The 57,504-nt window shown below is 65.7% G+C and carries 53 protein-coding genes and 1 pseudogene; 25 read left to right on the top strand and 29 right to left on the bottom strand.

Annotated elements, in window-relative coordinates:
• The first annotated feature begins 93 nt into the window (after positions 1 to 93).
• Complete coding sequence (locus SK803_RS42665; RefSeq protein WP_319971938.1) at positions 94 to 828, top strand: hypothetical protein; 735 nt, start codon at positions 94 to 96, stop codon at positions 826 to 828.
• 160 nt (positions 829 to 988) lie between these two features.
• On the opposite strand, the gene SK803_RS42660 is transcribed toward SK803_RS42665, so the two are convergent.
• The 17 genes from SK803_RS42660 to SK803_RS42580 form a co-directional block, all read right to left on the bottom strand.
• Positions 989 to 1,588 (bottom strand): AbiV family abortive infection protein, encoded by a 600-nt coding sequence (locus SK803_RS42660; RefSeq protein WP_319971934.1) that lies wholly within the window; start codon positions 1,586 to 1,588, stop codon positions 989 to 991.
• A gap of 124 nt (positions 1,589 to 1,712) precedes the next feature.
• Complete coding sequence (locus SK803_RS42655; RefSeq protein WP_319971933.1) at positions 1,713 to 2,423, bottom strand: hypothetical protein; 711 nt, start codon at positions 2,421 to 2,423, stop codon at positions 1,713 to 1,715.
• Between the two features lie 137 nt (positions 2,424 to 2,560).
• Positions 2,561 to 3,649 carry a hypothetical protein gene (locus SK803_RS42650; RefSeq protein ID WP_319971932.1) on the bottom strand — a complete coding sequence of 363 codons (1,089 nt, stop codon included), beginning with the start codon at positions 3,647 to 3,649 and terminating at the stop codon, positions 2,561 to 2,563.
• 547 nt (positions 3,650 to 4,196) lie between these two features.
• Positions 4,197 to 9,404: an NACHT domain-containing protein gene (locus tag SK803_RS42645; RefSeq protein WP_319971931.1), complete on the bottom strand. Its 5,208-nt coding sequence runs from the start codon at positions 9,402 to 9,404 to the stop codon at positions 4,197 to 4,199.
• Between the two features lie 230 nt (positions 9,405 to 9,634).
• Positions 9,635 to 11,020 carry a hypothetical protein gene (locus SK803_RS42640; RefSeq protein ID WP_319971930.1) on the bottom strand — a complete coding sequence of 462 codons (1,386 nt, stop codon included), beginning with the start codon at positions 11,018 to 11,020 and terminating at the stop codon, positions 9,635 to 9,637.
• 661 nt (positions 11,021 to 11,681) lie between these two features.
• Positions 11,682 to 13,424, bottom strand: a complete 1,743-nt coding sequence (locus SK803_RS42635) for a ThiF family adenylyltransferase (RefSeq protein ID WP_319971929.1) — start codon at positions 13,422 to 13,424, stop codon at positions 11,682 to 11,684.
• Positions 13,425 to 13,434: 10 nt separating this feature from the next.
• Complete coding sequence (locus SK803_RS42630; RefSeq protein ID WP_319971928.1) at positions 13,435 to 14,610, bottom strand: nucleotidyltransferase domain-containing protein; 1,176 nt, start codon at positions 14,608 to 14,610, stop codon at positions 13,435 to 13,437.
• A gap of 57 nt (positions 14,611 to 14,667) precedes the next feature.
• Entirely contained in the window at positions 14,668 to 15,831 is a 1,164-nt protein-coding gene (locus SK803_RS42625) for an SAVED domain-containing protein (RefSeq protein ID WP_319971927.1), read from the bottom strand.
• A gap of 302 nt (positions 15,832 to 16,133) precedes the next feature.
• Positions 16,134 to 16,433 carry a hypothetical protein gene (locus tag SK803_RS42620; protein WP_319971926.1) on the bottom strand — a complete coding sequence of 100 codons (300 nt, stop codon included), beginning with the start codon at positions 16,431 to 16,433 and terminating at the stop codon, positions 16,134 to 16,136.
• Positions 16,434 to 16,626: 193 nt separating this feature from the next.
• Complete coding sequence (locus tag SK803_RS42615; protein ID WP_319971925.1) at positions 16,627 to 18,864, bottom strand: thiopeptide-type bacteriocin biosynthesis protein; 2,238 nt, start codon at positions 18,862 to 18,864, stop codon at positions 16,627 to 16,629.
• Positions 18,846 to 20,087, bottom strand: coding sequence for a lanthionine synthetase C family protein (locus SK803_RS42610; RefSeq protein WP_319971924.1), 1,242 nt, complete (start codon positions 20,085 to 20,087; stop codon positions 18,846 to 18,848). The genes SK803_RS42615 and SK803_RS42610 overlap by 19 nt, the downstream gene beginning before the upstream one ends.
• The gene (locus tag SK803_RS42605) at positions 20,084 to 23,122 is read right to left on the bottom strand and encodes a lantibiotic dehydratase (protein WP_319971923.1); all 3,039 of its coding nucleotides are present in this window, start codon (positions 23,120 to 23,122) and stop codon (positions 20,084 to 20,086) included. The genes SK803_RS42610 and SK803_RS42605 overlap by 4 nt, the downstream gene beginning before the upstream one ends.
• A gap of 124 nt (positions 23,123 to 23,246) precedes the next feature.
• Positions 23,247 to 23,450 (bottom strand): FxLD family lanthipeptide, encoded by a 204-nt coding sequence (locus SK803_RS42600; protein ID WP_319971922.1) that lies wholly within the window; start codon positions 23,448 to 23,450, stop codon positions 23,247 to 23,249.
• Positions 23,451 to 23,465: 15 nt separating this feature from the next.
• Entirely contained in the window at positions 23,466 to 24,752 is a 1,287-nt protein-coding gene (gene fxlM, locus SK803_RS42595) for a methyltransferase, FxLD system (protein ID WP_319971937.1), read from the bottom strand.
• A gap of 505 nt (positions 24,753 to 25,257) precedes the next feature.
• A complete protein-coding gene (locus SK803_RS42590) occupies positions 25,258 to 26,457 on the bottom strand; it encodes an inositol monophosphatase family protein (RefSeq protein WP_319971921.1) in 1,200 nt (399 codons plus the stop codon).
• Positions 26,458 to 26,530: 73 nt separating this feature from the next.
• A complete protein-coding gene (locus SK803_RS42585) occupies positions 26,531 to 27,601 on the bottom strand; it encodes a DegT/DnrJ/EryC1/StrS family aminotransferase (protein ID WP_319971920.1) in 1,071 nt (356 codons plus the stop codon).
• A 17-nt stretch (positions 27,602 to 27,618) separates the two neighbouring features.
• On the bottom strand, positions 27,619 to 27,810 hold the full coding sequence (locus tag SK803_RS42580) for a hypothetical protein (protein WP_319971919.1): 192 nt from the start codon (positions 27,808 to 27,810) through the stop codon (positions 27,619 to 27,621).
• 121 nt (positions 27,811 to 27,931) lie between these two features.
• Between SK803_RS42580 and SK803_RS42575 the strand changes: the two genes are divergently transcribed.
• Entirely contained in the window at positions 27,932 to 28,420 is a 489-nt protein-coding gene (locus SK803_RS42575) for a hypothetical protein (protein ID WP_319971918.1), read from the top strand.
• A 27-nt stretch (positions 28,421 to 28,447) separates the two neighbouring features.
• Entirely contained in the window at positions 28,448 to 29,794 is a 1,347-nt protein-coding gene (locus tag SK803_RS42570; RefSeq protein WP_319971917.1) for a hypothetical protein, read from the top strand.
• A 334-nt stretch (positions 29,795 to 30,128) separates the two neighbouring features.
• On the opposite strand, the gene SK803_RS42565 is transcribed toward SK803_RS42570, so the two are convergent.
• From SK803_RS42565 to SK803_RS42550, 4 genes and pseudogenes are all read right to left on the bottom strand, one after another.
• Positions 30,129 to 30,734, bottom strand: coding sequence for a response regulator transcription factor (locus tag SK803_RS42565; RefSeq protein WP_319971936.1), 606 nt, complete (start codon positions 30,732 to 30,734; stop codon positions 30,129 to 30,131).
• Between the two features lie 120 nt (positions 30,735 to 30,854).
• Positions 30,855 to 31,727, bottom strand: a pseudogene (locus SK803_RS42560) (sigma-70 family RNA polymerase sigma factor); the annotation flags it as partial.
• A gap of 83 nt (positions 31,728 to 31,810) precedes the next feature.
• A complete protein-coding gene (locus SK803_RS42555) occupies positions 31,811 to 32,398 on the bottom strand; it encodes an RNA polymerase sigma factor (RefSeq protein WP_319971916.1) in 588 nt (195 codons plus the stop codon).
• Entirely contained in the window at positions 32,395 to 32,643 is a 249-nt protein-coding gene (locus tag SK803_RS42550; RefSeq protein ID WP_319971915.1) for a hypothetical protein, read from the bottom strand. The genes SK803_RS42555 and SK803_RS42550 overlap by 4 nt, the downstream gene beginning before the upstream one ends.
• 726 nt (positions 32,644 to 33,369) lie before the next feature.
• On the opposite strand from SK803_RS42550, the gene SK803_RS42545 reads away from it, so the two are divergent.
• Positions 33,370 to 33,747, top strand: coding sequence for a hypothetical protein (locus SK803_RS42545; RefSeq protein ID WP_319971914.1), 378 nt, complete (start codon positions 33,370 to 33,372; stop codon positions 33,745 to 33,747).
• A 158-nt stretch (positions 33,748 to 33,905) separates the two neighbouring features.
• Here the strand turns inward: SK803_RS42545 and SK803_RS42540 are convergent, their stop codons facing one another.
• The 3 genes from SK803_RS42540 to SK803_RS42530 all read right to left on the bottom strand — a co-directional run bounded on the left by SK803_RS42540 (position 33,906) and on the right by SK803_RS42530 (position 35,466).
• On the bottom strand, positions 33,906 to 34,202 hold the full coding sequence (locus SK803_RS42540; protein ID WP_319971913.1) for a hypothetical protein: 297 nt from the start codon (positions 34,200 to 34,202) through the stop codon (positions 33,906 to 33,908).
• A gap of 151 nt (positions 34,203 to 34,353) precedes the next feature.
• Positions 34,354 to 34,575, bottom strand: coding sequence for a DUF397 domain-containing protein (locus tag SK803_RS42535; protein ID WP_319971912.1), 222 nt, complete (start codon positions 34,573 to 34,575; stop codon positions 34,354 to 34,356).
• Between the two features lie 27 nt (positions 34,576 to 34,602).
• Positions 34,603 to 35,466: a helix-turn-helix domain-containing protein gene (locus SK803_RS42530; protein ID WP_319971911.1), complete on the bottom strand. Its 864-nt coding sequence runs from the start codon at positions 35,464 to 35,466 to the stop codon at positions 34,603 to 34,605.
• A gap of 453 nt (positions 35,467 to 35,919) precedes the next feature.
• Here SK803_RS42530 and SK803_RS42525 point away from each other — a divergent pair, with 453 nt between their 5' ends.
• From SK803_RS42525 to SK803_RS42490, 8 genes are all read left to right on the top strand, one after another.
• Positions 35,920 to 36,231 (top strand): zinc finger protein, encoded by a 312-nt coding sequence (locus SK803_RS42525; RefSeq protein ID WP_319971910.1) that lies wholly within the window; start codon positions 35,920 to 35,922, stop codon positions 36,229 to 36,231.
• Complete coding sequence (locus SK803_RS42520; protein ID WP_319971909.1) at positions 36,228 to 36,569, top strand: hypothetical protein; 342 nt, start codon at positions 36,228 to 36,230, stop codon at positions 36,567 to 36,569. Before SK803_RS42525 ends, SK803_RS42520 begins: the two co-directional genes overlap by 4 nt.
• A 14-nt stretch (positions 36,570 to 36,583) precedes the next feature.
• Positions 36,584 to 36,847: a hypothetical protein gene (locus tag SK803_RS42515; protein WP_319971908.1), complete on the top strand. Its 264-nt coding sequence runs from the start codon at positions 36,584 to 36,586 to the stop codon at positions 36,845 to 36,847.
• Positions 36,844 to 37,248: a hypothetical protein gene (locus tag SK803_RS42510; RefSeq protein WP_319971907.1), complete on the top strand. Its 405-nt coding sequence runs from the start codon at positions 36,844 to 36,846 to the stop codon at positions 37,246 to 37,248. Before SK803_RS42515 ends, SK803_RS42510 begins: the two co-directional genes overlap by 4 nt.
• A 131-nt stretch (positions 37,249 to 37,379) precedes the next feature.
• Entirely contained in the window at positions 37,380 to 37,859 is a 480-nt protein-coding gene (locus SK803_RS42505; RefSeq protein WP_319971906.1) for a hypothetical protein, read from the top strand.
• A gap of 12 nt (positions 37,860 to 37,871) precedes the next feature.
• Positions 37,872 to 38,363: a helix-turn-helix domain-containing protein gene (locus SK803_RS42500; RefSeq protein ID WP_319971905.1), complete on the top strand. Its 492-nt coding sequence runs from the start codon at positions 37,872 to 37,874 to the stop codon at positions 38,361 to 38,363.
• A 77-nt stretch (positions 38,364 to 38,440) separates the two neighbouring features.
• Complete coding sequence (locus SK803_RS42495) at positions 38,441 to 38,725, top strand: helix-turn-helix domain-containing protein (protein WP_319971904.1); 285 nt, start codon at positions 38,441 to 38,443, stop codon at positions 38,723 to 38,725.
• Positions 38,726 to 38,932: 207 nt separating this feature from the next.
• Entirely contained in the window at positions 38,933 to 39,721 is a 789-nt protein-coding gene (locus SK803_RS42490; protein WP_319971903.1) for a sigma-70 family RNA polymerase sigma factor, read from the top strand.
• A 353-nt stretch (positions 39,722 to 40,074) separates the two neighbouring features.
• Here the strand turns inward: SK803_RS42490 and SK803_RS42485 are convergent, their stop codons facing one another.
• Positions 40,075 to 40,587 carry a prepilin peptidase gene (locus SK803_RS42485; RefSeq protein WP_319971902.1) on the bottom strand — a complete coding sequence of 171 codons (513 nt, stop codon included), beginning with the start codon at positions 40,585 to 40,587 and terminating at the stop codon, positions 40,075 to 40,077.
• Positions 40,588 to 41,236: 649 nt separating this feature from the next.
• Between SK803_RS42485 and SK803_RS42480 the strand changes: the two genes are divergently transcribed.
• From SK803_RS42480 to SK803_RS42435, 10 genes are all read left to right on the top strand, one after another.
• Positions 41,237 to 41,593, top strand: coding sequence for a hypothetical protein (locus SK803_RS42480; RefSeq protein ID WP_319971901.1), 357 nt, complete (start codon positions 41,237 to 41,239; stop codon positions 41,591 to 41,593).
• Positions 41,587 to 42,627 (top strand): hypothetical protein, encoded by a 1,041-nt coding sequence (locus SK803_RS42475; protein WP_319971900.1) that lies wholly within the window; start codon positions 41,587 to 41,589, stop codon positions 42,625 to 42,627. The genes SK803_RS42480 and SK803_RS42475 overlap by 7 nt, the downstream gene beginning before the upstream one ends.
• Before the next feature lie 119 nt (positions 42,628 to 42,746).
• Positions 42,747 to 43,484: an SAF domain-containing protein gene (locus SK803_RS42470; protein WP_319971899.1), complete on the top strand. Its 738-nt coding sequence runs from the start codon at positions 42,747 to 42,749 to the stop codon at positions 43,482 to 43,484.
• 14 nt (positions 43,485 to 43,498) lie between these two features.
• Entirely contained in the window at positions 43,499 to 44,299 is an 801-nt protein-coding gene (locus SK803_RS42465; protein ID WP_319971898.1) for a chromosome partitioning protein, read from the top strand.
• Positions 44,296 to 45,744: a CpaF family protein gene (locus SK803_RS42460; RefSeq protein WP_319971896.1), complete on the top strand. Its 1,449-nt coding sequence runs from the start codon at positions 44,296 to 44,298 to the stop codon at positions 45,742 to 45,744. Before SK803_RS42465 ends, SK803_RS42460 begins: the two co-directional genes overlap by 4 nt.
• Complete coding sequence (locus SK803_RS42455; RefSeq protein ID WP_319971895.1) at positions 45,741 to 46,664, top strand: type II secretion system F family protein; 924 nt, start codon at positions 45,741 to 45,743, stop codon at positions 46,662 to 46,664. The genes SK803_RS42460 and SK803_RS42455 overlap by 4 nt, the downstream gene beginning before the upstream one ends.
• Positions 46,661 to 47,554 carry a type II secretion system F family protein gene (locus tag SK803_RS42450; RefSeq protein ID WP_319971894.1) on the top strand — a complete coding sequence of 298 codons (894 nt, stop codon included), beginning with the start codon at positions 46,661 to 46,663 and terminating at the stop codon, positions 47,552 to 47,554. Before SK803_RS42455 ends, SK803_RS42450 begins: the two co-directional genes overlap by 4 nt.
• A 50-nt stretch (positions 47,555 to 47,604) precedes the next feature.
• Positions 47,605 to 47,790, top strand: coding sequence for a hypothetical protein (locus tag SK803_RS42445; protein WP_319971893.1), 186 nt, complete (start codon positions 47,605 to 47,607; stop codon positions 47,788 to 47,790).
• 70 nt (positions 47,791 to 47,860) lie between these two features.
• Entirely contained in the window at positions 47,861 to 48,286 is a 426-nt protein-coding gene (locus SK803_RS42440; protein WP_319971892.1) for a TadE/TadG family type IV pilus assembly protein, read from the top strand.
• A complete protein-coding gene (locus SK803_RS42435; protein ID WP_319971891.1) occupies positions 48,283 to 48,792 on the top strand; it encodes a TadE/TadG family type IV pilus assembly protein in 510 nt (169 codons plus the stop codon). Before SK803_RS42440 ends, SK803_RS42435 begins: the two co-directional genes overlap by 4 nt.
• 58 nt (positions 48,793 to 48,850) lie before the next feature.
• On the opposite strand, the gene SK803_RS42430 is transcribed toward SK803_RS42435, so the two are convergent.
• From SK803_RS42430 to SK803_RS42420, 3 genes are all read right to left on the bottom strand, one after another.
• The gene (locus SK803_RS42430) at positions 48,851 to 50,197 is read right to left on the bottom strand and encodes a hypothetical protein (protein ID WP_319971890.1); all 1,347 of its coding nucleotides are present in this window, start codon (positions 50,195 to 50,197) and stop codon (positions 48,851 to 48,853) included.
• A 365-nt stretch (positions 50,198 to 50,562) separates the two neighbouring features.
• On the bottom strand, positions 50,563 to 50,880 hold the full coding sequence (locus SK803_RS42425) for a helix-turn-helix domain-containing protein (protein WP_319971889.1): 318 nt from the start codon (positions 50,878 to 50,880) through the stop codon (positions 50,563 to 50,565).
• Complete coding sequence (locus SK803_RS42420) at positions 50,849 to 51,889, bottom strand: tyrosine-type recombinase/integrase (RefSeq protein ID WP_319971935.1); 1,041 nt, start codon at positions 51,887 to 51,889, stop codon at positions 50,849 to 50,851. The genes SK803_RS42425 and SK803_RS42420 overlap by 32 nt, the downstream gene beginning before the upstream one ends.
• 284 nt (positions 51,890 to 52,173) lie before the next feature.
• Here SK803_RS42420 and SK803_RS42415 point away from each other — a divergent pair, with 284 nt between their 5' ends.
• The 3 genes from SK803_RS42415 to SK803_RS42405 all read left to right on the top strand — a co-directional run bounded on the left by SK803_RS42415 (position 52,174) and on the right by SK803_RS42405 (position 56,212).
• Complete coding sequence (locus SK803_RS42415) at positions 52,174 to 52,626, top strand: pilus assembly protein TadG-related protein (RefSeq protein ID WP_319971888.1); 453 nt, start codon at positions 52,174 to 52,176, stop codon at positions 52,624 to 52,626.
• A gap of 54 nt (positions 52,627 to 52,680) precedes the next feature.
• Positions 52,681 to 53,118, top strand: coding sequence for an SPX domain-containing protein (locus tag SK803_RS42410; RefSeq protein WP_319971887.1), 438 nt, complete (start codon positions 52,681 to 52,683; stop codon positions 53,116 to 53,118).
• 253 nt (positions 53,119 to 53,371) lie between these two features.
• Positions 53,372 to 56,212: a BTAD domain-containing putative transcriptional regulator gene (locus tag SK803_RS42405; protein ID WP_319971886.1), complete on the top strand. Its 2,841-nt coding sequence runs from the start codon at positions 53,372 to 53,374 to the stop codon at positions 56,210 to 56,212.
• Positions 56,213 to 56,238: 26 nt separating this feature from the next.
• On the opposite strand, the gene SK803_RS42400 is transcribed toward SK803_RS42405, so the two are convergent.
• Positions 56,239 to 56,610, bottom strand: coding sequence for a winged helix-turn-helix transcriptional regulator (locus tag SK803_RS42400; RefSeq protein WP_319971885.1), 372 nt, complete (start codon positions 56,608 to 56,610; stop codon positions 56,239 to 56,241).
• Between the last annotated feature and the right edge of the window lie 894 nt (positions 56,611 to 57,504).

Below are 57,504 nucleotides of genomic sequence, written 5' to 3'. Positions count from 1 at the left end.
GCACGTTCAGTCGAGGCTGAGCGTCTACCAGACGGTGGACTGGCGAAGCACGAGGCCGAGGCGACAACGATCATCCGAGCCGTGACCGTGATCATGGCGACCGTAGTCGGCTTGACCTTCATGTTCGGCTTCGGCAATGTCCTCAATCTCGCGCTCCGGCTTGGCGTGCCCGTCTGGGTCGCGCCGCTCGTTGCTCCCGCAGTTGATCTCTCGATTGTCGGACTCTTGCTCGGCACGCGACACCTAGCGCTCACCGGCGCGTCGCCGGACGTGCTGCGGCCTGCTCGACGTCTGCTGATCTTCGCGAGTGTCGCCACGCTCGCCCTGAACGTCGCAGAGCCTGTGGTCGCAGGGGAGTACGGAAAAGCGGCATTCGATGCGGTAGGACCGCTTCTGCTGATCGGCTGGTCAGAGGTTGGCCCTGGTCTACTGCAAGCGATCAGCACAACGAGTCCGGTAATGGCGCGAAGCGAGGCTGATCGATCGGATCGGTCTATCCTGCCGAGCTTGGACGGTGCGACGGGCGAGGCGCAGCCTCAACCCCACGAACAGGGTCTCGTCGAACGGCGGATTGGTCGGCCATCCGCCAGGAGGCGCTCGTCGGAGGAGCTGCTGGCGCAAGCCCGACGGGAAGACGCCGCTCACCGCGCGGCTCAGCAGAAGCCGATCTCGGCGGAAACGCTGCGGGTTCGGCTGGGTATCGGCGCCGCGCGGGCACGCCGGCTCGTCAAGATCGTCCGCGCTGAGTTTGAAACGCAGAGCATGGTCGAGCGACTAGAAAATGAGCCGGGTGGTGAGATCTATGCTGGCACCGTCTCGGCTGCTTAACAGCGCTCACCTACATCTTGCCGCACAACGGCTCTCAGACCCGCACACGCGCCACATCCAACGTGGACACCAGGACACGCATCCAGTGCCAGCACGCCCGCCACGGCGCAGCTGCACCTAGACCGGACCGTATAGCGGCCCTGCGGTTCTGTGCGGGTTTTCAGGGCGTTGGGCGGTTGGCCGACGACGCTGGCACCGTGGCGGTCGATGATCGAGGTGCCGCGGGTGAACCTCCATGAGGAAGGTGAGCAATAGCGCGAGAGACGGTATTGATCATGTTCTCTGCCGTGTTTCTATGGACGATCTCAGCCGGTACCAACACAGCGTCGTCATCAAAATCGACGTAGAACGCCGCCATCTTGCTGTTGTTGACAGCCTTCGCCAGATCGCTGTCGCGGTCGGTGAGAGTTACGCGCACTTGCTCCCAGCGCTCACGACCCTCGGTGGTGTACGCGGGGTAGCACGCTGCGAGCGAGTCGACCAACGGACCGGTCATGGTCGCGATTTTCGGTCTGTGCTGCTTCCAGTCGTGCCAGAAGGCCTTCCAAGCGGACTCACCACATGGCGGACTACTGGCAGCCTCGCGGCAGATTTCATACTTGCCGACCTCTTCGCCCGCAAGAGCAGCTAGAGCGTAAGCGCGTGGCCAGCGCTTGGCGTCAAAGAGGAGACGTGCATCAGCCAGGAGTTCGAGTGCGTTGTTGAGTGCAGCTTGGCTGAGTTGATCAAGTTCTGCCGACGTCAACTGGCGCTTTGCCACGATCTTGCTCCCTCGGAAGTTGGTGAGCAGTCAGTCTGAACTTCTCGGCACAACGTGGAAAGTCAATTCCGGCCAAAGCACGCTCCCCTCATGCCACCAGCAGCGTCCTGTATACCTTGCCGGCTCAGAGGTTCGAGATGTGTAGCCCCAGGGCGAAAGTCGGGGGCTTCGTCCACGTCGGCGGCGAGACCTGGATATGGGCCGCTGCCGCGTCCGCGGTCAGGCGCACGATCGATCGAAAGAAGCGCATGCAGTCGATCGCGTCGGTGAGGCGCAAATTCGGCGCTGCTGGTGCATTGGCCGACGCTTTCCGCTCACGCACGGCCTGAAGGACTGGCAGGGCATCGATGTGTGCGTGTCCGTGTGCGACGGCATGCCGGACCTTAAGCCACTGGTTGATCACCTTGTCGACGTGGACCGGCTGGACGACCACTGCCTTGCTACCTCGGCCACCAAGTTGCTTCCAGGTCCAGCTTGGCCTCGGGTCGAAGCCCACGCGCTTCCACAACGCTCGCGACTTCTCAGGGTCTGGTGTCGCGAACTTGTGCACAGCGGAGTCGAAGTCAACTTTCCACTGCTGCATGGCAGCGGGTAGCACCGTGGCACCGTTGATCAAGTGCAGCTCGGCGAGCGCTGTGTCGCGCAGCGCAACCGCGACGTCCTGGACGAATGCCTGCCACGCCGCCACGGCCAGCACGATCGTCCCCCGGTTGACTGAAGGTTCTTCGATGCGGCGACCTACGCTGCCGTCCCCTGCCGCACGGTGGACCCGGACGATGTTGTCGCAGTGGGACATCGCACGTTCGTAGTTGTCGACGGCGGTCTGCACGTCCACTTGGCACCTCCACGTTCGAGCAGATCGATCACTGTAGATCGATCTGCGTCGCGTCAAGGGACGTTACGAACGAAGCGACACCTTGCCGACTCGACTTGTCAGGATTGCGCGGCGTGGTCGCGGCCCGCTCGTCTACGTCACGAAGCGAAGACAAAGGTCCACAAGCCCTGGAAGTCGGCGTCCGGTGATGCTGCCTCCAAGTAGGTCCCATCTTCGGAGAACTGACCCCGCACGGCGGTGGGTTGGGAGAATCTGGAGCTGAGTTCGAAGGACACGGTGCGTCCTTCCAGCTGGAAGGCCTCAGAAGGCAGCCTGTCGTTGTCCACTCTCAGGTACCGGAAGGGCGGCGGCACGCGGACGGCTTGCGACTGCGGCCGGACTGGGTCGAGTTCGCCGATGGTGGTCCCGCAGACGAAGCCGGTCGGGTAGAAGCGGAGGTAGCTGAACGACGCATGCTGGGGCACCGATCGATCGAGTTCGTACACACCGTTGAAGCGAGGTGTAACGCTGGCGTTGAGGTTCCACTGAGCGGGCGGTGTGTCACGTGTGGGCAGACCCGCAAGATCATCTGGTGAGCGACCGGTTTCCAGCCACTCGCGGGCTTGCCGCAACCGCGACCGCACCAGTGACAGGGCGGCTTCGTCGACAGTCAATGGGCAGTATGTGTTCAGTCGTGCCGCCTCCGGGCTCATGGCGTCGTCCAGGGCCCGACTCACCTCTTCGAGAGTGAGGCCGAAGGCTTGGGCGATGTGCAGGTCGACTTCCCGGTTCTGCATGCGAACGGTGTACTCGTCCGATAAGTCGCCCAAGACTTGGAGCGCCGCCCGACAGACGTCTGCGTGCTCGTCGGCGAGCTCAGCGACGGTCCACCCCTCACCACTCCGGCGGTAGGTCCTCAAATCAGCGCCGAGCCAGACTGTGATCTGCTCGTGAGAGTCTCGCATCCAGCGACCCTGCTCAGTGGTCACCTTCCAAGCGGCTCGCTCGAAGCGTTCGATGCGGTCGCGCAGGAAACCGCCGTGATTGATCTCGACCTTGACGAGTTCGGCACCGGCGAATCCGTGCTCGGCCAACACTGCGACCGCTGCCTGACAGCCTTGAACGGCATCGTGACGGATCCGCGCGAGGTCATGCTCGCGGGAGATCTTGGCGGCTCCGCGCTGCGCCTGTGGGTTGGTTGCCTCCGAGGCCAATCGAGACCTGACTATCTCCTCAGGTGTTGCCATCCGTTCCTCCGATCCTCGCGATGGGGGATCGTCTGCGTCCTCCTGAGCGTTAGCGCAGCGACCGCATGGTGAGGGCGCAGCGAGACCCGTCCGCGTAGCGCCGAGCCGTCAGCGAGACGGGCGAAGTAGTCCGGGAAGTGCGAACAGGCCTTGCCCGCTGGCATGGTGAAGAACAGCCAGCCGGCTGGGAGGCGACGCCGACCACCGCGTGGCTGTCCCTTGCTTCGAGGGGGACCGCGAACCAGGCCTGCAGGACTCGAACGGCATCGACCTTCAACGTCGGAACCTGGCCCTCGACGGCAACTGGTTCAACGTGGCCACCTTCACCGGCGACACCGCGTTCACCACGGCCGCGTTCTCCGGCGGCGCTCGGTTCGACGAGGCTACGTTCGTCTCAGTGGCCAGGTGCGTTGATACGCGGGTAGGGGAGGGGCGCGATCGGGTGGATGTCTGGATGACAGGCTGGACGGCCGAGAACGTCGACGACGGTGAGTGGACACATCTGGTTCCAGTGCCTGCGGTACGGAACTCGGTGCTGGGCGCAGTATCAGTGCGTGGCGAGGTCGAGTACAGCGAGGCAGAGTGGACCCTCGTGGTTGGTGAAGGGGTTGTGCACGACGGTGTCCGGGGACGCGGATTCCAGGACGTGGATGGCCGCTGCCGCGTCCGGCTGCGGCAAGGCACCCGCTTGCCGCAGTACCACGGCGAAGAGGTACATACGTTGCAACGGTTGTAGTTCCAGGTGCGCGTGGGCAATCGGATCCGAAGGAGCGGCCATTATGGGACTGTTCCCACGAATCCTCATCGGTTCCCGTAGGGCGGCTCGGAACGCTTCGACGGCGTCTGTGTCCACTCGCAGCCGTCGCATCAGCGGCTCGGTGAACATGGGCAGGTACAGGTCTGACCCGCTCATATGGATTCGGGCGTGAGCGCGGGTCGCGATGGCCGGTAGATCTTGCGGTTCCGCTGCACCGAAGGCGATGGCCAGCGTGTCGTCCCAGTTTCGGCGTTCACGAGTTGCGGGGCCTGTATCGAACCACGTCTCAAGGTCTCGGAGGGCCGTGATGGACAAGCTGTCCGCTGGAAACAGTTGCGTGTGGGCGGCCAGCTTTGCGCTCGGGTAGATGCGGCCTTTCTGGGTGTCGAGTGCGTCCTCAGTGAGGATGGCCTTGAACACCGCGTCGGGCACATTCCAGCTGTCTCTGTCCAGTACCGAGTCGAGGAGCTGGTCATGCCGGTGGTGCGCTATGTGGCCGAGCTTGGGCATGAGCGCACGAAGGACTCCTTCATCGCCCCTGTTCTCTTCTTTGGCCCACAAGAGGAAGTTGCGATCTTCGCGGAGGGTGGCATCACTGTCGGCCTCGTGACGGAGCATCTCGGCGATGGCGGGGTATCGGGAAGCGACTGTCGCGAGCGCAGACATGACGTGGCGCCGTTGCTCGCTGGCCGATCGACGCTGACTGTCGGACTTCCCGTTCAGCCGCTCGAAGATGTCGTCGCCGAAGTGATCACACAACATCTCCCAGTTGTCGGCGACGAGGTCTACGAGGATCTGATCCACGTCATCGGATAGGACATCGAGTTTGACGCCGGGCGCGCCTGAGTGACCGATCGTTTCCTCGATGCCGTCAATCAGTGTGAGGTCCCCGAGTGTGAGCATGCCGATCCACGCGAGTTGCCGGCGCTCTTCGAGTTCAGGGCCGTAGGCGCACAGGTCCCGCTTGATCTCTTCGCGCAGCCATTCCATCTCTGCCGTGAGTGTGTCGGAGCCCGCTAGGTCGTTGTGGGTCTGCTGGTGGCGGGTGATCGCTTGGATGAGCCCGATGAAGGCGTTCCGGCGTACCTCGGTGTCCGGCTCGTTCTTCCATTCCGTCATGACGTCGATGAGGTTGGCCGCGGTGAGCGAGCTGCGTGCGAGTTCGAACGCCAGGACTTCGCGCAGCTCTGGCTCGATGTGCTTGAGCAGGTTGAGGGTTTTGTCGAGGATTCGGAGGGAGGGTTCGTCGGTCCTGCCGCAGTACGCGCGGAGGATTGCGGCTGGAATGGTATCCGGAATTCCTGAAGTGATGGGCCTTGGGTCGTGGATGAGCTTGTCGGCGAACTCCTGGACAGCTGGCTGTCCAGGCCAGGCGGTGATGACCGATGGGACGTGCCACATCAGGAGGTGAGGGCTCACGTCCGTGCACAGCGCTGCCAGTTCGGCTGGGTCGTAGCTGGCAAGCACCTCTCGCATGGCGTCGGCTTCAGCATCCGGCTCCCGGACGGTGTTCTCGAATCGCTTCCAGGCATCGGCTACGGCCTGGGCAACGACGACGCGATTCTCGCTCTGAGTACGTGGTTCGGGCTGGCGCAGCAGGGACACGAGGACGGCGAAGCCCTCGGTCGGACCGAGCACGTCGATGGCTACGCCGGCCATAGGTGCGGCTTGAGTAAAGTCGCCGCGGAGCCGGGTGGAGAGGACTGTCTGGACGTGCTCGTCGTCGGCGTACCGCTCGACCAGCGTGCGGGCCGCGGCGTACGGCCGCATGCTGTCCAGGCCTTGCAACAGCACCGTCCGCGCGTCGGAGGGTGGCAATGTGGTGGCGAGACCAGTGACGCTGTGTGCCGTGAAGTCTTGCACTTTGGCGTCCACATAGGAGCGTAGAGCTTGTGCAAATTCCGGATCGTCGCTCCACTGCTCCGGGATCATTCCGACGTTGTACAAGATCAGGCCGTGTTCCTCTGGATCTGCGAGCTCTGCGGCCACCCAGTCCTTGAAGCGGCTATCGTTGCTGAAGGCGTTGCAGGCCAGGATCCATGCGAGCTCACGATCGCCGCTATTTCCGCCATTCGTCGTCAAGGTCTCCAACGCGAAGTCGGCCACTTGCGCATTCCCGCTGGCGGCGATGTTGACGAGGTCCGCTCCGGGCCACGGTTCGGAGAATTGGCGCTCCCGATGAAGCAGTGACAGAAGCCAGTCACGTTCCTCCGGCCGGAACAGTGCGGCATCACCATGCGCACTGCCGCGTTGCAGCAGGTGCAAGCCGATCAGCCGGAGTGGCATGGATGGCTGACGACGTGCCCAGTCGATCAACCGTGTGGTTTCGGGTGCGTCAGCCCAGCCGTAGCCGATAGCGAGGATGGCAGCGGCCTGGGTTGCTGAGGATGGTCCGGTCTCGGTGAACGCCACCAGCCGCTCCAGGAGGCGCTGCTGGCCATCGAATCGACGTGCGATCGCCAGCGCTGCGTTGACCTTCACGTTGTCTTCTGGATGCCGAAGGCCCCAGAGCAGGTACTCGGCAGCAACGTCGTCGGCGATGTCGAGATCGCGCAGCGCCCACATGGTCGGCGACGGGTCCGGACGGGGCGCGGTCAGCCACCGCTTCATGATCGGCAGCAGGTGGGTCCGCGCGATGTGGCTCGCGAGCGTGCCGGCAAGCGCGGTGAGGAGATTCGCCCGATGACGCAGTGACGGATGGGTCTCCACCCGTTCGACGAGCCGGTTGAGGTGACCGGTCTGGGATCTCGGGGTGAGCTTGACACCGGCGGCGAGCGCCTCGGCGAGCAGCTCGTATCCGTCAATGTCCGCCCATCGTTGGCTGCCCGTGTCAAGGGCCGCAGAAAGCAGCGGCTCGGTGGCGTGAGGGCTGACCTGCGCAGTCAGGAGTGCGAGGAGCACATCTCGCCAGGCCGGATCATGTACGAACCTCTGCATGGCCTCGACCTGCGCCTCGGTAGCCAGCGTGGCGAGATACTGGCCGGCGAGGTGGTCGAGCACCACTCGATGCAGGAAGCCGACGGAACCCGCGCCGTGCGACACGATCAACCCGAACTCGTCTTCTGCCATGGCGAGCACAGCATCGGCAATCCTGCGGGCCTCGGCTTGCTGATAGCCCAGGACGGTGTCGTCGGTCATCGACTCGACGATGAGCGTGCGCATCTCCGGCTTGGTGACGGTGCCGGACGGGTCCTTGACACGAAGACGGTAGGCCACAGCGCCGAACAACGCGGTCACCTCGGTGGCCGGCAACACCGCCCCTCTGGCGTGTGAGGCACGTTGCCGCATCTGGGGATGCTTTTCGAGGAGCAACTCGACCAGCCGAGCGTAGATCTTGAACCGTTGACGGGGCAGGGGTTCGCCTTGCCACGTCGCGGCCAGCAACGTCAGGAAAAGCGGAGACCTAGAAAGCTCGGCCAGTTCCGGGATGGCGTCCAGTTGGTCAAGGAACGGCTCGACGCCGACCGTCCACATCGACAGGCCTGCCGGAGAGGCTTCCGACTGCGTGACAGGCTGAAGGATTTCGGCCACGATCGTCCAGCGCTGCCGGTCGGTCAGCGGCGTGATCTCAGCCTGAGCCCAAGGACGCCTCCAGTTGAGCCGGTCGACCGCATAAGGGCGTGTGGAGAGAATCGCTGACGCGCTGGTGCGACCAAGGAACGCTTCAAGGATCCCGAGGGCGCGTTCGGCTGCTCCGACGTCGCTCCATTCATCGACGCCGTCAACGAGCAGCAGCAAGCGATCGTCCCGCAGAGCACGCAGGACCAGCGGCCAAAGGTGGGTGGCGCTCTGCGACTTCAGCCAGGATTCCGCGGCCGAAACGAGCGAGTTTTCCGTAGATGCTTCAAGGTGGCGGCACAGGAACCCGAACGGCAGCCAGATCGGCAGGTCAGTGGCGTGTTCCCGTTGCAACGCGATCGACTGCGGTTGGGACGACAGCAGGTCCGTTGCCACGAACCGCAGGAGGCTGGACTTCCCAGCTCCCGGACGGCCGATCAGCAGTCGGTACTTACCACCAGCCAGCCACTCGTCAGCCGCAACGGCGCCAACCGTCGCTGGCGCGCCCTGGCTTCTCGGCTTGATCAGCTGGCGGGCAGATCTGAAGGACTGTCGTCGGGCGCCCAGCCGCGAGGCGATGAACGTGTGCCCATCGCCGGAGCTTTCCGCCGAGCGTTGATTTTCAACGGGTGGCTCAGACCGCTCGGCGTCGATCACGTCGGCCCGTTGACGGTTGGGGTCGACGTCCAGGATGACGAACTCGCCATCGGGCTCTGCGTTCTCAGCCAGGTGGACCCCGCCCTGAGCAGAGAAGACAGCGTGGTACAGGTCGTGAAGCCCTGCACGGAGGTCTCTGCTGTCCTGGGGAGACAGGTTGTTCGCAAGGGCTTCGGCTGCGTCTGAGCCACAGAAGCGCTCTACCCAGGGGCGGCCGAAGAAGTCATCGACAATGCGGGGCTGATCCTTCAGCAGGATGGAGACCTCCTGCACACCCCACGGAACGAAGGTGATCTTAAGTTTGGCCAGACGTTCGGTCTGCTCACGGATCGCGTCGTCCAGCTTGGTGTCCTGCAGGTCGAACGAGGTAGCGAAGTGGAACGCCGCCGTCTTGTCCGCCCATTCACCCTTCAGCAGGTCGTCGACAGCCTTCTTGATCTTGGTTGCGGTCAGCGTTTGGACCCGTCGAGACTGCAGGGTGATGTAGTCACGACCGCCGGACTCGCCGTGTGTCAGGTCAAGCGGGAGCCGAGCGTAGGCGTCGATCCCAGCTTGGGCTTGGCCTGGAACACCGAAGAGCTTGGCGAACTGGACAGGTCTGACAGTGTGCAGCAGCCTGAGAAACAGACGCTCGGCGTTGGGCCATTCCATTGTGCCGATAGGCAGCACCTGGTCCCTGGTGTCGATCGGTGGTGCCGGCAGTGCCCCCGTAGGGGCTGACCAGAGGAGCGCTTCGGTGCGATCTCGGCCACCCGCTTCGTCCGCGAACGCGATCGTAGTCATCCTTCGCTGCCTCCCGCCTCGGCTCCGCCCGCCAAAACAAGCACAAGAGACTTACCCACACATGTCGGGTACGCGGCCCTCGTGCGGTTTGGGCGTGGGCTCGTCGGTTGTCCGGAGAACACCCCGTTATGCCGTTGACGAGTTCTGCCGTCTCCGCACCAGAAGGTTAACGGCGGGAGCCGGCGTCGATGCTGAACGGGTCGCTCGACGCTGGCAGATCTGGTCCGGCGTCATCGGATCACGCTGGCTGCTGCGGCTGGGAGTGACAGCTCGCTCAGCACCAGATGAAGCGCCCGGCCGACCACGAACCCTAGATCCTCAACGAACCGGGCGAGGTCTTCGGTGGTTGCCCCACGGAGGAGCGTCATCGATCGGTGGATGGGGTGGTCACCATGAACTTCCGCGCTCCGCAACCGGTATGCAGCCCTGACGAACTGCTCTACCTGCTCGCGCCCGACACTCAGCAGTGGGTCGTCTGCCAGCAACAGCGCAGCGTTCGCAGCCGCGGGCGCGCCTTTCTGCGGCCCCTCGAACCCGTGTCGCTTGAGGAACAGGGCTTCGCAGCAGATGACGAGGTCGATGAGCCGGTCCTCTGGCTGGGCTTTGGAGCCGGCGAACACGAATCGACGCAACGCCACTTGCAACGACCGGTCCTCTCGAACCACTGGGTTCCCGAGCATCTCGTACACGTCGCGTACGGCCTCGACCTGCTCGTCGATGAGCACCTGGGTCGGCCGGCTGATGTCGGCCGCAACCACGGTCGGCAGGGCAGCGCTGCCCTCCACTGTCGGCGGAAAGTCGTCGTCGTGCTGGGCATGGATCGGACGCGTGGCCACAACAGAGCCACCGCACACGATCCGCAGGGCAGTGACCAGCCGCTGTGCCGGTTCCTCCAGCCTCGGGAAGTCGGGAGCTTGCGGTTGGTCAGGCATTTCCTTCTTGTACGACCGCGCCGGGTAGCTCTGCTCACGCGTCACGGCCCACTGGTGAAACCGGGAGACCTGCACGCTGTTAGGGCCACCGCTGAACTCCGTCGGTACCGCCAGGACCTGGATGGCCCGGCTGACCTGGCGGTCAGTCATCGGGCGCAGGACCACGCCGTCGGCCAAAGCGATTTCGGCCATGCTCGCCGTGAAGCCGTTGAGCGGGACGAACTCCACGAAGCGGATGGAGTCGGACCGCAGACCAGCATCCAGTCGCTCGAACTGGAGCTCGAACGCTGCTTCGTCGAACTCGTACGAACAGCTGGCGATGATCATGGGTTCGAGCAGGTGCTCCACCAACAGCCAGTCGAGCGGTCGCTGATTCAGCGAGAACTCGGTGCCAACCATGGTGTCGAGACGAGTACGCAGGACGGGATCTGCGTCGATCGCCTCGCGAACCGCGGCCATCTCGGCGAAGGTGCTCAGCCAGCCGACAACGGTGACCCACTCAGGCATGTGCCAGGCATGGGGCCGCAAAGCGACGAAGGACTCTTGGCCATATCGCCACCAGTTCCGTAGATCCGCCATCGCGCCAACGCGCGGGGCACCGTCGCGCTCCGTCAGGTCGCGCAGCGCGGCAACGAGCAGCGCGGCAACAGCGTTTCGGATTCGGTCTCGCGTAGGTGACTGCATCGGCCCCGTCCTCGCCGTCGACGTCCTGCTCGCATAGGACCCGGTCAGGCGCGAGCCACACAGAATACAGTCGGCGTCCGCTGAGGACACGCGAAAATCGTCTGGCGCGTCGGCTTGCCGGCGGGCCCCGGAACGCGGCGGAACCTCATTCGGCCTCGTCGGCAGAGGACAGCGCCGGGATGAACTCCGCGGACCGTTACGGGAGGGCGGATGCTGTCCTGAGAGGAAGACGTACAGGCACATGCGTTGCGTCAGCAAGGGCTGATCGATCTCGGCGATCGCCCGGTATCTCGGTGTGGACCGCAAGACGGTGCGCGCGCGTACCTGTCGGGCGAGCGTGAGCCGGGGCGGCTGAGGCACGCGGCCTGTGCTGATCGAGCCCTTCCTCGTGCGCGAGCAGGGCGAGGTCGGACGGGCGTCGACGCCAGGAGCAACGCGCACGGGTGCGATGCGTTAGTTCGGCCAGGATCGGGGCAAGCAGGTCGATCTCGGCTGCGTCGCGCAAGGCGTACGTGGTGACAGCATGACGGTCATGGCCTGCAGCGTTCAGCAAGGCCTTACGCCGGGTGCTCGACAGCGGCTACCTCCCACATCCCGTCTCAGCGGTACGGATTGCAGTCGCTCACTGATGCTGCGTGCTTCTCGCCGTCGCGCTCATCATTCACATTGCCAGGTACGCGTGGCCCGGAGCTGTGCCTTCGGTGTGCGGAAGTCTGATGAGGTGCGTGCCGGAATCGGTGGTTCCGATGTGACGGGCGAGCAGGTTCAGCAGCGTCGCCGCCGTTGCGGCCAGATCCGTGGCCGATCCGTGAAACGTCGGCACCGAGCACCCTCGTGTGGGGACGAGTTCCTCGCCGGGAGCCGGGTCGCGCCAGAAGGTCCAGTACTCCTGAAGATCATTCCGCTGGGCGACCCACGAGCCGGCCGCGGTGTCGAGTTCGGTAAGGGTACGGGGTGAGCCAGGGGTGCGCACGATCATCAGTCCTCGTGTGGCGCTGGCGTTGTCGGTGGCGACCTGGCAGATGAGTGGCTGATCGGTGTCGGTGACGGATCGGACCACGCTGTCGAGGTAGGTCGCGACGGTGTTGGACACGGTCGCGTCGATGAGCACGTCGCAGTCGGGATAGATGAGGTCCATGCCGTAGGGGACGAGGCTGCCGTGGGCGGTCACGACAAGGTCGTCGGAGATGAGGCGCAGGCGGTCGGCGAGCCTCTCCGCCTTGTTGGCGCCGATGTCGTTCTCCACGTAGTTCTGGCGGACGAGCAGGCCGCCGGTGATCTCCCCCTTGTCGCGCAGGGTGATCCTCTGTGCTCCGGCGCGCGCGACGAACTCGGCGATCCAGCTGCCGAGGCCGCCGCAGCCCCAGATCTCGACGCTCAGGTCCTGGAACGCGGCCATGGGTCGTGTGGCGTCCCTGCGGGTGACCACCTCCGGTCGTTCGTCGGAGATCATGCACCACTCCATCTGGTCGTCGGTGGGTATGCGGCTGAGCAGATTGCTGATGAGAGGACCGTGCTCCCCGACCTCGCTTCTGAACTGATCTGCCAGTTTGGCCGGCACACGCCCCGAGATGAGGTGGTAGCGGTGATCAGCGCGCCGCCGTTCAGGCGCGGCGATGATCAGGTACTGCGGGGTGTCAGGCTTGTTCCTTGCCGCGGCCTGGGCCAAGGCAGTGGCGATGGTGTCGGCATGGACGTGTGCGGTGCAGGCGATCGCCTCCAGGACTTCGGGCACGGTACGGCCGGCGCCGTAGACGAGGTGGTTGTCCAGCACGACGACCAGGACCACGTGGCCGGCGCCCCGGACGAGCTTCCAGTCGACAAGATCCAGCCGGTGCGGTGTGCGTGCGGACAGGCTTGCGTGAAGCATTCTCCGGCCGCCTGGCACGAAGCGCTGGCGTGCGACGATCATGGGCGTGCCGGGCGTCTGGTGCAGGACGCCACCGACGGGGTGGTACATGGCGTCGGTGGCGTCGAACGCGCCGCTGGCGGCGTTGTCGAACCAGATCCACAGCTGGTTGAGGAAGCCGCGCACGCCGACATCTGGGTGCCACTCACGTGACGCGTCGAGGTAGACGCACAGCCGTCGGCCTTCCAACACGTGCGCATGGCCGACGAACCGATCATGATCGACCCACACATCCGGTGGAATCAGAGGAAACCCTCGGCCGAACCTCATGATCAGCTCTTCATGCTCGCGCGAGACCGGCATGCCACCCGGCCGGAGCGTCAACTCACTGGTGGTCATGCGGATGCGGATCAGCAACGAACCGTCCCGCGCGGGCGGGAGAATCTCCACGACCTTAAGCAGGGACCGGTGTTCGGCCACGACCTGGCGCAGCTCTCGTAGGCCGGCCTGCTGACTCTTGGTATAGCTGCTCCTGCCTCGGTTTCGGCGGATCATCGGTACGCGGTCAGCCGGCGCGTCCCGAACGCGTGCGCACGTCGGGCACCGCACCGAACCTGCCGGTGGCTCCACCTGACGCGGCGGCGGTCGTGACGGCCACTCGCGCGGACGTGGACCGCCCGGCACCGGCGCCGATCGGGTTCTTGACCTCAAGGCCCATGCGGTGTGCGGACTTCAGCAAGAGGTCTTCGCCGAAGGCACCACCGAGACTGCCGATGACACTCGCGGTGTCGCGCCGGGTCGAGTGGGCGGCTTCGAGAAGCGTTTGGCGCAGCCCACCAAGCCAGGAGCGGAACTTCTCCTGGCGCTCGTTGGGCTCGTTCCACTTGTCGGCGAAGTTCTCCAGTTCGTGTGCCGGGTTCGGCACCCACCACTTGTCGTCGCGCTTGTCGATGTGTTCAGGCATGCCGTTCACCGCGTTCAAGGTCGCGGTGAAGAGGTCTTCCTCTCCTTGATAGGCCCACGCAGCCAAGGTGGTGATCAGAACCGAAGGCGGGCGGTCGCCGACGTCCTTGGCGAAGTGGAGGTAGCAGTGCCACTTGAGCACCTGCACCATCCGCTGCAGGGTGGACCTTGCCGTCCACATCGGCACCATGTCGACACCTGCGGCACGCGCCTTGACCTCCAGCGTCCGTCGCAGCTCCTCCGACCGCCCCTGGAACCAGTCCGAATACCCCTTCGGGTTGCTGTACTGCCAGAAGTGGTTCTTCGTGTCGGTCAGCCGGATGCGCGGCGGCGGCCGGTCGCCGTCCGGAATCGCCGGGAGAACGTCGAGATGGAAGCCCTGGTCTGGGTAGGTCAACGTCCAGGCGCGGCGGCCTTCGACGCACAGCGCAGGGCCGTCCCCGTTGCCTTCTTCCGTCTTGAACTCGTCGTAGGCCTGGAGCAGTTCGCCGACCTCGGTCTTCAACTGCTCCTTTGTCGTGTCGTCTTTCGTAATGTCCTTGTGGCACACCAGGTCAATGTCGTACTCGGTGCTCGACGTGGGCGGCTTGATGACGGTGCCGATCCGGAAGGAGCCCTGTGGGTACACCGACCACTCCGTGCCGCCGTTGAGCACCAGGAAGTTGCCGACGTCCTCGTACCGCTCGACGGCGACGGCGTGGAGTTCTGGCGGAATGTCGAGGATGTCGGCGGCGCCGGTGAAAAGCGTGGAGATCGTCTCCTCGATGGGAGGCGGCATGGGTTTACTCCGTTCGGACAAGACGATGAAGTAGGGACGCTCAGGACGCCGAAAGGTTCAGCTGAGACCGCGGCTGTCAGCTGATCGGGTGGTGATCGTGTACTGATAGGTGCCGTCCTGGAGCCGGTCGTAGATCCGCAGTGGAGGATGGGCCGCGTGCATCAGGTGCCTGCCGATGGATACCGCCGCCGTCGCGGGTACGGCCGGGAAGATCGAAATCTCGGACGCGCCAGGATGATCGGCTTCGATGGCGGACAACAGGTGTCGCCAACACTGGGAGAAGTCGTCGAGGCATCGTTGGGTCTTGATCAGCTCCACGACGGGAAGCCCGACCGGCCGGAGCTCGTACACCGTGTACGTCTCGTCGATCTCTGCTGGGAGACGGTAGAAGTCGATCGACCCCGACACCGAGAACACGACGGCGACCTTCGCGGTGACGGTGCCTGTGCGCTTGGCCGTGTAGGTGAACTCCACCGGGTCCGCCGTGTCGTCCCAGCCCCAGGACTCCACGCCGTCGCGGCGCTTCGGATACAGCTCGGTCTTCACGGTCTCGTCGAGCATCGTGCCCAGCACCACCAGGATCGGGATCCGCGCGACCGCGAACACCGACACGCTGTCCACAGCCTCGCGGTGAACGTGGTTGCGCAGAGAGGCGAGCTGGTGCTCCAGCTGCGCCCGCGCCATGATCCAGAACTCTGGTGTGCTCTCCGCCTCGCCAGGTAGCCGGCGGAGGTCGACCTCGAACTCGTCCGCGCCGTTAAGCAACGTCCAGTCCGGGAATTTGTCCCTGGCCAGGAGTGCCTTGTTGATGCTCTGCCTGCTGACCTCGACCGCCTTGCCGTGCAGGGTGCTGACCACACGCAGCACCGTCGTGCGGTTGCTCTCACGGAGCCCGGTCAGGTTCTTGATCTGACGCTCGTGCGTGCGCTTGAGCCTGCGCAACGTTTCGGTGTCGTAGACGTCCCACAGGCTCGGGGTGTCGACGACGTGGTGCTGGTCGTAACAGAGCAACATCAGGTTCTCGGGGGTGTTCCGCTGGTCTGACGGTAGGTCGGCGTCACCGCGTGGAGAACCCGCCGCGGTCGACCAGCCGACGGTGTGCGCCAGCTGGCCGATGGACACGTCCTGTCCGGTCCACTCCTCGGCCAGCAGGTAGCGGTTGCAGATCGTGCACCGACCGCCCGCGGCCGTCCACACGTAGCGGGCAGCGGCCTCGCTCACGGTGCGGGTCTCGCCGTGGGGGCCTACGACGCGCCTCGGCGAGGGGCGCTTCCTGGATCGGGCGGTCATTCTGTCGGCCTCCAAGTGCCACTGCCTTCACAGTTGACACCAGTCTGCACGACACCACCGACAATTTATGACGCGGTCGGCTGGCAACCCAATGAAACGAGGTCGGTTGGCTAACTGCCGTGGGACGGTCATACGGCGTCGCGGGCGGGCATGCGTCGGCGCCAGGTTCCGCGTGGGTCCGGTAGCGCACTGCGGCGGCACCCCAGTGCTCCGCACCGCGCCCACCCAGTCGATCAGATCGAGGGGCGGCGCAGATCGTCCGGCGCTACCACGGGCCGGGACCAGTCCGTGCGGTGTTGCAGGTTGACGGTGGCGACATTGCCCGCCGTCAGGTCGTCTGCGTCGGGATCGACGATGGAGCCGCGCTCAGCGGCGGGAAGCTGGAACCAGCCTGAGCATCCGTTCACACAGGGGTGCTTCATCTCGGTCAACGCAAATACGCCATCCGGACCTGGCACCGGTTGGTGCCAGATCATCGTGCCCGTGTCCTGGCACAGGTCACATCGCGGCTCGCGCTCCACATGAACCAGCATGCGTCACTTGTCGGCGTATGTCCGAATTGTGTCACTTGAAGGGGTGAACGACTGAACGATTGGTCGTCTGAGGCCGTTTGCCTCTTGCGCGCATGGACCGGCCAGGATGGGGGTGGGCGGCAGGGGAAGGCTAGGGCGCGGCGAGAGTTTGTCAATGGAGTCGTAGCGCTGCGTCTGCTCAGGTGGCTGAGCCTTACTCATTGCCAACATCGCTGCGTGTCATGGTGCTCAACGTTTCGGCCAAGACGGACTTGGCGACCTCGGTGGCTGCAACGAGCTCGGTCAATATGGGCCAGGGGATACGCCCCGCGCCGAGGCCAGCTCGGTCAACGAGTGCGCGCAGGCCTGTTAGCTCCGCTGGCATCGCCCATGCGCGGCAATCTGCGTGCGCCAGGACTTCTCGTGCGACAAAAGCATCTGCCGATCGCTCGGCGTCCTGGACGAGTTCGGTGCACAGAGTCCGCGCTTGAGAACCTGCCGCGAGGACCAGATCGAGAGCAGTCAGCCCGAGTCGCGCACGGAAGAGCGCCGTGGGCCGGTCTGTGGCTTCACAGGCTCGCCGGACAGTGTTGAGCAGGTCGATGACTTCTGCAGGGCCAAGGCTTTGGGTCTTCAGGAGCGCATAGCCGCGAAGGCAGGCCGCTACTGCATGCTCCCAGGTTTCTGATGCCACCGTGTTTTCGACCATGTCCAGCGCGGTACCGGTTTGGCCGCTGGTGACATGTGCGATGATGCGCGTCTGGCGAGCTTCACGAAGCTGCGTATCCGCATCGTCGTACTTCTCGGCGTGCGTAGCAGCCTTCGCCCACTGGCCAGCTGCAGCGAGCGCGCGGGTTCCGTCGTCGCACATAACGTCTCGCAGCCAACGATCTACTGTGGATGGACAGTCGATGATCAACCCGTTGAAGTCGACAGGTTCGCCGTGGATCATTACCTTCCCGCCACCGCGGACGGCTTGTTTGATCGCTTCGAGCTCGCGGTAGGCGCCTTCGGGATCGCCAGCCCTGCGTGTCAGGCGAGCAAGATTCACCAGTGGCTGAAGCGAGGGGATCACTGCTACACCAGAGATTGGCGACGCTGCGCGGAAGATCTGGAATTGTTGGCGGCAGAGATCGGCCGCGAGGTCAGGCAGCCCGCAGTCCGCTGCGATCAGCGCAGAAAGGTTCCACACTGTGCAGGCCCGGTTGATCCGCTCCTCCACGGTGACCGGTTCGCGGCAGGAGTCTGCGCACTCGTGTACGTTGCGCGCGTTGGTTTCTAGGTCTGGACAGCGAAAACGGCGCAGCGGCACAAGCGGGAACCGCGCCAAGGCGCGCTGCTGTGCATCGTCGGCAGTTCGGCTAGTGGAAGTTGCCGGCCTTGCGGCCTCTGCATGTAGTCGATCCTTTGCGTGGCTTGGAGTCGTACGCGCAGGTAGGTCCAGGATCGCAGTACGTGCGGCCCATGCAAGGATGCTCTGTGTCCGTGCTGGCAGCCCCAGGCGGTTCCAGTGGAAGATCACCACGTAACTCAGGACGTCACGTAGACCGCGGCTCAGCGAGCCTGCTCGGGCTGCTTCACCCAGTGCACCGCCCGCTTGCCGAAAAGCGTCAGCCCAGCCGGCAGCGGACGCCAAAGGGCCGTCGGCGGACAGCAGCGGACCATTCGGGCTCGTGTCGGCCACCATCAACTGCTTCAGGCTGCTGGCCATGGTGGTCAGCTTGTCGAGCGGGACGTCCTCGGGCAGCGGGCGTTCCTGGCCGACCCTGTCCCAGGTATCGCCCTGCTCATACCATTCCAAGCCAGCGGCACGCATCAGGGTGGTGCACATCAGCAGCGACAGTTCGCGCCGTCCCAGCCCGGCATCACCATCGCGGATGAGGCGCATGATGGCGCGGCTGTCTTCGCAGAACAGTCCATGTGCGGTCGCCATGCCTTCCCTGCCACCAAATGCTGCGGTCTCCGCTTCGTAGATTCCGTGCCACCAGCGAGAGATTCGGCCATCGTCGGCGGCCTGGTCGAGCGCGACTGCCAGGTGATCCCGCATGGCTTGCCCACCTGCGCTGGGATTCAGCCGCACTCGCCAGCAAGGGAATTTCCTCATGAACCACCAGTTACTGATGAGACCGTTCTCTTCAGCCTGGCTCAGCAGCGGAACGATCGTGTCGACAGCGACCTGTTCGGAGGTGCTCCAGTCGGCGAACTGGATGTAGACCTGCCACCAACCCGACGCTTGCTGTCGTTCGAGCGCGCGGCGCCCGGCTTGCCGATATACCTCAACGGCATCGGCAAGGTCCGCCGGTCCGACTTGCTCCGCTGCGGCTACCTCATTCAGCGAGGTTCCATTCAATACCCGGAGAATGGCGTGCTCCGTGCTTGACGAGTTCGAGAACTGCAGCGTGTCCTCGCCTTGCGCTTCTGCCGTTCGTGGCGCTAGTCGATGAGTAGACATGCGTCCCATCCGGAGATTGGCGCGCTATCACGCGCGGCGGTGTGCAGGGCAAGGGCGGTTCCTGCAATGCCTTCGAGGAATCCGCGGTTCGTCGTCGGTTTCCGGCTGGCTCGGTGGCCCAACCGCGCGGCCAGTCGTGGAAGGTGTTCGGCTAGCCCAGCGGCCTGGGCGTCTTGTGCGGATCGCCAGACGGTTTGATACAGGCCTGCCCAGCCGTGACACACGCTGCCGTCCGTGATGTGTCCTTGTTGGACAGGGTCGTCGAGGCACCGGGTCAGCGCACGTTCGTACGTCAGTTGTCGTTTGACGTCGCCCGTGGCGATGCCGGCAAGCTGGCCGGCACGGGCGATACCGGGCGTGCCGTAGCACCAACTGGGACGCGCGGGGCCTGGCTGGTTGGGATGGCCGATGCGCAGCTCCGCCAAGGTGATCCATTCCGGCCACCAGGGGCCGGCGTCGCTGTCTTGCCGCCAGGAGTCGAGCCATTCGCAGATCGCAGCGATCGCCTCGTACTGACCTTCTACCCAGACCCCGCGCCGGATCGCCTGGCTGAGCAGGGCAAGAGGGCCGGTGATTCCGTGCGCCATGCCGAAGTTGCTGTGTCCGTGCTTGAAGGAAGCGGAGTGACGACGGTGGGGGTCGTGGCCAACCCACCAGCCTGGCAGTACGTCGTCGTTGATCCGCTGAGGTTTGGTCAGAGCGACGAGGTAGCCAAGAACTCGCTCCATCGCGGTGCCGCCAGGTGAGCGACGCAAGAGCAGCGAACCGATGCCGCTCAGTCCGAAGAACACGTCGTACTCGCGGAAGCCGGGGAGTTTGCTGGCCTGGATGCGGGTCATTGCGGCTTCGACGCGTCGGTGCGCGAGTGCGACCACGTGCCTGTCGACGTCTGCGAGTGCGTCTTGGTAGCGGTCGTTGGTACGGGACGCGGCGTTGTCCAACATGAAGGTGATGGCCGAGACTCCCAAATAGAGGCCCGAGGTGTCGGTTGCGCTGACGTGCCCGGCGACTGCTGCGGTGATCCAACGGTGGGCGTGTCGCCATGTACCGCACCCGGCCAGTGCGCGCTCGATGTGAAGCAGGGCGATGCCGGCTGTTCCCTTGGTGAGTGATTGCGTAGCCCAGGGTTCGTCGTCGGGTGGTGGTTCAGGTAGATCCACGTCGGCCGAGTACAGCTCGGCGATCTCGGCGAGATCGGCCGGCGTGATCGTCGCCGTCGTCACTGGTTCTCCACGCGACGAGCGTTGTACCGCAGCGCGCATGCCCGCGCCAGCCGGCCTGTGACGCGCTCAATCACCGGATCGACACCGACCGAACGGTTGTGGTGCAGATGAAGCAGCGACGACAGCACCGTCAGCGGATCGCGTTGGTCGGCGAGAGCTTCTCGATATGCGCGGAGGGCGACAGCACGGTTGTGCCACGCGGTCACGACGTCGGTGCCACCGGGCAAGGATCGCAAGGTCTTCAATGTGCCATCCGGGTCGGCAAGTCCCAGGGTTCGATCACGGAGCGCTGGGTCCAGCGGCCCGTGCTCTCGACGAAGCTGGTGAATCAACCACTCCGAGCCGACCTCTACGGAGTCGGCGAAGTTCACCGCCAGGTCGACAAAGCTGGCAGCGGCTACAGCTTGCGCGTTGGCCCCGGCCCGGACAGCCAAGTTGATCTGCGCGAGAGCAGCCGCGGAGTCGGCCGCGAAGACGTCGTACGCACGATCCAACGCCGTTCCTTCACCGAATCGCCCGGCCTGCGGCTCGTAAGTGACCAGGGCGAAGTGCGACAACAAGTGCTCGGCGCGAAGACCGTTCACCCACTCGGAGAGGCGTTCTACAGCCGGGCCGTAGGAGGACGAGCCGGGCAGGCGCAGATACAGGACGAGGTACTGGTCTGCGTCGGGCTGGCTCATCTGCCGATGACGGCGGAACCACCAGCTGGGACGGTCCTCGTCACTGAAGGCTCCCACCAGCCTCGCAAGCCGCTCGGTAAGTATCTCGTCGAACCTCCCCGAGTGTCCGTGAAGCTGTGCGCACAGGATGGGCGAGTCGCCGGGCAGGTGGCCGGCGTTGCTGGCAACCACCTGCCGCGGACCGGTGACCAATGCGGGCTCGTGACCGGCTGACGACTGGTCGAGAAACAGCGGGATCAGGACCTCGTGACGCCGGCCGAGCCAAGCGTTGTCTTCCGGACTGGACGCTTCGCGCAGTTCGAGCCGGCCGCTGCGGTTCAGGCGATTCCGAAGGAGAAGTCGGTGTAGCGAGTGACTCAGGTCCACCGGTTGTCGGCGGTCAAGTTCGACCATCGCAACCCAGTCGGGGACACGCCACTGTTGCCGCCAGGCGTCCAGGCCGGCCTCCCACTCGGCGAACGTGGCCCCGCGACCCGGCAAGTCGCCAACAGCCAGTAGCCAGCGCGCCGGAGACAGGATCGTTCGTCGGTAACGAACTCGGGGAAGGTACGGGAGCCTGGCTGCAGCCCCGAAGTGAAACGCCTTGTAGACCGAAGCCCGAGCGGTTGTGATGTCGGCGAGGAAGCGGGCCAGCGGCGGAGTCTGGACGCTGGCTTCCAGCGCATGGGTCACACGCGGTTCCACCCGTCGCCCGGTGGAGATCTGGACGAGATGGAAGCGGCGGTCGTCCGCGCTGACGGCAAGGTCCGACAGAGTGATCAGGTGCTCAGCTGATTCTTGGTACTCAGCAATGGGAATTACGTGCGGCACCAGCTGTTCGGAGCGGACCAGGTTCTCGTTTCGTCGCTTGCGTGGCGTGAACGACAGCTGGGCGGTGATTGCATGCGGCCCGGCGGCCGTGAAGGAAGCGGCGACGGCGTCACGGCCTTCCGCGGGCAGCAGGTGTGCAAAGCGGCCCGCCATGCTGCTGCCGGGCCTGGGAGTTCCGGTCACCGCGAGCGTGAACCGGCCGCGGGACAAGGCTTCTGTGGACTGGGCGCGGACTTCGACGGCCATTTCGACACGAGTCGGCAGGTGCACGTCGGTCGGATCGCTTGCCACAAGATCTTCGATCAGGGGATCGGTCAGGACGATCTCATCGCTGCCGTTCAGTGTTGCTCGCTGGATGATCGCGAGCAGCTTTTCGTCGCGTTCGGTCAACTGGCTTGGCGCGCGCCCACGTGACGAACCCAGGTAGTCGGCAGGCAAGCCGAGCCCGCTGTCGGCGACCAGGTCCAGGACGGGCACGAGCGCACCGATTCCATAGCGGGAACGGAAGCGGGAGTGGTAGTCGCGCCACGCGGGATACCCCAACGGGTAGGGCGAAAGCCGGTGCAGGACATGGACGGCATCGCGCACCTCATGAACGACTTGCTCGGGAATCTCGACGTCACAGTCCAGGATCGTGTCGGCGATCACCGGCATGTCGCTGACAGAACTCAAGGCGTGCATCTGGCTGGTGAGTGCCTTGTCGCTGACAACCTTGCGACCATTCGCAGACAGCTGGTGGTGAATCGCTGTGAGCTCTCGCGTCGCGCTCGCGATCTCAGGGATCGTCTCGGCTTCGACGGCATTCAGTTCTGCGCAGACGTGCCCGAGAGCGTCCGGACAGGTCATCGGCGCCAACAGACTACTGATCAAGATCCTCTGGTCGAGCAGGCCCGTCAGCAAGCCGTTGATCTGCTGCGCGGTCGCCGATGAGAACTCAGTCATGAGAAGTTCGCGGAGGACGCCGAATCGCACGGGCGTTCGGGCTGCTTCAACGGCTGCACGGACCGGTCGGCTGTACTTCACTGACACCTCGACCGGCGCCAGCTCCTGGTTGGCTCCGCCTGGAGGCGGCCCCGGTGCCACGAATCGATCGCCGCGGTGGAACGCCGCGTCGTTGACGACCACCGACAGCCGTTCCAGGAGGGGCAAGCACTGGTGCAGGCGCACGAGAACGTCGCCCAGCCATGCTGAATCCGTACGAACGGTTACCTTGTGATCAGGGCCCCAACGCACTTTCGCCGTGGTACCGACCCGCACCGAGCCGATGCCAGCAAACAGCCCGAAGGGGGTTGGGCGCTGCTGCCACCGAAGGATGTAGGCCGCCAGAGCGGTGACGACTCGGCGAACCGCTCGTTCATCATGGCTCCCGGCGGCGAGGATCTCGTCGAGCTGACGGTGTAGTGCCGGACTCGCGTATGCGATGGCTTCGCGAAGATCGCTGTTCCGCCATTGCTCCGCCAGCCACGCCACGCTGTTCTCGTCGAACTCCGGTGCCTCGGGTGGCTCCAAGCCGCCCGACTTCGTGCTCGCGCGGAGTACGGCCATGCCAGCATGCACGTACGTCGTCGATGACCTGGGTGTCACGTCTTGGCTCCTGGGACTCTGCGACCGGCGGAATAGCTGCCGGGTGCTGCTGGTGCGACGCAGCGCACCAGCAGCACCCAGAGGATCAGGAAGGGTCGTCTGCGAACGAGTTGCAGGAACTGTCGCTGCCGGCGCAGGTGTTGCCGCATCCGTCGTCCGTCGGGCAGTCCCCCATGACCGGGCCATAGGCCACGACCACCCGAACGTCGAGCGCGAACTCATCCTCACTCGCAGCGGCAGGTCGCTCTGCCAGCGCCGTGGCGCCGCCCGAAGACAGGACCTCCAACATACGGGTCACTCTCCTTTACTTGGTGTGTTGATGCAGGGCCACCTGACCAGCCGCAGCGTCTGCCGCATTCGGCCAGGAGATCGTGATCCGGCTGTGTTTCTTGTCGACGACACGGCCTTCGGGAATCTGGTCGTCTGCCGTGCCGATCGGGTAGACCCGGAACTGCGGGCCGGGTCCGCCGCGGTGCTCGTGCTTCCAGATCCGGAGCTGTTCTGCTACTTCGTCCGCAAGCTTCTCGGCCTCCGGGCCGAAGGCGTGAGCACCGAACTCCACGTCGTTCTCGTTCGCGGTGTTACGTGTCGTGACGTACGCCAGGTTTTCGCCAGCAACCACAGCCATGGCGGCCGAGTGGCTTCCGGGTGGGGAGATCAGACCGGTACTCAATTTCTTGTCCACGACCACCCGACAGAACCCAGGCAGCGCGGTCGCGAGCCACATCTGGGTGTCGGCCCACGGCTCGAATCGACCGATGGTGGCCCCGCTCCACACCTCCACCCGCGGCGTGTCGAACACGTCTTCCAGCGCGGCCGGGTCGGCGGGGATCTCATCGTCCATCCGCAGGGTGACTTCACCCCCGCGCATCACGAGGAGCTTGCCCTGGTGCGCTCCGGCGCCCTGCATCTGCACGAAGCCGAACAGTCGAGCTGATCGGCTGACCAGGTACCCGTCCGCCTTCTCGAACGCGATCGTTCGTGAGAGGCCCCTGATCTGCAAAGGAACGATGAGAAGCCCAGACTCGGACAGCTGGTCCACCCAGGCCGGTGGGATGTCCCACGCGCCGACGGTGACGAGGATGCGGTCGTAGGGACCGTGCTTTGGAACACCGAACTCGGCGTCAGCCAGCACGACGTTGACCCCCGAGTAGCCCGCCTCCCCAAGAAAGCGGCTGGCCCGGTCCGTGATGTCCGAGTCGATGTCGACCGTGGTTACCCGTCCGGAGGGGCCGACGAGCTCCTTGATCAGCGCGGCGTTGTATCCGCCGGAGCCGATCTCCAGCACGTTCATGCCTTCGGTGATCTCCGCCTGCTCCAGCATGTGGGCCTGCACCTGCGGTGCGGAGACCGAGCTGACCGAAGTTCCCGCTTCGTCGCGCTTGGTGACCACGCCGTTGTAGAGCTGGTAGACCTCATCCAGGTCTACACCTGGAGCGAACAGCTCTCGGGGCACCTTGCGCATCGCTGCCTCGACCTGGGCCGACACGATGGTGCCCTCGATGATGAGGGTGTCGACCATCTGCTTGCGCAGCTCGGCGGCGCGGTCCGGCTCGGCGGCGTCGCTGTTCGCGCCTGGGGGTACAGCCATGTCGTTCACAGGTCTTCCTCGTCGTTTTCGTTGCGGTTGAAGGTGAAACTTCTTCTCGGAAATGTGCAGGCCAGGGGTTGTACCGTATCGGCAAGGTCACGATGAGTAACCTTCAAGTGTTACTCCGTGCCACAGCCTCGGCTCGTTTGGGCGCTGGCTAGGTGGCGACTCGTCGTTGCTATCGATCCTGCTCACTCTGGCCGAACCAACTGCCAGGGTTCCGGTTATAGGCCGGTGGTGTTCGCGCTCCCTTCGGCGGCCACAGGCGTTCGTGCAAATCAAGAGGAACCAGATCGCTGAGTCGCAAGCCTGCTGCCAGGGCGCGGTGCGCGGCATCATCGAATAAGCGGCATGGCCAGGATCGATCCGAGCACAACGGGCACGCCCACGGCTCATCTCGCGTCGGCAGATGTGCTGCCAGGTCATCAACTGCTTGGCTTGCTTGGCCGAGTGGGCTGCCTGCCGCAACGATCACGGCGCGAGACTTGCGGACCTTCTCCACTTGTCACACCGCCGCGCCTTGAGCGTTGCGCCATTGCACCTGCCCTTCGACCAGGTATGCCTCCACGTCGTCGACCGAGCGTTCTTCCATCTGCCACGCAACACAGCCATTGGCTTCCATGTCGTAACGTCCGCGCTGGACCGCGCCGAACAGGAACGCCCCAGCTGCGCCCCGCGGGCGTCGAACGACCCAGGCAGGGAACTCGGCTGCGGGCAGTTCTCGCTCGATCCAGGTCTGTGCATCGCGCGACGATGAGAACTCCTTCTCGGCAACCGTGTCCGCAGTGTCGTCGTCGCCGATGCCCACCCCGATCGTCGCCAAGAAGGCTGTGTCGCCGACAACGCGTTCTCCTGCAGACCGTGCAGTCGAGCCTGACTCGTCGTCGATCGCTGAGATCGGCCAGTAGCGAGTACCGCGGAGAACGCGCAGAAGCGGGAGCAGCGCACCCCCCAAGCTCGGTGTCACTGCGACGGCACAACGCGAACTCATGTTGTGCTGGCTACCGTTCGCGTCAACGACGAGCGCGCCGGCTTCGCGGGCGATGATCGCTCCAGCTGCGGTGTCCCAGCTGCGGTTGCTCAGCGTGAGACTGGCATCGAGAGCTCCATCAGCGACCCACGCCAGCTCGACCGCCGACGACCCAGTTCGTCGAACTCGTTGTGCGCGTTGAGAAAGCGCCTGGTCCAGCTTGGCGGAGGCTCTTGTTCGCGCTGCGCCTCCCTGTCCTGCTCCGTAGTCGCTGAGCGAGATCAGTGACTCCTCAAGGGTTCTCGTTCGCGATACGGCTATGGGTTCGCCGTCTCGGAATGCCCCGTGACCCCTCGTTGCCCAGTACCGGTGGCGGAGAAAGGGCGTGTCGATGACGCCGAGAACGGGTTGATCAGCGTGGACGAGTCCGAGAACCACAGCGCACAACGGAACACCGTGAACGAAGTTGACAGTCCCGTCAACAGGAACGAGCACCCAGTACGCGTCCGGGTTGCCGGTCGCCCCGGTCTCCTCACCGACGAAGCCGACTTCCGGCGTCTGCTCCCGGAGGTGCTCTCTTACGAGTCGTTCGATGTCCAGCTCGACCTCGGTCACCAGATCGCGATCACCCTTGGCCTGAACTTCGCCGGTTTGGTTGCACATCAGGAGCTTGATCGCCTTGTCCATAGCACCGTGCGCAACGTCAAGCAGGCGTGCCGTGTCGAATGTGCTCATCGAGATCCCGAGCGCCCTTCTGCTGAGAGTTGGGTGCGGACAGGGCGCAGGGTGTCCTGTAGCAGCACCACGTTCATTCCGACGGCCACGTTCGCGCCTCCTTGTCGATAACTGAGGCGATCTGGCGGATCCTGTCGTCCGAGTCTCGTTCGGTGAGAATGACGGCGAGGCTTGAGTCGATGTAGTTGCCTGCTCGAAGGCAGCCGCCGTCGGCGTAACGCCCGAACAGCGGGACTTTGTCGGCCGCGACCGTCAAGAGGCTGCCAACGCAGTTGAGCACGCCAAGCGCCGCAAGGCGTGCGCAGAACCCCCGCGGTCGAGGCACGTCGAGTCGAAACAGCGGATACTGGTGGTTCAGGTCCTCGAAGCGCACGCCCTCGGCTAGCCGGAGGCGCGGCGTGTCGTCCAACAACCCCGCCAGCAACGTTGTCTGGTGCACGCGATGGGCGAGCAGCTTGTCGAGCCTGGCCAGGTTGAAACGGGCGATCGCTGCAAGAGGTTCAGCGAGCGTGTAGTTATGGCCAAGCCGGTCGTGTACCCGGTGACCAGGCGGCGGAGTTTGCCAGTGGCTGCGCGCAGCACGGCAGCGGTACGCCAGTTCTTCGTCATCAGTAAGGACAAAGCCTCCCTGACCGGACCAGAGGACCTGCCTGTCGCTTGTGGACATACATCCTAGATCACCGAACGTGCCGGCGTGTTGGTCGTCGAAGCGAGTACCGACTGCGTCACGGGCGTCCTCTACAACCCTGAGTCCGTGCGATCCCGCGAACTCGACGAGCCTGACGATGTCGCCGGTACGGCCCCAGAGATGTACGGACATGATTGCGCGGGTCCGGTCGGTGATCTTGGACGCGACGTCTTGGAGATCGAGACCAACGCCGCGAGTGCCGCTATCGACGAAGATCGGCACGGCGCCCATGTAGAGGATCGGAGCGACCGAACTTGGCGATGAGGCTGCCGAGATGAGGACCTCGTCGCCCTTCTTCACATCGAGCGCGATCAGAGCGCAATGCAGGGCAGCGGTTCCACTCGCTACGGCGATCGCCTCGGCGGTGCCGAAGTGTTGAGCCAGCTCGCTCTCGTACAGATCCACTTGGCTGGTCGCCCAAGGATCCGGCATCCCTGCCGCGATGGACGAAAGCACGTCACTCAAGGTGGGTGTCATACAGCGGATCCGGAACTCAGGCATGCGGCCGATTCAGGACGATCTTCCGCACGTACCACACGATCCAGTCGCTTGCCGCAGACGTGGAAGGCGAACCTGTTGCCGACCAACTGATGAAGCATGTCATCGGCGGCGCTTGACAACCCGTGTTCCACCATGAGGCGGGTCCTCGTGTTCAGCAGGCTCATCGTGATCACCGTGGTCGTCGTCGGGTTGGGCAACTGACCGCGGCAAGGTCGGGGCATCCCTCGCCGCAGCCGGTGCGTTCATGAGATCGTGGCCAGGTACGACGAGGGCAGATGACATTCGATGACATTCGCGGAGGCGCAGGCGAGCGTGGCGCGACACGTGACGATCACCGGTACCCGCTCGGTCCCCGCCGAGTCTGAGGCGCAGCTGCGAGTCCTGTTCGGTGACTACCTCCAGCCGTTCGCCGGTCCGGACGCGCACTTCTACCTCGGAGGTGCCGCTGGCATCGACACAGCTGCGCTGGACTGGCTGGCCGAACGCACTCAGGCGTCACTGACCGTTGTGGTCCCCTGCACGGTGACCGACCAACCGGCAGCGGCTGCTGCTTCCATCCGCCGATGGCAGGACTCGGGCCGGCTCGCTGAGGTCGTCGAGTTAGGCGCTGATCGGTTGGGCACTGCCGCTTACCACACTCGCAACCGCTGGATGGTTGATCGCAGCGGCTTCGTGATTGGCTTTCCCCGAAACACCGAGCCGACCAGCGGCACCTGGTACACGGTGAACTACGCCGCCGAGCAGGGAAAGCCGCGGCTAGTCATACCGGTCTGACCTCGTACAGATGGTGTACTGGACATCGTGACCATGGCCGATCGGGATCTCGGGGCGCTCCTGCTGCGCCAGTTGCGCGAAGGGCGCGGCTGGTCCTGGGCTGACCTGGCCCGAGCGCTCCGGGACACCGCGCGCCAACTCGCAATCGCTTCCCTGATGAACAGGCAGGTCGCAAGCATTCAGCGCACTGTCGCTCGTTGGGAGAGCACGTCCGACCGAACCACCCCAGGTGACCGCTACCAATTCCTTCTGGCACACCTCTATGCGCGAACCGCGACCGGCGACCTGGCGATTGGTCCCGGATCCGATTTCGACATCCTGATGGACGCCCTTCGTCATTTCGGAACGCCGTCTCAGCGCGTACGACAGCTCGTCGAGCTGGTCAGCCGGAGCGGGCGATCCAGTAGTGATGACCTCCTCATGCTGCTGTCGGCTGGAACGCAGTCGACCATCGCCGCGGTCCAGCGTGACCCGTCGAAACTCGACCACGAGGTCATCAACCGGCTGCACAAGTCAGTCGCCGAGATCAACGGACGGATCGGGGCGGCGCCATTCGTTCGTCTCCAGCTCCAGCTCGCGCCGGTCGTCGAGTCGTGCCGACACCTCCTGGAGCTCGACCAGATCGGTCCGCGGGAGGAGTTGGCACTGCTCGCCACGTCCGCGTACTCGTTGGCTGGCCGCTTGGCCTTCGAGACCCGTGATGACGAGGCGGCGATGGCGCTGTACACCGGTGCGACCAAGGCGGCCGAGCACCTCACGGACCGCAGCCATCGAGCCGCGGTCCAGACGAGCCACACCATGGTGACCTTGCACGCGACTGGCAACCTGGAGGCGGCGCGGACAATTGCCCGCGAGGCCACCGTCGAAGCCCACCGCGGCTCCAGTTACGCGATTCGGGCTCGCGCCCACGCCGTGCATGCTGAAATCTGCGCTCGGGCTGGTCAAGCCGACGAGGCGGCTGCTGCCCTGGATCGAGCGTGGAAGACCGTAGAGCAGCTGACCGTTGACGATCCGCACGGCGGGTTCAATGCCGACCGCTTGAACGGATTCGATGGCCTGTGCGCGCTCCATGCGGGTAACGCCAGCCATGCACACGACACCCTCAACCGGTCGGTCGCCGCTTTGCGGTTGTCGAAAGACGCTGTCCAACGTGGCATCGTCAACACCGACTTGGCTCTCGCGCGGCTGCGCCTGGGTGATCCGGCCGCCTGCGTCGCTCTCCTGCACGAAGCTGTCGACATCACCGCGGCCACGGGCGGCCGTGTCGCCGCACAGCGGATTCGGTTGGCCCGACACAACCTTCGGCCGTGGCGAGCCGAGGACTTTCTATCTGAGCTCGACGATCATATTCACGACACCCTGATTGGGCGTTGAACAGGGGAAACGTGGTCGGAATGCCCCACGCCGCCACGGCGGTGGGGCGGTGGGGCGGTACTTTGTCACCAGTTCCGGCAGGCCTGCTTGGTCGAATTGCTGGCCGGTCTTCTTCAACGTCAGGTACGACGTCGCCATCAGGCGGTAGGTCATTAGCGGATCGGCCGGGCGGGTCGTCGTCCGTCATCGTCCACCTGTTCCGTGGAACAACTCTTGGAATTTGCCGGGCAACCTTATCGGGCGCCGGGCCTCGCTTGAGGTGGTACCGCGACGAACGAGCGCTCTCTACACGCCCGTTTTCTGGGCGACGCCATCGTCGCGGAACCCCCGCTTCTCAGTACCAACCAGCCGTTCGGGCGATGCGCAGGGCATCGACCCGGTTGCGGGCCTCAAGCTTGGCCGTCGCGGCGGTCAGGCAGTTCCGAACGGTTCCGACGGACAGGTACAACGTCCTGGCGATCTCCCTGGTGTCAGCGGCGTCGGAAGCCAGCCGCAGCACATCTAGCTCGCGCCGGGTCAACGGACGCTGATCGTTGTCCCATGCCATCTCGTCGAGCGCGAGCTGTGAGTCGATCCGGCGTCCGGTTGCGACGCCGCGAATGGCCTCCGCGAGCTCACCGGCCGGAGCGTCCCTCAGGATGATGCCGTTGACGCCGGCGTTGCGAGCACGACGCAAGGTGCCCGGCCGACCCAAACTCGTGCGAACGAGGATGCGCGTCTCAGGTGCCGTGTCGTAGATCGAGGTTGTCGCGGAAAGACCCCCCACACTGTGCAGACCGAGGTCAAGCACCACCACGTCCGGCTTGCTTCGCACCACTGCCGGAATGATCTCGTCACGGCTCGCCACCGAGGCCACGACGTGCAGATCTGGTTCGGAGTTCAGCAAGGTGTCAAGCGCACCAGGCACTGGTGTCACGTCGCCAGCAAGCAGCACACTGATGTATTGGCTGCGTGCCAGTGAAGGCGTGGACAGCGTGGGGGTGGCTGCTCCCGGCGCCGTGTTTCCGCCCAGCGCACCGTTGACGTCGGCCAGTTCGCGAGCGAGCTTGCGGCATTCGGCGCAGTGATCCATGTGCGCGTCGAGCTGGGCGGCCTCTCGTCCCTTGAGCCCGCCGCGTGTCCACGCGCCGAGTTTCGTTACCGTCGCACGGCAGCGTTCCGCAGGTTGCTGGTTCACGTGCGCCTGCAGGAACGCCTTGCGCAGCCCCTCGCGGGCACGGAACGCCATCGCGGAGACACCGTTCGAGGTCAGTCCCAGCAACGGCGCGATCTCACCGGGAGACTGGCCCTCGATCGCGGTGTGCCACAACACGGTCTGCCACACCTCGGGCAGCGTGGCGAACGCGGAGGCGGCCAGCGCCTGGTCGAGATCTTCCACCGCCTTGTCGTGGAATGGCACGCTGGTCGCCCTGCTGGCGCCGGGGACCTCCTCGATGGCGCCCGCCAGTTCGAGCCGCTTTTCCTTGCGGGTCCTGTCGTAGGCCGCGTGACGCACAGCGGTGAGCAGGTATGGCCGGAACGCCGAACCGGGACCGCCACCCGAACACAGCGCGGCCAGGACCTTGGCAAACGCGTCGGACACCAGGTCGTCGGCGTCTGCGGCGGACGTGGACAGCTGCATCGCCAGGATGTTGGCGGACCGCACGTGGCGTTCGTAGAGCGTGCCGTACGCCTCGACATGGCCTGCACGGACGGCATCGAGAAGGTCAGCGTCCGACGGCGGACGGGCCGATCTCGCGATCGCTACACGGCTCTTCTCCGGCTTCGGCTGGGTGGTGAACCGCTCCGACGAGACCAACGCCTTCACCTGGCGTGGCCACTCCCGGATCGCTGAGAGTGCTGAACCGGCTGTGTAGGTATGCGGCAGAGCTTGTTCAGCTTCGTTGTACAGGACGTCCAGTTGGCGCCGGTCGAGTTGCTCGAACCGCGTCATGAGCTCGTCGAACTCGGCATCCAGAGCTCGCGCTCCGGTGTGGAGGTCCGAGACGTTGCCGTCGTCGTGGTGGCTACTTGCGTTCACTCCCACACCTCCCTGTTGCCGTCGTAACCGTAGTTTTTGAGATGTTCAGACACCCTCAGTTGTCCCAGGGCTCTGTGCAGTCTCTGGTTGACGCATTGCTGGCTGACGCCCAGCACGACGCCGACCTCCCTGTTGGTGAGCCTGTCGACGTAGGTCAGGCTGAGGACGAGCCGATCCTCAGGTGTGAGCTCGCACAACGCTTTCGCCAGGTCCAGACGCAACTCGACATCCCCTGTACCACGTGGAAGCTGCCTGATGAGCAGCTCGTTCTCCCTGTGCACCAAGGGATCGCCTGTACCGCTCGTGCCGATCGCGTCAGACGCCTTCTCACATTTGACAGAGCGCCCGTACCAGTCCTTCACTCGCCTCATGGCCAGCGCCACCAGAAACCCGCCGACGTTGTCCACGGGATTCTTCTGCATGTAGGCGAAGAATCTCAGCCACACTTGTTGAAACACTTCGCCGCGCTCTTCGACGTCGTCGATCCGCGGGTGGATGTACCGCCTGACCGTCGGTGCGTGCGCGTGGAACAGCTCCCTGAACACCTGTTCGGGGAGCTGCTCCTCAGGGCTGGTAGAGGTCACGTCGTCGTGGGCTCCGCGCTGCCCCCGATGGAGATCGTCCACTCGATGCCACCCGACTCGCGCGCGGTGACCGTTGCGGCCTGACCTCCCGCGACGAGTGTCGACGCGAGGGCGGTCATCGTCTCCTTGCGCTGTTCGGCCAAGGCAACCTCGCCACGCACGCGTACCACCGTGTCAGCCAGCTTGACCAGCCGGTGCGGCTCGGGCAGCACACCTGCCACCTGCGGGACAGTCAGCTCGATCATCGGGATCCTTCCTCGTCGACGCCTCCGTCGAAGTGGTATGTCTCCGCGTGCCGAGGTTTGACAAGGGCCAGGCCCGAAATTTTCTCCTCGGAGGTGCAGCGCAAGCCTTGAAACAAGGGGGCAAGCCCATTGACCCAGCTGGTGAGGGATGTGCCGTCCAGTTTCTTCCTCGTGACGTCGACTACTCGATCGAGGTCGGGTACCGCCGCCGGTTGCGCTCAACTACCGGCTCGATCGCATCGCTCCGGGTTCCGCCCAACGCGATCGTCACGACATGTGAGTGAAACCGGGCGCTGGTGCTGACCACGTTCACCGTCACGGTGTCTCCGCTGCCGCAGGAACTCGCCGCACGCGTGGCCGCTCTGCCGGGGTCCCCACCAGTTCGGAGTTCCCACCACCGCACGACGCGGCGCGGCCATCCGACAACACCATGCTGAAAATGTCCGCCGCGATCGTCGCCGACGCCCTCGGCTACCACCACGGCACCAGAACCAAGCTCGCCGCACAGGCCGGCACGACTTGGAGCACGTACGCACCTGGTGATCACTCACCGCGGCAACCGCTGAGGACTCGCGCCAGTTTGACTACGGGAGCTCACTAGTCGGGGACCCTATCCGGATCGGAGGCTCAGCTGTGGATCTTGACGAGCTCACAGCAGCTTCTCCCGCAGCGTCACGGGCACGGTCGGTGGTTGCGGCCACGAGCTGACGGGGAAACAATCCGGCCATGTCGGGTCCCGTCGAAGCCGCCATTCGCGCACAGATCCCGCTCGGCACACGCTTGCCAACGCCGACCGACCGGGCCACATTCGTTGTCCACGAAATGGATGCATCCGGGCTGGTCCTGCTGTTCGGCCCGAAAGAGACTCCGACAACGTTCAGCTGGGCGTGCCTCGAAGGCATCACGGGCTTCCTGCGAGAACGCGGTTGGATTCGTATCGGCGCCAATCGCGACGTTCGCGGTGACGAGACAGCCCTCGACGGGTACCTGAAGCGACACGTCAAGCGACAGACAGCCAACTATGTGGCCGTCGTGCTGGAGCGTGCCGGACTCGTCGAACTCGACTCAGAACCTCCAGCCCGAGTAAGGCTGCGGCAGCAGTAGCGCGGCGCTTCCTCACGGAGAAACAGCGCACGCTGGGACGCGCCGGCGGAGGTCCAGATCTCGAACCCGACCCTTCCATCAAGATCAGCAGGCTCCTGATCCATCGCTAGGAGTACAAGAACACGACTTGCGAGCACGGCAACCGTACTCGGCCCGGCTCAGAGTTTGTGGGCGGCGGCGATACGCGTCAGGTCTGCGCGGAAGAAGGCGTCGTCGAGCAGTTCGCGGATGTCGTCGTCAACGAAGCCGTCAGCGTGGACGTCGCCGTTCTCGTCCACGCTGAGTCCGGTGTCCTCCAGGCGCTTGTTCACCGTGACGAGGTAGTCGCGCTCGACTGCGGCCACGTCATAGGCGCCGGCGGTCGGCCCGAGGTGCGCCAGCACCAGCTCGCCGAGCGTGCGGGCTTCGCCCATGTCGAAGAAGTTGGGCAGTTCACCTAGCAGTCGATCGGTCATGGTCGTCATGATCCGGACCGCAGGTCTCACCCGATCGAGACGGCCCTGCGCCGGAGATGTTCGCGATTGACGTCACGGTCAGCGCTTTACCCAAACAGGAGAGGCCTTCTTACGCATGGTAGGCGTAAGAAGGCCTCTCGCAATTGATGCCCTATTGATTGCTCTTGCGGACGATGCTCGTCGGCCATGGCATGGTCTTCAGTTGAGCCAGCAGCTCTCCCCAGGCGCTGGCGCCGAAAACAAGCTGATCTCCGAGCGGGTCCTTCTCGTCACGGATTCGGACGCCACCACCGGCTAACGCGACACCGACGCAACCACCGGATCCATTGTCTGAATACGTGCTCTTCTTAAAACGGTACAGGTCACCTTCCATACCCGCACCCGCCCTTCAGGGTTGCCTTCACAGGTTCGTGGCCAGTCTATCCAGAAGGTTCCAGCTCTCCTCTGGCGTCAGCGCAACGCCCTGCTCCGGATCGATCATCCACTCGAAGATGGTCTTGTAGCGGGCCAGGTGCTCTCCGCCCAAGTACCAGGCGACCCGGTCGTGTTCGAGGTGGACCACGTCCGCCTTGGGCTCCGGAGGTACGCCGTGGGCGATCCGGAAGCCGGCGTCCTGGACTACGTACCCGCCAGCTTCGAGGGGAATTATTTGAACCTTCTTGCCAGGTTTAGCGGCCACTTCTTGTAGGTGGCGGCAGAGTCCCTTCATGACCGACGGCCCGCCGACCATTCGGTGAAGCATCGCCTCGTCGATCGTCACGTGAACGATCTTGCCTTCCAGCTTTTCCAGTCTGATCTGGCGTAGCTCTACGGATCGATCGAGGTCTGCGACGGTGCTCTCGGGCTGCACTGCCCTGCGGAGAGCGCGGATGTAGTCGGGCGACTGGAACGGGCCGTAGGGCTGGCCGGTGCCGTGTGCCCAGATCTCGTCGCAGATGCCCTCGACTTGCGCCCAGTCCAGGGTCTCGGCATTGGCGACATCGCTGTAGGTCTGAAGTGGGTTGGCTTGGCTCGTCTGCTTGGCCCACTTCTTCAGCTCGGCTGTCTCTTCCTCGCTGGCGCCATACTCCTGGCACATGATCTCGACGTAGGCGAGGCGGATCGACTGCTGGCCAGTTTCCATCTTGCTCAGCGTGCCCTGTCGAAGATCAAGCCTCTCGGCGATCGCCTTCACCGAGACGCCGGCCTCCTCGCGGAGCTCACGCAGCCTCTCGCCCAGGCGGCTTCTCACGAACGGTGTTCGCGGCTGAGCGTCCTTCGCCATCCATCCTCCTGTGCCTCCTGAGGTGACCAAGTGTGACCGACCTCGAACGAGCGACGCGAGGCACGTCCACCGAACGGATTATTCCCTGAGGAATTATTCCTAAGGTAACTTCGACTGCGGTCGACGTTGTCGACGGCCCGTCTCAGCCTTCGCGGGTTCGAGCAAGACCGAGGCGGGTCAGGTGGTCCGGCCTGCCGTATGCGCTCCCCTCGCATCGGTGGTGTCCGGGCCACCTCGCAGACAAGTGGCGCTTCGCACGACCGCGGGTTCGCCCGCGTGCCGATCTATGCAGCTGGCGAACGTCATGCAGCCCGGACTAGCGGGGAACTGCCGGAGGTGCGTTATGCCGACTGAACTGCTGATCGGCCTGGGACTGGTGGGGGAGCTGCGGCACGCAGTTCCCGCTACGGCACCTGCCTTGTGCCTGGCCGACCGCTCCGGGTGGAGGCTGCGATGATCTCCGGACTCACGCCTCCCGAGCGCTTCCGGTGGCTACCGTACGACGGCGCTCGCCATGCGGTGCCGCGTGAGTTGACGATGCCGGGCTTGAGCGGAACCACCCTGTGCGGCGAGCCCGTGGTCATCCCGGATGCGGCGCCGCCGAAGTACCCGGACGGAATGTGGCCAGAGTGCGTGGCGTGTGACCGGGAGTGGCGCACGCGGACCGGTCAGCAACCGCGACCCGTTCTACCTCCGCCCCGCAGCATCCTTGACGAGCCGCGGCCTGCGCGTATGCGGCGTCCGAAGACCGGAGTCTGCTCATGACGAACGGCGTTCTGGAGAAGATGTTGCGCGACGAGTTGACGCGCGACTTGGAACAGCTCGGCACCGTCGCAGCCGACGGTGACGACGCTTCCGTTCTTTCCATCGCGAGGCGCGACATGCCACGCCTCGTCGCTGCCCTGATTGCGTTGGTTGATCAGCACAAACCGGACGCAGACGGACGCTGTCGAGAGTGCCGGCGCGGCTGGTGGAAGCGCCTACCGGGGCCGTGCCGAATGCTGCTCGCCGTCCGGCTGGCCTGGACGTTGAACGGCCCGAAGCAGCAGGAGTCGAAGGCGCGTGTGTGCTCCGCGTGGAGGCCAGGCAGGGCGAGCCGGTGATTACCGTGGCGGCGTTGGAGATCCTGCTCGAAACCGAGGGCTACGAAAGCCATGCCTTCCCGGTGGACTACGTCGGGGAGATACGCAGGGCGGAGTGCGGCGCGGAGTACGGCGCCGATCAGCTGGGGCCGACAGGTGACACGACGCCCGAGTGCGAAAAGTGCCAGCTTGCATATGGCACGTACATCGCGCAGAGGCTTGAGGAGCAGGTCCCCGTGACGCAGGCCCGGCTTCGGGACATGCTGGATGACATGCCGGAAGGGGCGTGGACGTCGTGAGTGACGGCTTCGACCGGTTCCCGGATGTGCGCGCCGTGTTCGCCACGACGCGCCTCACCGACCTCGCCCAAAAAGCCGAACTCCTTGACGGCCCAACCCAGACACGGATTGTCCGTGTGCTCACGGCTCGCAGCAAGGTTGTCCGCGGTTGGGCGACGGCGGAGCGCCGTGCGGCGGTACTGCTGTCCCTCGGCCTCTCGCTGAACGTCGTTGCGATCCTGTGCGTCGCTACCGGGGCGTACTCCCCGTGGGCAGTTGTCGCCCTGGTTGTCGGAACCGGCGCGTTGAGCGCCGCCGCGCTCTTTTTGTGGCGCGGCAACCAGGACGCCTTAGCGTTAGCCATCGGCACCTACGTCGATATCACCCCGTGGCCCGAGCAGAACGGCGACGCGGTCGAGTAACTGTCCATTCTGGACATCCTTCTTCCCTTGGGAAAGTTGTGCGTTCGCTTACAAAGGTCAACGAGTCGGTGCGCTCCGCGTGGTTGCGCAAGGTCGGCGTGGAGCTACGGGCCCATCGAGAGCGCAGGGGCGTGAACGTCGAAGACATGTACGTCAAAGGGCCATCTCGCCTGTGGAGCATCCCCGTGGCTGATGTTGTCGGCCTTGAGTCTGGACGTCATTGGGTCTCATTGACCGACCTGTTCGGACTGTGTGACTTCCTCGATGTCGATATGTGGGGCCTGCTCTGCGACAGCTACCGGTACGTGTTGGACGAGAAGGGACAGCTTCCTCCGTCGGCGTTCGAGAAGAGCCCAAACGTCTTCAGTGTCGCGATGGCGTACCTGTGGGTCGGCCTGCCAACGTCCACTCTGGCCTTTGTCCAGTGGTGTTGCCGAACGCCACTCGATTGCGTGTGCGGCGCTGACTGTTCCTGCGAGTGTGAGGGCTGCCATCTCAGCCTTCGCCAACGCCGGGCACTGATCCGGACATGGCGCCTGCGGCCCGCGAATCTGAACGAGCTGGCGTTACCGGCGGACAACGATCCGCATCAGGTGTCCACCAGCGACTGACGAAGGCCTCACGTGTACCACGACGTTGACCGAAACTCCTACCGCCGCGCGATGGCGGACACGCTAAAGACGCTCCAGGAGCACTCTGGCCTGACCTACAACGAGACGGTGAAGCGTGCGCGCCTGGGGCCGGGCGCGCTCGGCAAGTTCATCCTTGCCGACAAGGTGCCGTCGATGGAGACGCTCGCCCGCCTCTGCGCGGCCCTCGACGTAGGCGTCTTTTGGGTGCTCGTGCAGGTCTACGAAACATGCCTTGCAGCGCAAGGAAAATTGCTTCCGGTCGACTATGACGACGTTCCCGGCCGTCACGAGCTGGCCGCCGTGCTCGCCTTCGTCGGGGCTCCGGTCTCGGCGATGTCCTTCGCGCACTGGTGCTGTAACAAGGCCTTCGGGTGCCGGTGCGCGCCGCAGTGCACGTGCTCCTGCGCCGGCTGCCATCTCACGGCAGAGGAGCAGGAGCACATTTTCGAGGTCTACCGCCTGTCGCCGCCTGCCCCCGGCTGACAGGCGCTGCCGGGGCAGGGCTCTCCAGGGAGGCCCTGCCCCTCCTTATCAATCACATCCGGCCAGGAGGACTCACGATGACATCCACGCCAAGGCGCACGCCCAAGCCCAAACCCAGGACGCTTGACCTCTCGCCATTGGAGCGCGAGAAGTACCTCGCGGGACTTGTCAGGCGTTACAAGAGCGGGGAGAGCATCCGGCACATCGCCGAGAGCATCGGCCGCCCGTACGGAACCGTTCACCGGTGGCTGTCCAAGGGCGGCGCCCAGTTCCGGCCCCGTGGCGGCAGCAAGCAGAAGCCGATCCCGACGACGTCTCCGATTCCGACGACGTCGTCGCTGGTCGACACGCGCGGATGCTGATCTCATGGTGGCTGACCTACCGCCTCTACCGCGACGAACGCGCGCTGTGGGTCGCCGATGCGAAGGCCGACGGGCTCAGCCTGCCGCAGATCGCCGTCTCGCTCGGCCTCCCGGAAACGCACATCGGCACTGTGCACCCCTGGTTGGTCCGCGGCCGATACCTCCAGTACCGAAGAGCGCTGCCGGGAAACGAAGGAGGAGACCAAGTTGACTGCCACTGTGGACTACACGCGCCACGGCGACGCCGACCTGGTCGCGTTTGTACGCGCTGGGACCGTGGGCGCGTTCGGTCCGTTGTACGAGCGGCACGTCACCGCGGCGACACGTCGCGCCCGCTATTTCGCGCGTTGCAGCGCCGAGGCTGACGCGCTGGTCTCTGACGGCTTTATGCAGGTACTAGAGGCCTTGCTTGCCGGTGGAGGGCCGACCGAGTCGTTCAGCGCGTACCTGTGGAGGACGATCACGAACCTCGCGTTCGCCCGCTCGCGGAAGTTAGCGCGTGAGGTTCCCACCGAGGCTCCGCCGGTTGACGATGCTGATCGCGGGCATGTGCGTCAGGAATCCTTCTTGGACCTGGCAATCGAGGGCGTCGTGGACCGTGCGCTCGTAGTGCGCGCGTTCGCGAGGTTGCCCGGCACGTCGCAGCAGGTCCTTTGGTACACGGAGGTTCTGAACATGTCCCCGGCCGAGGCGGCACCGATTCTGGAGATCGCTCCGGGAGCCGTTGCGGCCCGCGCGCATCGGGCTCGTGACGACCTCCGTACAGCGTGGCTTGCCGCGCATGTTGACACCGTCAGGCCGGCGGGACGCTGTAAGGCCATTGTGGACGAACTGGGCGGATGGGTCCGTCAGACGTTACGCACCCGGCGCAGATCCGCGGTGGAACAACACCTCGGCGGCTGCCTGCGTTGCCGCAAGCTTGTCGCAGAGCTGGCGACGCTGAACGCCATACCGCCAGCAATGCCCGCTCGTATCCACGGGGCGCGCTCGGCATAGCAATACGAACATCGGCGAGCACGGCCTTCACAACCCCGTCGTCCAGTTGTGGGGTGGCGTTGCTGCCGCTGGCGGCAAGAATCGCGGCGAAGTCGTGCAGCTTGACGTTGATATGTAGGGAGATCTCGGGCAGCACGGTGAACGTCAGATCGTCGTCGCAGGGGTCAGGAGCGTGATCATGCCCTTGGCCTGCTCGATGACCGGCCGTGTGGCAGCGATCTTGCGCAGGTCCTGCAACTCGGTTCGGCGGCGGTCTGAGGCTCGGCATGACGTAACGACCGGCCACGGGCACCCGCGACTGTTCCGAGTGAGAGGCCCCAGCTCCAGCTAGCCGGCAGACGGCCTGGAAGGCGTCAGGTCATCTGCTGCGTGAGCACGACGCTGAAGGCTCCGATGATCAGGAACGGGCCGAGCGGTACATCATGACTGGGCCTCGATGGTCGACTGATGCGTAGCACGAGCAGGGCGAGGGCAGCGCCGAACCAGCCAACGAGCGTGCCGACCAGAATCGCAGACAAGCCGAGCCACCCGAGAGCAAGGCCCAGTAGAGCTGCGAGTCGGAGGTCTCCACCGCCGAGCTGGCCGGGTTGAAGGAAGTAGAGCGCTCCGTAGAACGCGAGTAGGACGAGCATGCCAACTCCGGACCGGAGGAGCGGGTACGCGTCGCGGTTGAGCAGGGCAGCCATGCCGAAGAGTGCAGCGAGGACGATTCCGCCGGGCCAGATGAGCTGGGTGGGTAGCGTGCGGGAGTTCCAGTCGATCGCGGCCAGCGGGACACCAACCGCGGCGAGCCAGGAGTAGGCGAACAGGTCGGGTACGGCGCCGATGCGCCAGGCCAGTGCCGAGAACGCGACCGCGGTGACCACTTCGAGTAGGGCCGGTGGCGAGAGTCGCTCGCACCCTGGCGGGAGAAGTGAGCTTCGCTGGATGGCGATCCGCAGGACGCTGGCGATGACGAGTCCGACCAGGCCCCAGCAGCCGATGCTGGCCGCGGTCACTGTGGTACTCGCGTCGTTCGCGTGCTCGCGGATGTGGCAGAGCTCGTCAAGGCTGTACCCCCTGTGGCCCTCTTGTTGCAGCCTTCCGGTGTAACGAGCCTATTGCTGGGTGCCATTTGGACACGGCGGCATTAACCCATTTGGGCGAAGTTTGCCTGGTTTTGGCTGTTCCGACACTTGTGTCCCTTCATAGGGACATTGCGGTCTCCTAGGGGGCGCCAGGTAGACGTGGGGAGTACCACACTAGATCGAAAGGACTTTTCGCAGATCGGAGGGGGTGCACGTGGTCGGGGGCAACGTACACGGCCGCAACGGCTGGCGCAGGGTGGGATTGGCGGTTGTTGGACTCGCGGTGCTGACGTTGGCGGCCTGTAGTTCGAACTCGTCTTCGACGCCTGGGGACACGACTGGGGCGGCAACGCCGCCACCGACGACCAGCGTTCCGCCGTCGTCGGCTTCTCCTGCGGACACCGCGCGTCAACAGGCGACGGCTGCCTACACGGGCATGTGGCGGCAGATGGCCAAGGTGGGCGAGACCGCGGATTGGCAGTCGCCTGAGCTTGCGAAGTACGCGACTGGCGACGCGCTCGGGGTGATCAATCGCAGCCTGTACACCGATCACCTCAACGGTGTGGTGTCCAAGGGCGCGCCGACGAACAACCCCCAGGTGTCCAGCGCGGAACCCGCTGCGAATCCGACCACGGTCATGATCTCGGACTGCAGTGACAGCTCGAACTGGCTGAAGTACAAGGACGGCCAGTTGCTCAATGACGCACCGGGCGGACGGCGCTCGATCACCGCGGAAGTCAAGAAGCAGCAGGACGGCACGTGGAGGGTCACCCGCTTCGCCGTGGAGGGGGTGGGTTCGTGTTGAAACGTTTGGGAGTTGCGGTCGGCCTGTCTGCGACCGTGATGCTGGCAAGCGCGTTGCCCGCGTTCGCGGACGACGGGTACGGGTTTACCGACTGCACCCAGTACCCCAACCCTGGTTGTGAACTTGGTGCAGGCAAGAACCCTCGGCCCGGAAACGGTAACCAGGGCAACGGGAACAGCAAGCCGAATCCTGGCAACGGCAATCCTGGCACGGGGCAGTCCAATGCCAATGGCGACACGATCGTCGGCGGTATCACCAATCTGGCCCAGTGCGGCTACGTGCGCAGTGACTACCAAGGCCCGCCACCGGGAGGCGTGCAGCCGGCGGCCTTCCATGTTCCGCCGAAGACCGGTGCGGTCACGGCGGTGCCTGCGGTGTATCGGCCGCAGCGCGAGTCGGCCACCGTGCAGTTCGCGGTCGCGCAGCCGCGGTTCGCGCAGGCTCAGCCGCCGTCCGGTGCTTGGTACGTCTACAAGTGCACCGGGCCCGGCTTCGCGGATGCGCTGTACCGGCCGCCGGTGTGGATCGCGGATGGCCAGCCGGGTCCGGTGCCGTTGCCGTCGCCGGCCGAGCTCGCGGCGCAGGCGCGGAACCAGTTACGGCTTCCTGCTCCGAAGATCAAGGCGAACCCGGCGGGCGAACAGCTGGTCAGCCTGCCGACGTGGTTGTGGCTGGACCGCAGCAGCTGGGGTGACGTCTCGGCCACCGCGTCGGTGCCGGGCGTGTCGGTGACTGCGGTCGCGAGGCCGACCTCGGTGACGTGGTCGATGGGTGATGGCGGCTCGGTGACCTGTACCGGCCCTGGCTCGCCGTTCCCCGCCGGTGGTGACCCGAAGAGCGCCTCGCCGGACTGCGGCTACACGTACAAGACGTCTTCGGCCGGGCAGCGCGCCGACGCGTTCCCGGTGACCGCGACGGTGAACTGGACTGTGACGTGGTCGGGCGCGGGCCAGGGCGGCACGTTCCCGAACATGACGACCTCGGCCTCGGTGGCGTTCCGCGTGGCGGAGAGCCAGGGAATCGCGACCGGCTGAGCGAAGCCTCCCGCCTCACGAGGGCGGGCGTGCACAACGAAACACCCTGTTGCGAACAAGGCACGTCGAACACCCGAGTCGACGCGTCGCGATGGCGTCATGCCTGAAGGAGGTCGGTGGTGACCACTACCGCAGGTTCGACCAGTACGGACACGACGACGCAGAAACCAGCGTCGCCGAACGCGTGGGCCGGCCGTGACGGCAAGACTCCTTCGCGTTTGAGCGGCAGCGGCCGGCGCCGAAGCGTGCCCTACCTGTTGCTCGGTGTTCTGCTGGTCCTGGTGTGCGCGGCCGGCGGTGTGTTCGCCGGAATGCAGCTGGGTGACCGAGAAAGCGTGCTCGCGCTGGCCCGTCCTGTTGCCGTAGGCCAAGTTCTGACAGCGCAGGATCTCAAGCAGGTCAGCATGGCCGCAGACTCCGGCATGGACGTGATGCCCGCATCGGCTGCGTCCACAGTGGTGGGTCAGCCGGTTGCGTTCAGCCTGCCCGCTGGCTCACTGGTGACCCGTTCGGTGCTCGGCGCGCCGCAGATTCCGGCGCATGGCAAGGCAATCGCCGCCGTGGGGCTGAAGCCGGGACAGTTCCCGCCCGACCTGTCGCCCGGTACCACCGTCGCGGTCCTCACGACTCCGGGGCAGGGCACGACGACCGGAACGTCGACCGGTTCCGGGCAGACGTCGTCGTGGACCGCGGTGGTGACAGGCATTGCCACGCGCGAGACCGAGCAGACCACGGTGGTGTCGCTGCAACTGTCCGAATCGGATGCTCGCGCATTGGCCTCGGCCCCGGCGGGACAACTCAGTCTGGTCGCGATCGCGGGAGGAGGCCGCGGATGCTCATCGCCGTCTGCTCGCTGAAAGGATCGCCAGGCGTGACCACCCTGGCGACCGCGCTCGGCGCCCGTTGGCCGGGCCACGAGAACCCGATCGTGGTCGAGGTCGACCCTGCCGGCGGTGACCTGATGGCCCGCTTCCGGCTGCCCGACACACCGGGCCTGGTCAGCTTGGCCGCGGCGGCACGAGGCCGTAGCGGTGCCGATCCGAATCTGCTCGTCCAGCACACACAGCTTCTCCCCGGTGGCCTGCGGGTGGTGCTCGGCCCGGTCGGTGCCGAACAAGCTCGCGCCGCCCTGACGGTGCTGGCCTCGGGCCCGTCCTCGCCACTGCGGCGGGCCACAGACCAGCCGGAGCCCACGGTCATCGCCGACTGCGGCCGGGTCGATCCGGACTCACCCGCCTTCCCGATCATCCGCAGCGCGGACGCGATGCTGCTGGTCGCCCGCCCACATGACGACGAGCTCGCGCACGTCGCGCTCAAGCTGCAGGCCGCCCAGCAGTGGTCACGACGCCCGTGCTTCGTCCTGGTCGGCGACGGCTACCCGACCGCGGAGGTCTCCCAGGCGCTGCGCATCCCGGTGATGGGTCGCGTGCCGCGCGACGACAAGGGCGCCGCGGTGCTGGGTGGCCAGGGCACCGGCCGACGTGGGCCCGACAAGTCCGCGCTGGGGCGGGCTGCCGCCAGGATCGCACTCAACCTTTATGCGCACGGGCACCAGCCGACCGGCAACGGCGCCCGTGCCCCGCACCTGCGGCTGGCCGTTCCGGGTGAGCCGGTCTCGGGTGCGGCGCTGCAACCGCTCGGGCCGCAAACCCGTAACGGGGCGACGCCATGACGCGGCCTGACATCGGTGATCCGCGCCTGGCGGCGTCGACCAACGGCGCCGGCCCGAACCCGGCGGCCCAGCACACGCCTGGACCAGCGGATCTTCCACACCGGCCCGCCGGGGAAGCCGCCGCGGTGGAACGGCTGCGGCAGCACCTGCGCGAGGAGTTGTCCACCCAACTCAGCCAACGCATCCGGGCCGACGAGACCGCCGGCCGCCCGCCGATGGACGCCCCAGCACGCCGCCGGCTGGCCGAGGCGATCCTGACCGACGCGGCCGAGGCACACGCCCAAGCCGAGCTGCGCAACTCCGCCACCGGCGGGATGCTCGTGGCGCCCGAGGTCGAGCAGCGCCTGATCCGCCAGGTCCTCGACGAGGTCTTCGGCCTGGCCGGTCTGGAACCGCTGCTGGCCGACACCGACATCGAGAACATCAACATCAACGGCGACCGTGTCTTCGTCAAGTACGCCGACGGCCGACGCAAGCGGTTGCCCCCGGTGGTCGGCTCGGACACCGAGCTGATCGAGCTCATCCGCGACCTGGCGGCCCGCTCTGGCGTGGAGGAGCGCCGCTTCGACCGCGGCAGCCCGATCGTCAACTTCCAGCTGCCCGGTGGCGAGCGTGTCTCGGCGGTCATGGCGGTCACCGCACGGCCGTCGGTGTCGATCCGCCGGCACCGGTTCACCACGGTCACGCTGGCCGAGCTGCGCGAGAACGGCACCATCGACCTCGCGCTGGAGAGCTTCCTGAAGGCCCTGGTGCGGGCCAAGCGCAACGTCCTGGTCACCGGCGGCACGGCGATCGGCAAGACCACCCTGCTGCGCGGCCTGGCCTCGGCCATCCCGCCGTGGGAGCGGCTGATCACCATCGAGGACGTCTTCGAGCTCGGCCTCGGCGAGGACGCTGAGGCACACCCGGATGTGGTGGCGCTGCAGGCCCGCGAACCGAACATCGAGGGCCAGGGCGAGATCTCGCTGTCGGACCTGGTGTGGCAGTCCTTGCGCATGTCGCCGGACCGGGTCATCCTCGGCGAGGTCCGCGGCCCGGAGGTCATCCCGCTGACCAACGCGATGTCCATGGGCAACGACGGCAGCATGGGCACCCTGCACTCCTCCAGCAGCCAGGGCGCGTTCACCAAGCTGGCCGCCTACGCCGTGCAAGGCCCCGAGCGGTTGCCGATGGAAGCGACCAACCTGCTCGTCGCCGCGGCGCTGCACTTCGTGGTGCACCTGGAAAAGCCCCGCGACGACCCGAGCAAGCGCGTGGTGTCCTCCATCCGGGAAGTCGTCGGCGCCGACGGCGCCCAGATCATCAGCAACGAGGTCTGGCGCCCCGGCCCGGACCTGCGCGCCGTACCGGGCGCGCCGCTGCGCACCGACACCGTCGACCTGCTCGTCGAGGCGGGCTACGACCCGGACCTGTTCGAGCGGCGCGAAGGGTGGTGGACGCCATGACCACGACCGCCGCCCTGTTCGGCCTGCTCGGTGCCGGTGTGGCCGTCGGCGTCCTGTTCATCGCCGCCGGACTGCGCGGCCGACCCGCCCGTCCGGCGACGCCGTCACGGCTAAGCGCTTGGCTGGCCGCACGGCATGACCGCAAGCGGGTCGGCTGGCTCGTCGTGGCCCTGCTCGCCGGCCTGGCCGTCGGCGCGGTCACCGGCTGGGTGGTCGCCGCCATCCTGACCGCGCTCGCGGTCGTCGGCCTGCCGCGGATCGTCGGCTCGAACGTCGACCACAAGCGCCACCTCGAACGCATCGAGGCGATCGCCGGATGGACAGAGATGCTGCGCGACACCCTGGTCGCCGCGGCCGGCCTGGAACAGGCCATCCTCGCCACCGCCCCGGCCTGCCCCGAGGCGATCCGCGAGGAGATCACCGAGCTGGCCGTCCGGTTGGAGCGCGGCGAACGCCTCGCTCTGTCGCTGCGTCACCTCGCCGACCAGCTGCGCGACCCGACCGCGGACCTGGTGATCTCCGCGCTCGTGCTGGCCGCGGAGCACCAGGCCCGGCAGCTGGCCGACCTGCTCGGCGAACTGGCCAGTGAGGCGCGCGAGCAGGCGTCCATGCGGATGCGCGTCGAGGCCGGCCGCGCCCGTACCCGGACCAGCGTGCGCGTCATCGTGATCACCACGCTGTCCTTCGCGATCGGGCTGGTGCTGCTCAATCGCGGCTACGTCGCCCCGTACGACTCCGCGTTCGGGCAAATCATGTTGCTGTTCGTGGGCGCGCTGTTCGCGGCAGCTTTTGCTTGGCTGGCAAGGATTGCGCGGATGCGTGAGCCGGAGCGCTTCCTCACGGAGCTGGCCACGATCCGGCCCCACGACGCCGACGTGGACGTCGATGACTTGCTCACCGGGAAGGGGGCGTCGTCATGATCAGCGCGTTGTTGTGGGGCGCCGGGCTCGGCGTCGGCTTGTGGGCGCTCGTGGTGTACGTGTTTCCGCCGAGGCCGCCGCTGCGCGCTCTGGTCGACCGGTTGCACGCGACGCCCGCGCCGCCACCGATCCTCACGGCGGATTCCGACGGCTGGGCGTTGCGCGTGGGCCGTCCGTTCATCAAGCCGTTGGCCGCGCTCGGGTTGCCCAACCGCAAGCTGCGCAACGATCTCGCGGTCACCGGCAAGAGCATCGAGCACCACCTGGCCGAGAAGGCCACGCTGGCGCTGACCGGGCTGTTGCTGCCGATCCTGATGCACCTGCTGTTCGTCGTGGCCGATGTTGGTCTCGGCTGGGAAGTCCCCGCGGTCGCGAGCCTGCTCTTTGCGCTCGGTGGGTTCCTGTTGCCGGATATCAGCGTGCGGCAGGAAGCCGAGCGGCGGCGCTCGACCTTCCGGCACGCGCTGTCGGCCTACCTGAACTTGATCCGGGTCCTGCTGGCGGGCGGCGCCGGAGTCGACGGCGCGCTGTCGGACGCGGTCGGCATCGGCAAGGGCTGGGCCTTCCAACAGCTGCGCCGCGCGCTGGTCACCGCCAAGCTGACCCGCACCACCCCGTGGTCGACCCTCGGTCAGCTCGGCACCGAGCTCGATGTGCATCAGCTGTCCGAGCTGGCCGCCTCGGTCAGCCTCGCCGGCACCGAGGGCGCCCGCGTGCGCGCGAGCCTCGCGGCCAAGGCCGCGGCGCTGCGCACCCGTGAACTCACCGACGCTGAAGGCGAAGCGCAGGCCGCCACCGAACGGATGAGCCTTCCCGTGGTGATGCTGTTCGGCGGGTTCCTGATTTTTATCGGGTTCCCTGCCCTCGCGAGCGTGCTGGGAGGTCTCTGAGTTCCACAAGAACTGTCCATACCGGACCCCGGACAACAGGGGAGAAGCTGATGTTCACCGAAGTTCAGATCCTCATCGCCCGCATCCGGGCCGAGCTGGAGCGGCTGCGCCGCGACGAGGCGGGTTACTCGACCGAGGCGGTCGTGGTGACCGCGTTGCTGGCGGCGCTGGCCATCGGGGTGATCGCGATCATCGTCGTCAAGGTCACCCAGAAAGCCAACGGGATCAACCTTTAGGCCGGTGACCGCGATGTCTCGACGCCTGGGCCGACCCCGCACGCCGAACACGCGCGAGCGTCCACACCGGATGCGTGTGCGGGCGGCGTTGCGCCGGTTGCGGACGGATCAGCGTGGTGCTGGCACGGTCGAACTCGTCGTCGCCACGCCTCTGCTGTTGCTGCTGATCCTGTTGATCGCGCAGTTCGCGCTCTACATGCACGCCACCCACATCGCCCAAGCCGCTGCCTCCGAAGCCCTGTCCGCGGCACGGGTGTATGGCGGCAGTACGGCCGCGGGCAATGCCGAAGGACAACGAGTCCTTACCCAACTCGGAAGTGGCCCGCTGCAAGGAACATCGGTCAACGTTCAGCGAGGATCGACCCAAGCATCCGTGACGGTCACCGGAACCGTGATCAACGTGATTCCGTTCGTGACCTTCACGGTGCACGCCGAAACCGTTGGGCCCGTTGAGAAATTCACCCCGCCGACCGGAGCAGGGGCGGTGGCACCATGACTGCGGCACGCCGTCTTCCCGCGTTCGCGCGCTCGATGCGCGCGAGTATTCGCGCGCTGCGCTGGGACGAACGAGGCTCCGCTGCGGCCGAGCTCACTCTACTGACCCCGCTGCTGATCCTGCTGCTGTTGTTCGTGGTGTTCTGCGGTCGGCTGGCCGACACCAGGCTGCGGATCAACGACGTCGCGCACCAAGCGGCCCGCGCCGCCACCCTGGCCCGCACCCCATCGCAGGCCACCGCCAACGCCCAAGCCACCGCCAACGCAGCCTTGGTGTCCGCGGGGATCACCTGCCAGTCGTTGTCGGTGTCCACCGACACCCAGGGACTCAAGCCGGGCTCCACGGTGACCGTCACCGTGTCCTGCAGCGTCGGCCTCGGGGACCTGACCTCGCTCGGCGTGCCCGGCAGCCGGACGTTCCAATCCAGCTTCTCCTCCCCGGTCGATGTCTGGCGCGGCGATGCCCGTGAGTTCACGAATTCTGAAGCTCCGTCAGGGAGGAACTGACGTGCACACGGCGCGAATGAGCGTAGTTGGATGCGTCGGTTGTGGAACCGACGGTGGATCACGAGTCAGCTGTGGCCAAGTTGACCAGTTGGGGGTCGTCGACCGTGGAGGTGTAGCGGGTGGCGGCTTGAATGCTGAGACCGAACAGATCGACGATGCGGCGGGCATCGCCGTCGGTTGCGCGGGCTTCGTCGAGGATCCGGTCTTCGCGGATGGATGTGGCCGTCAGGCCAGGCCCGATGGTCAGTTTGATCCAGCGTTGGCCGACGGGGATGGTGCGTGCCGCTGTCCGATAGTGCAGGAAGAGGTAGGTGTTGAGACTGTTGGGCCATCGTGTGTTGCGGTAGTCGAGGTAGGCGCGCAGCCGGTTCTGGACGGGTTCGGCGAGCACGATGACGCGGCCTGCATAGTGCAATCTGCCGTCGCGGATGTCGGTGAGTTGCAGTACTCGGAGTTGCCTGGGACTCAGTGCGTGGAAGGCGATCAGAGCGACGACCAGCGCTTGCGCTGGGGCTGGGGAGTTGATCGCTTCGCGCAGCGCTGCGACGTCGGCTGGCAGCGGTTGGCGGGCTTCGGTGAAGCCCGTTTTGAGTCGGGCCATGGGGTTGGTGAACAAGACTTTCTGTCCCTTAAGGACGATGAAGATCGATTTGAGCCCTTGTCCGGCTTCTGCGCGGGGATTCCCGCTCGGCGGCAGGGTGTCGAGGATGGTGGTGCGGGAGATCTCGCGCAGCGAGTCGTGTCCAGCGGCGGCCCAGGTACGCAGTGCCGGCAGCGCCCATTGCAGGAGCAGGCGGATGGTGCCTTGGGTGCGGGGCCGTCGGCGTGGCGGGATCGGGCACCCGTTCTTCATGATGTCGAACCAGGTGCACAGCTCGCCCAGCATCGTGTCGGGCAGCCCGGCGATGTTGCGTTCGAACCACACGTCGAAGGTCGGTGTGCGGTCCTCCTCAAGGGCGCCCGCGGCGGTGAGGATCTCCAGAACTGCCCAGACTGGCAGCTCGATACCCTGCAGGGTGATGACATCGCTGGCTTGGATCGGTGCGTTCGAGTCGTCTTGCAAGCCCAGCAGGATGCGCAGGCCGTGGCAGGTGTCATCGGTGGTGCGTGGTGTCCAGCCGTGCAGAGCGGCGTGGTCGCGGGCATAGCGGTCGAGCTCGGCGGCACGGATCGGGTCCGGTGGTTGCGGCAGGCCGGCCCGTCCATGCGCAGCGAGGTCACGTCGAACACCGAACAGCACATGCTGGTCGCCCGCGGTCATCTGAATCGACGATGGCTGCGGCACTGGGTTGGTCCGCGGCGGGCGTGGAGTGTCGCGTCGGAAGGACATTCCGGCGAAGAACAGTTGCTGGCCGTCGCGGTTGGCGCCCGCCAGGTCGAGTGGCTTGCCGAATTCGCGCATCATGCTGGCCTGTTTGTGGCACAACCGGCAGCATCCTCGATCGCTGATATGCCTTGTGGCGTTGCAGATGCAGCACTTGGCGACGGTGTTGTACTGCCGTCGCCATCCGTCGCAGCCACGACACAACCACGACAGGGTGCGGGTCGCACCCCAAGCGTGACAGTCCATGCAGGACTCGACTCTGGCGATCGCCGACGGGTGGCAGCGACGACAGAGCCCGGAGGCGTAGTAGTCGATGCGGGACGCGCAGCGCAGGCAGGGCGGTGTGACGACTGGTCCGCCAGGCCAGCAGGCAAAGCAGTAGTCCACCCGCGCCATCGCGATCGGAGTTGTCTGGCAAACGACGCACAGGTTCTTACGTCCGTTGCTCACGCCGGAGGAACTGTTCGGTTGCGGCCCAGGCGTGGCGCGACCGCCGGTCCTGTTGTGCCGGCCTCAGCTGCTTGTGCCGGGCGCCGGGCGGCGACCTTGTCTGGTTCACAGATCAGCAACTCCGCCGAGTCGCAGTCCAGCACGGTGCAGATGACGTCCAGGTCGTCGAGCCGGATCGAGGTCGGGGTTCCGGTCCAGAGCGCGGACATCTTGCCCGCGCTGATCTCGAGCCCGGCCGCAGCCAGCTGTCGGCGCATCTCGGTCGACTTCCAGATTCCGCGTTCAGCGGCCTTCATCCGTAGGTTCCAGCGCATCAGCGATCTCCTTTCCGTTTCCCGTGAGCCGGGCCGCTACTCGGTCGTTGGCAGTGGCCCAAGCATGCTCGATGTGGTCGTCGTGGACGTGGATGTAGCCGGTCGTGGTCGAGAGCCACGAATGACCAAGAAGGTCCTGAATTGCTTTGAGGCCAACGCCTCTGGCATACAACGACGAGGCACAGAAGTGCCGCAGACCGTGCGGGGTGAGCCTGCCGCTCCACGCTGGCAGCCACCGGCCGACCGCCCCTGCAAGCCCGGACCGCAGCGCGTCGTCACCCGCGCGCAGACACGCGCCGGTGTAGGTGTCGCGGCGTTCGCTGGGCAGCAGTGGTGCGTCGGGGTCGTCGTAGTCGTCGCCGAACTGGTGACGCACGTCGGTGAGCCACCACGTGATCAGTGCGTTCACCGAGTCAATCGCCGGAACCAGGCGGGCTTTTGGCCCTCTGCCTTGGCTCCCTTTCCCGAAGCGCACGTGGAGCTTGCCCAGCTCACCGAGGTCCGGCCGCCAGTCGCGAATGTCGAGCATGACCGTCTCGGTGATCCGCAGACCAGCCCGACGCCACAACGACGCGGCCAGGTAGTCCCTCGCTGCGGGCAAGTACTTCCGTGCCTCGGGCAGCGCCGTACGCCACGCGGAGAACAAGGTGTCGACCTCGTCCTGGGCGGGCGGGATTCTGGACACGCCGTAGTCGGCTTTGGCAGGCCGGTTGTACTCGTCAATCGGCTGTGCCACAACGAACCCGGTCAACGCGTGCAGATCGCCTTGATACCTGAAAACAAGGAAGTCGAAGAACTGCGCCAGCTTCCATGCCTTCTGCTGCACGGTGGACTTGGCCTGCGCCCTGTCCTTGCGCAAGTACAGCAGGAACCGGTCGGCGTCTTCCGCGGTGATGGTCCACACCGGTCGTCCGACGAAGCGGGCGAACTCGAACACCGCGGCGCGGTGGTTGCTGACGTGCTTGTCGGTGATCCCTGCACCGGCCATCGCCAGCGCGTATTGATCCACCAACTCTTGTTCGTAGTCCTCTTGCTCCTGAGGCGTCCGCAAATGCCGAGGCGACCTCAACGACCGAACCTCAGCAAGCACCACGCGTACCTCGGTTCAACCAGAGCGACTAGGAGTCGCGAAGGTCGACAGTCTGTCAGGAATCCCGACGAATGGTCAGAATCGTTATGCGAACGAGCGCACCCATCCTGGCCTGCACGTGGCCATCACCAGCCAACTCGCACCGATCAACAACCGGCGGGACTTCCCACAACCGCCCCGAACGCCCAAGCGGGAGGTGCGCCATGAGGGTGGCCGCATCGCTGCGCCGCCAAGTCGGCTGCCTGCGCGAAGACCAGGACGGCCGGGTGACCGCCTTCGTCGTCATCATCGCCCTCGCCGCGCTGCTGTTCGCCGGGCTCGTGCTCGACGGCGGGCTCGCTCTGGCCGCCAAGGTCGGCGCGATGGGTGAGGCGCAGGAAGCCGCGCGGGCCGGCGCCCAGGAGATCGACCTGACCGCCTACCGCGCCGACGGCACCCTCCGCCTGGTCCCGCACCAGGCCAGCGCCGCGGCCCACAGCTATCTCGCCGCCGCAGGCCACACCGGCACCGTGTCGGTCGCCGGCAACACGGTGAACGTGACCGTCAGCATCGACCATCCGACTCAACTGCTCGGGCTGGTCAGCATCGGCTCAATCACGGTCACGGGAACCGGGCAGGCCCAACCGCAACGCGGGATCTCTGGAGTCCTCCCATGACGACCTTCACATGCTCGTACCCAGTTCAGTGCCATACAGGGGAAGGAGACCAGGATGGCGACGACTGAAGAGATCGAACGCCGTGTCGAGCAAGCCGACGCGGCCCGTAGCGCGAAGAGGGCCGTTGCGGCCAAGCGCGTCGGTGAACTCGCACTGCTGCGGGCAGAGGTGGCCGAAAAACTCGGCGACATCGAGCGAGAACTCGGTGATGTTCTTGCTGAGTCCAGCGACGTCATCAGCGTTGACGAGCTGGCCAAGTTCACCGACGTACCGGCCACCGACCTCACCCAGTGGCTCAACGGCCGCAAGACGACTCGCTCCAGCCGCAAGCGGTCCACCGCCAGCACCGCTACCGCGAAACGGGACGCGAGCCAAGCATCGTCCACATCGAACACGGCGCTGGACACCCAGCAGTCCGCGTCACCCGAGCTCGCCGGGCCTCGCAACGGCGCGGCGGACACCTCCACCCGGATTCCCACGCCGGTGACATGACGCCGCTGTCTCCGGTGGCAACCGCGGAGCCGTAAACCTGTACGTCCAAGGAATCGAGCACGCCGTGACCGCACACTCGCACTCCTCTCATCGGAAGCCGATACGGCCGAGGACAAGCCGGCCAGGCTGGTGGGCGCTCGCCATCACACTCCGGTTCGCGCGAAGTCTGCTCGCGCTCGTCGTCCTGCTCGCGCTCGTGGCGGGCTTGCCCTGGGCCCTCGTGCACTTCGTGGGTTGGCCCCTGCCTAACCACGTGCCGACGTGGGACGAGATCCAGGCGACGTTGCTCAACCCGATGAGCGCGCAGTTCCTGCTCAACACCCTGGCGGTGCTGTGCTGGATCGTCTGGTTCTTCTTCGCGCTCGACGTCCTGCGCTGCACCGTCGATGCGGCGCGCGGGATCACCTGGCCGCAGGTCCGCCCACCTGGCCCACTGCACGGGCTCGCCGCAGCCCTGATCGGCAGCATCGTGCTGACCCTGCTCGGCAACCGGACCCCGTACACGGTCCCGACCCCGACCGCCGCAGCCGTTACCGGCGATCTCGTGCCAGCCGCGGTCGTCGCGCCCTTGACGCCCGGCCTGGCCACCCAGGCAGCAGGCCCGCAGACGGCCGCGGCCGCGGCCCCGGCGACCACCTTGGTGATCGATCGTGCAGCACCTGCCCCGCCGGGCATGGTCCAGGTCACCGAGGAAGTCCGACTTCCCCGGGACGGGATCTACGACAGCCTGTGGCGGGTCGCCGAACGGATCTACGGTCCCGGCGGCGGAAGCCGTTGGCCGGAGCTGTTCCAGCTCAACCGCGGCGTGGAGCAGCCCGACGGTCGCGCGCTGACCCAACCCAACCTCGTTCGCCCTGGCTGGAAGATCACCGCCTACATCGCGGTCCCGCCCGAACAGCATCCCGGCGAGCAGCAGCCGCAGGTACCGCCCCCGCAACCACTGCCTCCTCCGACGAGCACAGCGCCGACCACGCCACCGTCTACACAGCCCGCGCCGAACACGACCCCAGCGCCGGCCACGGACCAGGCTGGCGAGCACAGCGACGACCAGGCCGAACCGGGACTGGATCTGCTGACGGGTGTGTTCGTCAGCCTCGGCCTGGCCGGAGCGATCACGACGGCCATGGTGTCGGCCCGGATGTGGCGCCGACGCTGCTACCGCGTCGGCAGCGGCGACCGCATCGACCTGCAGCGACCGATCGCGCCCGTAGTCCGCGCCCTGAGGGCCGCGCATGACCAGGACGACAGTGAACGCAGGCCCCTGGACGACGTGGAGTTCGTCGACCTCGCGTCGGCTCCACCGCGGGTCCACATCACCGCCGCCGGAGATCTGGAACCCGACGACGAACCAGTCTCCGTACCGGCGAGGGTTGGCGTGCGGGGCGATCGCGAACTCGCCCTGAACCTCGCCAGTACCCGCGGCCTCGGCCTCGCCGGACCCGGCGCCACCGCCGCTGCCCGCGCGCTCTTGCTGCACCTGCTCACCGAACAGCAGCCCGGCGACGGCATCCGCGTGCTCGTACCCGCCGACGATCTGCACCTCGTCTTCGATGGCGCCGGCGTCGAGAACCTGCCATCCACCGTTCACGTCGTCGCCACGCTCGACGCTGCCCTCGATGAGATGGAAGCGGCCCTGCTCACCCGGACTCGCCACGCCATCGAGGAGACCGAAGCCCAGTTCACCCCGGCTTCGCTCGTGCTGCTGGCCAGCCCCGCGCCCCACGCGGAACGCCGCCTGCAAGCCGTGCTCGACAACGGCTCGACCCTCGGCCTGGCCGGCGTGTTTCTCGGCCAGTGGCGCCCCGGCGCGACCGTGCGCGTCCGCCACGACGGCACCGTTTGCGCGACCAGCCCCGGTCTCGGCGATGCCCTCGCCGACACGCACATGTTTAGGCTGCCTGCCACCGATGCCACGGAGTTGCTTGCCGTGCTCCGCGATGCCGAAGGCCCCTCCGACCTGGCTACGCCGAGGCGCGCAACCGGCGACGAGCTCGCACTGTCTGCGGACGATCACGACGTTGTACCGACGCCGCCCGTCCCCGAGCAGCGCTCGGTTGACGAGATGACTCAGCTTGAGTCCACCCGCCCACTGGAACAGGAAGACAACCAGCAGACCCGACCGGCCCCGAGCCTGCAGTTGCTGGACGTTCACCCCATCCCCGTGGACGTCCAGCCGAACGGCCCGGCCTCAGCCATTCCGGACGACACCGACGAGCGCCGCACGACTGCCGAGGACGTCAAGCCAGCCGCAGGCCAGGAATCGGCCGCTGATGAACCCCGGAAACGGGACAACGGTGACGTGGCAGCACCGCAACCCCCGCTGGTTGTGCATGTGCTGGGACGCCTGCACCTGGCACTGCGCGGCGACGAGGGCGACCGCGAGCTCAGCGGCGCGCTGACCCCGAAGCAACGGGAACTGCTCGTCTACCTCGCGCTGCACCCCCACGGTGTCCGCCGCGAAGTCCTCAACGAGGCCCTCTGGCCCGACAGCCGGCCGCCGCGGCCGTACAACTCGTTCCACAACACCCTGTCCATGTTGCGCCGTGCCCTCACTGACGCCACTGACGGCCGGCTCGACAACCTCGTTCTCAACGATGACGGCCGCTATCAACTCGACGACGAACTTGTCGTCGTCGACTACTGGCAACTTCAGCACGCCCTGCAGGCGTCCAGCTCACCCGATGTCGAGGCCCAGCTGCACGATGCCGTCGAGCTCTATCAGGGCGACCTCGCCGAGGACCTGCTCGTGCCCTGGATCGAATCGTTCCGAGAGGCCACCCGACGCGACGTCCTGGACGCGCTTGGCGCACTGATCCGCGCGCACGGCGACAGTGAGCCAGAAACCATGCTCACGCTGCTGGAACGCACCCGGAAGCTCGACCGCTACAACGAGGGCGTCTACCGCGACATCATCCGCACCCAAGCCCGCCTCGATCAGTACGCTGCCATCCCGCGCACCCTCGCCCTGCTGACCACCACACTGGACGAAATCGGCCAGCGCCCCAGTGCCGACACGTTCAACCTCGCCGACTTCCTCCAGCGCCGCGGCAGCACCCGGCGGCCGGTCTCCACCAACAACGCCGCAGTCAGCTGAACCGCGTCCACCATCGCAGCGATACCTCAGTCAGACCGATCATCGCCTTGCGGCGGATCGCCGTCCTCCAGCGTCTTCTGCAGGCGCTCGATCAGATCGAGGTTCTCTTCCGCCCAGTCGATCAGTGGCCGCGCCCGGACCAGCAAGTCCGCGGCAGCCGGCGTTAGCGAGTACACCACCGACCGCGGGAAGGTCCGCTCCTCGACCCGGTCCACCAGGCCTGCGGTCTCCATCCGGCGCAGGGTGCGGCCCAACGCCCGACTCTGAATCTTGCGGACCGTCCCGGTCCACGGGTCGAACGTAGTCATGTCCTGGATGGCGGCATGAAGCTCGTTGTAATGCAGGGGCCCAGCGCTCAACGCCACCAAGATGTGCGTTAGCCATTCCCCGTTCAACATATGACGGAGATCTCGCGACCGCGCTAGGTGCCTATCATCCCCCATTCCCATGTACACCCCCAATGATCGTTCGCGACAGCCCGTCCGCACCTCGTCCCCGCAGTACAGGCGAGCCCTGAGATTCAGAGATTAGAATCGCGCCTTTCCGGTTGTGCGGGTATAGTTTTGCCCGATATCAGCGGGCCTGATGATCAGTGTCAAGGTTGTCAACGCTACGTCAAACGGGGTTCCCCGTGCAGCGTGTTTCTACTTAGGGCGGACCGGTGTCACTACATCGAGTGACCGACTAGTAGATCAACAGTACGATCGGTGAATCGCTTTGTAGCGTCCTGGCCAACTACCCGACGACGGTCCGATCCAGCTACCTGTTAGAGCGGTAGCCCTCCAGTGCGACGAAGTGCCTGTTCACTCCTGTCGTGGGGGCTACCGATGCTGCGCCCGACTCGTCGGCCGACAGGCATATGAACAGTCGTTTTGGGTGGGTGGTCACCTGTCGCATCTCTTGACCCGGTGGTCGTCTTGACTGCGATGGTCGCCATCTCCTCGTGCCCCACTCTCCACCGGGCCAGCTCTATCTGTCTTCCGTTGCCCCTTGCCCGCGCCTCCCGCTCTGCATGCTTGCTTCGCGCTGATCGACTTCCATCAATTTTGGCACCGCGTCAATCTGGATTCAAAGCAATCCCACCTTGACAAGCGCTATGCCCATCATTTGTCAACTGGTTCTCGGTTATTGAGAATTTCTCTCGGACGAATTGCATTTTGGTGGGGTTCGACTGCTGGACAGTGCAATTCCCGATCTCGGCAATTCTGCCGCCTGAATCCGAACTGTTTGCAGTAACGAGCTGTCCGGGTGCCGCTGGTCGCGTCCGCTGGGCTCCGTCGTGCCGGTCGCTG

The organism is Lentzea miocenica (assembly GCF_033949945.1).
GTDB classification, from domain to species: domain Bacteria; phylum Actinomycetota; class Actinomycetes; order Mycobacteriales; family Pseudonocardiaceae; genus Lentzea; species Lentzea miocenica.
The sequence above is the reverse complement of the archived record's forward strand: the minus strand, read 5'-3'. Positions and strand labels throughout refer to the sequence as shown.

What these genes read in the sequence shown, in the direction of transcription:
- SK803_RS42615 (WP_319971925.1), bottom strand. Translation starts at nt 18,864, where the DNA reads ATGTCTACTCATCGACTAGCGCCACGAACGGCAGAAGCGCAAGGCGAG.
- SK803_RS42415 (WP_319971888.1), top strand. Translation starts at nt 52,174, where the DNA reads ATGAGGGTGGCCGCATCGCTGCGCCGCCAAGTCGGCTGCCTGCGCGAA.
- SK803_RS42540 (WP_319971913.1), bottom strand. Translation starts at nt 34,202, where the DNA reads ATGACCGATCGACTGCTAGGTGAACTGCCCAACTTCTTCGACATGGGC.
- SK803_RS42650 (WP_319971932.1), bottom strand. Translation starts at nt 3,649, where the DNA reads ATGGCAACACCTGAGGAGATAGTCAGGTCTCGATTGGCCTCGGAGGCA.
- SK803_RS42530 (WP_319971911.1), bottom strand. Translation starts at nt 35,466, where the DNA reads ATGGCGAAGGACGCTCAGCCGCGAACACCGTTCGTGAGAAGCCGCCTG.
- SK803_RS42480 (WP_319971901.1), top strand. Translation starts at nt 41,237, where the DNA reads ATGGCCAAGGTGGGCGAGACCGCGGATTGGCAGTCGCCTGAGCTTGCG.
- SK803_RS42460 (WP_319971896.1), top strand. Translation starts at nt 44,296, where the DNA reads ATGACGCGGCCTGACATCGGTGATCCGCGCCTGGCGGCGTCGACCAAC.
- SK803_RS42575 (WP_319971918.1), top strand. Translation starts at nt 27,932, where the DNA reads ATGACATTCGCGGAGGCGCAGGCGAGCGTGGCGCGACACGTGACGATC.
- SK803_RS42445 (WP_319971893.1), top strand. Translation starts at nt 47,605, where the DNA reads ATGTTCACCGAAGTTCAGATCCTCATCGCCCGCATCCGGGCCGAGCTG.
- fxlM (WP_319971937.1), bottom strand. Translation starts at nt 24,752, where the DNA reads ATGGCTGTACCCCCAGGCGCGAACAGCGACGCCGCCGAGCCGGACCGC.
- SK803_RS42430 (WP_319971890.1), bottom strand. Translation starts at nt 50,197, where the DNA reads ATGATGCGCGAATTCGGCAAGCCACTCGACCTGGCGGGCGCCAACCGC.
- SK803_RS42635 (WP_319971929.1), bottom strand. Translation starts at nt 13,424, where the DNA reads ATGATCCGCCGAAACCGAGGCAGGAGCAGCTATACCAAGAGTCAGCAG.
- SK803_RS42435 (WP_319971891.1), top strand. Translation starts at nt 48,283, where the DNA reads ATGACTGCGGCACGCCGTCTTCCCGCGTTCGCGCGCTCGATGCGCGCG.
- SK803_RS42525 (WP_319971910.1), top strand. Translation starts at nt 35,920, where the DNA reads ATGATCTCCGGACTCACGCCTCCCGAGCGCTTCCGGTGGCTACCGTAC.
- SK803_RS42620 (WP_319971926.1), bottom strand. Translation starts at nt 16,433, where the DNA reads ATGCTGGTTCATGTGGAGCGCGAGCCGCGATGTGACCTGTGCCAGGAC.
- SK803_RS42425 (WP_319971889.1), bottom strand. Translation starts at nt 50,880, where the DNA reads ATGCGCTGGAACCTACGGATGAAGGCCGCTGAACGCGGAATCTGGAAG.
- SK803_RS42440 (WP_319971892.1), top strand. Translation starts at nt 47,861, where the DNA reads ATGCGTGTGCGGGCGGCGTTGCGCCGGTTGCGGACGGATCAGCGTGGT.
- SK803_RS42665 (WP_319971938.1), top strand. Translation starts at nt 94, where the DNA reads ATGGCGACCGTAGTCGGCTTGACCTTCATGTTCGGCTTCGGCAATGTC.
- SK803_RS42455 (WP_319971895.1), top strand. Translation starts at nt 45,741, where the DNA reads ATGACCACGACCGCCGCCCTGTTCGGCCTGCTCGGTGCCGGTGTGGCC.
- SK803_RS42605 (WP_319971923.1), bottom strand. Translation starts at nt 23,122, where the DNA reads ATGGCCGTACTCCGCGCGAGCACGAAGTCGGGCGGCTTGGAGCCACCC.
- SK803_RS42580 (WP_319971919.1), bottom strand. Translation starts at nt 27,810, where the DNA reads ATGAGCCTGCTGAACACGAGGACCCGCCTCATGGTGGAACACGGGTTG.
- SK803_RS42550 (WP_319971915.1), bottom strand. Translation starts at nt 32,643, where the DNA reads ATGATCGAGCTGACTGTCCCGCAGGTGGCAGGTGTGCTGCCCGAGCCG.
- SK803_RS42645 (WP_319971931.1), bottom strand. Translation starts at nt 9,404, where the DNA reads ATGACTACGATCGCGTTCGCGGACGAAGCGGGTGGCCGAGATCGCACC.
- SK803_RS42590 (WP_319971921.1), bottom strand. Translation starts at nt 26,457, where the DNA reads ATGAGCACATTCGACACGGCACGCCTGCTTGACGTTGCGCACGGTGCT.
- SK803_RS42640 (WP_319971930.1), bottom strand. Translation starts at nt 11,020, where the DNA reads ATGCAGTCACCTACGCGAGACCGAATCCGAAACGCTGTTGCCGCGCTG.
- SK803_RS42410 (WP_319971887.1), top strand. Translation starts at nt 52,681, where the DNA reads ATGGCGACGACTGAAGAGATCGAACGCCGTGTCGAGCAAGCCGACGCG.
- SK803_RS42400 (WP_319971885.1), bottom strand. Translation starts at nt 56,610, where the DNA reads ATGTTGAACGGGGAATGGCTAACGCACATCTTGGTGGCGTTGAGCGCT.
- SK803_RS42520 (WP_319971909.1), top strand. Translation starts at nt 36,228, where the DNA reads ATGACGAACGGCGTTCTGGAGAAGATGTTGCGCGACGAGTTGACGCGC.
- SK803_RS42450 (WP_319971894.1), top strand. Translation starts at nt 46,661, where the DNA reads ATGATCAGCGCGTTGTTGTGGGGCGCCGGGCTCGGCGTCGGCTTGTGG.
- SK803_RS42545 (WP_319971914.1), top strand. Translation starts at nt 33,370, where the DNA reads ATGTCGGGTCCCGTCGAAGCCGCCATTCGCGCACAGATCCCGCTCGGC.
- SK803_RS42600 (WP_319971922.1), bottom strand. Translation starts at nt 23,450, where the DNA reads ATGTTGGAGGTCCTGTCTTCGGGCGGCGCCACGGCGCTGGCAGAGCGA.
- SK803_RS42495 (WP_319971904.1), top strand. Translation starts at nt 38,441, where the DNA reads ATGACATCCACGCCAAGGCGCACGCCCAAGCCCAAACCCAGGACGCTT.
- SK803_RS42630 (WP_319971928.1), bottom strand. Translation starts at nt 14,610, where the DNA reads ATGCCGCCTCCCATCGAGGAGACGATCTCCACGCTTTTCACCGGCGCC.
- SK803_RS42535 (WP_319971912.1), bottom strand. Translation starts at nt 34,575, where the DNA reads ATGGAAGGTGACCTGTACCGTTTTAAGAAGAGCACGTATTCAGACAAT.